The 54727-nt window shown below is 69.9% G+C and carries 55 protein-coding genes (2 of these 55 running past the window's edge); 26 read left to right on the top strand and 29 right to left on the bottom strand.

What is annotated here, in order from left to right:
• The 5 genes from ACYQ7X_RS01555 to gshB form a co-directional block, all read right to left on the bottom strand.
• On the bottom strand, nt 1-321 hold the 5' portion of the coding sequence (locus tag ACYQ7X_RS01555; protein WP_459695056.1) for a PAS domain-containing protein. 2145 nt of this gene lie to the left of the window's left edge; only the first 321 of its 2466 coding nucleotides appear in the window; its start codon is at nt 319-321; its stop codon lies beyond the left edge, outside the window.
• Between the two features lie 146 nt (nt 322-467).
• Complete coding sequence (locus tag ACYQ7X_RS01550; RefSeq protein ID WP_459695055.1) at nt 468-1862, bottom strand: sugar porter family MFS transporter; 1395 nt, start codon at nt 1860-1862, stop codon at nt 468-470.
• 151 nt (nt 1863-2013) lie between these two features.
• Nucleotides 2014-3204: a mechanosensitive ion channel family protein gene (locus ACYQ7X_RS01545; protein WP_459695054.1), complete on the bottom strand. Its 1191-nt coding sequence runs from the start codon at nt 3202-3204 to the stop codon at nt 2014-2016.
• A 20-nt stretch (nt 3205-3224) separates the two neighbouring features.
• A complete protein-coding gene (locus tag ACYQ7X_RS01540) occupies nt 3225-4085 on the bottom strand; it encodes a lysophospholipid acyltransferase family protein (protein WP_459695053.1) in 861 nt (286 codons plus the stop codon).
• 12 nt (nt 4086-4097) lie between these two features.
• A complete protein-coding gene (gshB, locus tag ACYQ7X_RS01535; protein ID WP_459695052.1) occupies nt 4098-5042 on the bottom strand; it encodes a glutathione synthase in 945 nt (314 codons plus the stop codon).
• A 186-nt stretch (nt 5043-5228) separates the two neighbouring features.
• Here gshB and ACYQ7X_RS01530 point away from each other — a divergent pair, with 186 nt between their 5' ends.
• Together ACYQ7X_RS01530 and ACYQ7X_RS01525 are read left to right on the top strand one after the other, a co-directional pair.
• Nucleotides 5229-5834 carry a hypothetical protein gene (locus ACYQ7X_RS01530; protein ID WP_459695051.1) on the top strand — a complete coding sequence of 202 codons (606 nt, stop codon included), beginning with the start codon at nt 5229-5231 and terminating at the stop codon, nt 5832-5834.
• A 148-nt stretch (nt 5835-5982) separates the two neighbouring features.
• Nucleotides 5983-6207 carry a hypothetical protein gene (locus ACYQ7X_RS01525; protein WP_459695050.1) on the top strand — a complete coding sequence of 75 codons (225 nt, stop codon included), beginning with the start codon at nt 5983-5985 and terminating at the stop codon, nt 6205-6207.
• A gap of 21 nt (nt 6208-6228) precedes the next feature.
• Here ACYQ7X_RS01525 and pheT read toward each other — a convergent pair whose 3' ends face one another.
• From pheT to rpmI, 5 genes are all read right to left on the bottom strand, one after another.
• Nucleotides 6229-8691 (bottom strand): phenylalanine--tRNA ligase subunit beta, encoded by a 2463-nt coding sequence (gene pheT / locus ACYQ7X_RS01520; protein WP_459695049.1) that lies wholly within the window; start codon nt 8689-8691, stop codon nt 6229-6231.
• Between the two features lie 13 nt (nt 8692-8704).
• Complete coding sequence (locus ACYQ7X_RS01515; RefSeq protein ID WP_459695048.1) at nt 8705-9097, bottom strand: NUDIX domain-containing protein; 393 nt, start codon at nt 9095-9097, stop codon at nt 8705-8707.
• Between the two features lie 3 nt (nt 9098-9100).
• Nucleotides 9101-10168 (bottom strand): phenylalanine--tRNA ligase subunit alpha, encoded by a 1068-nt coding sequence (gene pheS, locus ACYQ7X_RS01510; RefSeq protein WP_459695047.1) that lies wholly within the window; start codon nt 10166-10168, stop codon nt 9101-9103.
• A gap of 112 nt (nt 10169-10280) precedes the next feature.
• Nucleotides 10281-10664, bottom strand: coding sequence for a 50S ribosomal protein L20 (gene rplT, locus ACYQ7X_RS01505; protein ID WP_459695046.1), 384 nt, complete (start codon nt 10662-10664; stop codon nt 10281-10283).
• Nucleotides 10665-10679: 15 nt separating this feature from the next.
• Nucleotides 10680-10886 carry a 50S ribosomal protein L35 gene (gene rpmI / locus ACYQ7X_RS01500; protein WP_459695045.1) on the bottom strand — a complete coding sequence of 69 codons (207 nt, stop codon included), beginning with the start codon at nt 10884-10886 and terminating at the stop codon, nt 10680-10682.
• A 163-nt stretch (nt 10887-11049) separates the two neighbouring features.
• Here rpmI and ACYQ7X_RS01495 point away from each other — a divergent pair, with 163 nt between their 5' ends.
• A complete protein-coding gene (locus ACYQ7X_RS01495) occupies nt 11050-11784 on the top strand; it encodes a class I SAM-dependent methyltransferase (protein ID WP_459695044.1) in 735 nt (244 codons plus the stop codon).
• 11 nt (nt 11785-11795) lie between these two features.
• On the opposite strand, the gene ACYQ7X_RS01490 is transcribed toward ACYQ7X_RS01495, so the two are convergent.
• Nucleotides 11796-12353 (bottom strand): DUF2147 domain-containing protein, encoded by a 558-nt coding sequence (locus tag ACYQ7X_RS01490; protein WP_459695043.1) that lies wholly within the window; start codon nt 12351-12353, stop codon nt 11796-11798.
• A 79-nt stretch (nt 12354-12432) separates the two neighbouring features.
• Here ACYQ7X_RS01490 and dapF point away from each other — a divergent pair, with 79 nt between their 5' ends.
• The 12 genes from dapF (at nt 12433) to ACYQ7X_RS01430 (ending at nt 20714) form a co-directional block, all read left to right on the top strand.
• A complete protein-coding gene (gene dapF / locus ACYQ7X_RS01485; protein ID WP_459695042.1) occupies nt 12433-13281 on the top strand; it encodes a diaminopimelate epimerase in 849 nt (282 codons plus the stop codon).
• Nucleotides 13278-14507, top strand: coding sequence for a tRNA (N(6)-L-threonylcarbamoyladenosine(37)-C(2))-methylthiotransferase MtaB (gene mtaB, locus ACYQ7X_RS01480; RefSeq protein ID WP_459695041.1), 1230 nt, complete (start codon nt 13278-13280; stop codon nt 14505-14507). The genes dapF and mtaB overlap by 4 nt, the downstream gene beginning before the upstream one ends.
• Nucleotides 14508-14548: 41 nt before the next feature.
• The gene (gene ftsY / locus ACYQ7X_RS01475) at nt 14549-15490 is read left to right on the top strand and encodes a signal recognition particle-docking protein FtsY (protein WP_459695040.1); all 942 of its coding nucleotides are present in this window, start codon (nt 14549-14551) and stop codon (nt 15488-15490) included.
• Nucleotides 15468-15956: an acyl-CoA thioesterase gene (locus ACYQ7X_RS01470; RefSeq protein ID WP_459695039.1), complete on the top strand. Its 489-nt coding sequence runs from the start codon at nt 15468-15470 to the stop codon at nt 15954-15956. The genes ftsY and ACYQ7X_RS01470 overlap by 23 nt, the downstream gene beginning before the upstream one ends.
• Before the next feature lie 18 nt (nt 15957-15974).
• Nucleotides 15975-16214, top strand: a complete 240-nt coding sequence (locus ACYQ7X_RS01465; protein WP_459695038.1) for a hypothetical protein — start codon at nt 15975-15977, stop codon at nt 16212-16214.
• Nucleotides 16211-16630 carry a putative toxin-antitoxin system toxin component, PIN family gene (locus tag ACYQ7X_RS01460; RefSeq protein WP_459695037.1) on the top strand — a complete coding sequence of 140 codons (420 nt, stop codon included), beginning with the start codon at nt 16211-16213 and terminating at the stop codon, nt 16628-16630. The genes ACYQ7X_RS01465 and ACYQ7X_RS01460 overlap by 4 nt, the downstream gene beginning before the upstream one ends.
• A 111-nt stretch (nt 16631-16741) precedes the next feature.
• Entirely contained in the window at nt 16742-16882 is a 141-nt protein-coding gene (locus tag ACYQ7X_RS01455; protein WP_459695036.1) for a hypothetical protein, read from the top strand.
• The gene (locus ACYQ7X_RS01450; RefSeq protein ID WP_459695035.1) at nt 16879-18066 is read left to right on the top strand and encodes a DegT/DnrJ/EryC1/StrS family aminotransferase; all 1188 of its coding nucleotides are present in this window, start codon (nt 16879-16881) and stop codon (nt 18064-18066) included. Before ACYQ7X_RS01455 ends, ACYQ7X_RS01450 begins: the two co-directional genes overlap by 4 nt.
• Before the next feature lie 20 nt (nt 18067-18086).
• Nucleotides 18087-19067 (top strand): prolyl aminopeptidase, encoded by a 981-nt coding sequence (gene pip, locus ACYQ7X_RS01445; protein WP_459695207.1) that lies wholly within the window; start codon nt 18087-18089, stop codon nt 19065-19067.
• Between the two features lie 82 nt (nt 19068-19149).
• A complete protein-coding gene (locus ACYQ7X_RS01440; RefSeq protein WP_459695034.1) occupies nt 19150-19923 on the top strand; it encodes a class II aldolase/adducin family protein in 774 nt (257 codons plus the stop codon).
• 119 nt (nt 19924-20042) lie between these two features.
• Nucleotides 20043-20552, top strand: coding sequence for a hypothetical protein (locus ACYQ7X_RS01435; protein ID WP_459695033.1), 510 nt, complete (start codon nt 20043-20045; stop codon nt 20550-20552).
• A gap of 30 nt (nt 20553-20582) precedes the next feature.
• Nucleotides 20583-20714: a hypothetical protein gene (locus ACYQ7X_RS01430; RefSeq protein ID WP_459695032.1), complete on the top strand. Its 132-nt coding sequence runs from the start codon at nt 20583-20585 to the stop codon at nt 20712-20714.
• Between the two features lie 68 nt (nt 20715-20782).
• Here ACYQ7X_RS01430 and ACYQ7X_RS01425 read toward each other — a convergent pair whose 3' ends face one another.
• The 4 genes from ACYQ7X_RS01425 to ACYQ7X_RS01410 form a co-directional block, all read right to left on the bottom strand.
• Complete coding sequence (locus ACYQ7X_RS01425; protein WP_459695206.1) at nt 20783-22444, bottom strand: NAD(P)/FAD-dependent oxidoreductase; 1662 nt, start codon at nt 22442-22444, stop codon at nt 20783-20785.
• Between the two features lie 10 nt (nt 22445-22454).
• Nucleotides 22455-23231, bottom strand: coding sequence for a bestrophin-like domain (locus tag ACYQ7X_RS01420; protein ID WP_459695031.1), 777 nt, complete (start codon nt 23229-23231; stop codon nt 22455-22457).
• 97 nt (nt 23232-23328) lie between these two features.
• Entirely contained in the window at nt 23329-24999 is a 1671-nt protein-coding gene (locus tag ACYQ7X_RS01415; RefSeq protein ID WP_459695030.1) for an amylo-alpha-1,6-glucosidase, read from the bottom strand.
• 5 nt (nt 25000-25004) lie between these two features.
• Nucleotides 25005-26510, bottom strand: a complete 1506-nt coding sequence (locus tag ACYQ7X_RS01410) for a rhamnogalacturonidase (RefSeq protein WP_459695029.1) — start codon at nt 26508-26510, stop codon at nt 25005-25007.
• Between the two features lie 178 nt (nt 26511-26688).
• Between ACYQ7X_RS01410 and ACYQ7X_RS01405 the strand changes: the two genes are divergently transcribed.
• The gene (locus ACYQ7X_RS01405; protein ID WP_459695028.1) at nt 26689-28011 is read left to right on the top strand and encodes an MFS transporter; all 1323 of its coding nucleotides are present in this window, start codon (nt 26689-26691) and stop codon (nt 28009-28011) included.
• Between the two features lie 13 nt (nt 28012-28024).
• On the opposite strand, the gene ACYQ7X_RS01400 is transcribed toward ACYQ7X_RS01405, so the two are convergent.
• The 6 genes from ACYQ7X_RS01400 to ACYQ7X_RS01375 form a co-directional block, all read right to left on the bottom strand.
• Nucleotides 28025-29233 carry a pyridoxal phosphate-dependent aminotransferase gene (locus tag ACYQ7X_RS01400; RefSeq protein ID WP_459695027.1) on the bottom strand — a complete coding sequence of 403 codons (1209 nt, stop codon included), beginning with the start codon at nt 29231-29233 and terminating at the stop codon, nt 28025-28027.
• Between the two features lies 1 nt (nt 29234).
• Complete coding sequence (locus ACYQ7X_RS01395) at nt 29235-29501, bottom strand: hypothetical protein (protein ID WP_459695026.1); 267 nt, start codon at nt 29499-29501, stop codon at nt 29235-29237.
• On the bottom strand, nt 29498-30709 hold the full coding sequence (locus tag ACYQ7X_RS01390; protein WP_459695025.1) for a pyridoxal phosphate-dependent aminotransferase: 1212 nt from the start codon (nt 30707-30709) through the stop codon (nt 29498-29500). Before ACYQ7X_RS01390 ends, ACYQ7X_RS01395 begins: the two co-directional genes overlap by 4 nt.
• A gap of 94 nt (nt 30710-30803) precedes the next feature.
• Nucleotides 30804-31976, bottom strand: coding sequence for an acetyl-CoA C-acetyltransferase (locus ACYQ7X_RS01385; protein ID WP_459695024.1), 1173 nt, complete (start codon nt 31974-31976; stop codon nt 30804-30806).
• Between the two features lie 136 nt (nt 31977-32112).
• On the bottom strand, nt 32113-33219 hold the full coding sequence (locus tag ACYQ7X_RS01380) for an alpha/beta fold hydrolase (protein WP_459695205.1): 1107 nt from the start codon (nt 33217-33219) through the stop codon (nt 32113-32115).
• Complete coding sequence (locus tag ACYQ7X_RS01375; RefSeq protein ID WP_459695023.1) at nt 33140-33748, bottom strand: hypothetical protein; 609 nt, start codon at nt 33746-33748, stop codon at nt 33140-33142. The genes ACYQ7X_RS01380 and ACYQ7X_RS01375 overlap by 80 nt, the downstream gene beginning before the upstream one ends.
• Nucleotides 33749-33889: 141 nt before the next feature.
• On the opposite strand from ACYQ7X_RS01375, the gene phaR reads away from it, so the two are divergent.
• Nucleotides 33890-34546 (top strand): polyhydroxyalkanoate synthesis repressor PhaR, encoded by a 657-nt coding sequence (phaR, locus tag ACYQ7X_RS01370; protein WP_459695022.1) that lies wholly within the window; start codon nt 33890-33892, stop codon nt 34544-34546.
• A 77-nt stretch (nt 34547-34623) separates the two neighbouring features.
• Nucleotides 34624-35358, top strand: coding sequence for an SDR family oxidoreductase (locus ACYQ7X_RS01365; protein ID WP_459695021.1), 735 nt, complete (start codon nt 34624-34626; stop codon nt 35356-35358).
• Here the strand turns inward: ACYQ7X_RS01365 and ACYQ7X_RS01360 are convergent.
• Entirely contained in the window at nt 35346-35582 is a 237-nt protein-coding gene (locus ACYQ7X_RS01360; protein WP_459695020.1) for a hypothetical protein, read from the bottom strand. The genes ACYQ7X_RS01365 and ACYQ7X_RS01360 overlap by 13 nt on opposite strands.
• A gap of 91 nt (nt 35583-35673) precedes the next feature.
• Complete coding sequence (locus ACYQ7X_RS01355; protein WP_459695019.1) at nt 35674-36279, bottom strand: TlpA disulfide reductase family protein; 606 nt, start codon at nt 36277-36279, stop codon at nt 35674-35676.
• A gap of 22 nt (nt 36280-36301) precedes the next feature.
• Between ACYQ7X_RS01355 and argH the strand changes: the two genes are divergently transcribed.
• The 6 genes from argH to ACYQ7X_RS01325 all read left to right on the top strand — a co-directional run bounded on the left by argH (nt 36302) and on the right by ACYQ7X_RS01325 (nt 45695).
• Nucleotides 36302-37750, top strand: a complete 1449-nt coding sequence (gene argH / locus ACYQ7X_RS01350) for an argininosuccinate lyase (RefSeq protein ID WP_459695204.1) — start codon at nt 36302-36304, stop codon at nt 37748-37750.
• A complete protein-coding gene (locus ACYQ7X_RS01345; protein WP_459695018.1) occupies nt 37747-37878 on the top strand; it encodes an LPS translocon maturation chaperone LptM in 132 nt (43 codons plus the stop codon). Before argH ends, ACYQ7X_RS01345 begins: the two co-directional genes overlap by 4 nt.
• A gap of 4 nt (nt 37879-37882) precedes the next feature.
• Nucleotides 37883-39235, top strand: coding sequence for a diaminopimelate decarboxylase (gene lysA, locus ACYQ7X_RS01340; protein WP_459695017.1), 1353 nt, complete (start codon nt 37883-37885; stop codon nt 39233-39235).
• Nucleotides 39208-41742: a DUF4175 family protein gene (locus ACYQ7X_RS01335; protein WP_459695016.1), complete on the top strand. Its 2535-nt coding sequence runs from the start codon at nt 39208-39210 to the stop codon at nt 41740-41742. Before lysA ends, ACYQ7X_RS01335 begins: the two co-directional genes overlap by 28 nt.
• Nucleotides 41743-42034: 292 nt before the next feature.
• On the top strand, nt 42035-45181 hold the full coding sequence (locus tag ACYQ7X_RS01330) for a Hint domain-containing protein (RefSeq protein ID WP_459695015.1): 3147 nt from the start codon (nt 42035-42037) through the stop codon (nt 45179-45181).
• A 52-nt stretch (nt 45182-45233) separates the two neighbouring features.
• Nucleotides 45234-45695: a VOC family protein gene (locus tag ACYQ7X_RS01325; RefSeq protein WP_459695014.1), complete on the top strand. Its 462-nt coding sequence runs from the start codon at nt 45234-45236 to the stop codon at nt 45693-45695.
• Between the two features lie 54 nt (nt 45696-45749).
• Here the strand turns inward: ACYQ7X_RS01325 and ACYQ7X_RS01320 are convergent, their stop codons facing one another.
• From ACYQ7X_RS01320 to ACYQ7X_RS01295, 6 genes are all read right to left on the bottom strand, one after another.
• The gene (locus ACYQ7X_RS01320; protein WP_459695013.1) at nt 45750-46304 is read right to left on the bottom strand and encodes a GNAT family N-acetyltransferase; all 555 of its coding nucleotides are present in this window, start codon (nt 46302-46304) and stop codon (nt 45750-45752) included.
• Nucleotides 46301-47452, bottom strand: coding sequence for a GNAT family N-acetyltransferase (locus ACYQ7X_RS01315; RefSeq protein WP_459695012.1), 1152 nt, complete (start codon nt 47450-47452; stop codon nt 46301-46303). Before ACYQ7X_RS01315 ends, ACYQ7X_RS01320 begins: the two co-directional genes overlap by 4 nt.
• A gap of 72 nt (nt 47453-47524) precedes the next feature.
• The gene (locus ACYQ7X_RS01310; RefSeq protein WP_459695011.1) at nt 47525-47992 is read right to left on the bottom strand and encodes a RidA family protein; all 468 of its coding nucleotides are present in this window, start codon (nt 47990-47992) and stop codon (nt 47525-47527) included.
• Complete coding sequence (fdxA, locus tag ACYQ7X_RS01305; RefSeq protein WP_459695010.1) at nt 47989-48324, bottom strand: ferredoxin FdxA; 336 nt, start codon at nt 48322-48324, stop codon at nt 47989-47991. Before fdxA ends, ACYQ7X_RS01310 begins: the two co-directional genes overlap by 4 nt.
• A gap of 61 nt (nt 48325-48385) precedes the next feature.
• Complete coding sequence (locus ACYQ7X_RS01300) at nt 48386-48706, bottom strand: RNA-binding S4 domain-containing protein (RefSeq protein ID WP_459695009.1); 321 nt, start codon at nt 48704-48706, stop codon at nt 48386-48388.
• Nucleotides 48703-51252, bottom strand: a complete 2550-nt coding sequence (locus tag ACYQ7X_RS01295) for a helicase-related protein (protein ID WP_459695008.1) — start codon at nt 51250-51252, stop codon at nt 48703-48705. Before ACYQ7X_RS01295 ends, ACYQ7X_RS01300 begins: the two co-directional genes overlap by 4 nt.
• Before the next feature lie 176 nt (nt 51253-51428).
• Here ACYQ7X_RS01295 and htpG point away from each other — a divergent pair, with 176 nt between their 5' ends.
• Entirely contained in the window at nt 51429-53342 is a 1914-nt protein-coding gene (htpG, locus tag ACYQ7X_RS01290; protein WP_459695007.1) for a molecular chaperone HtpG, read from the top strand.
• On the top strand, nt 53342-54727 hold the 5' portion of the coding sequence (locus tag ACYQ7X_RS01285; protein ID WP_459695006.1) for a leucyl aminopeptidase family protein. The gene runs 24 nt beyond the window's last position; 1386 of the gene's 1410 nt are visible here — the first part of the coding sequence; it begins with the start codon at nt 53342-53344; its stop codon lies off the right edge, out of view. The genes htpG and ACYQ7X_RS01285 overlap by 1 nt, the downstream gene beginning before the upstream one ends.

Raw genomic sequence — 54727 nt, 5'->3', positions numbered from 1 at the left:
CGCGGCCTGCCGGCAGGCTTCACCGCGCAGCGCGCGGGCGGCAAGCCCGCCGATCCATTCCGCGCTTTCACCGAAGACCTCGGCGAGCGGCCGGCCCGCCACCGGCAGGCCGGCGAGGGCGAGGAAGCGCGCATTCGGCGAAACCGACAATGCCTCCCCCGCCGCCAGCAGCGCCGGGCAGGGCAGATCGGCGACCAGTCGTTCCGCGAGGCGAAGGGCTTGCGAGCCTGCGGGCGGCAGGCCCTCGGGCGGCGCGGCGCCCGCTTCCGGCTGCGGGCCAGGCCAGCCACCCGAAGGTGGCGCTGAGGATCGGAGGCTCATCGGGTCCGTTCTGGCCGGGCTTCTAAGCCTCCCATCTTCGGCGCGGGGCTCGGCCGGTCAAGGGACGAGCCGCGCGCGGCCCCGGACTTGACGCAATCGTCATCGCCCGGCGGCTGCGGCAAGGCTGCCCGCAGCCGCCGCAGGCTTCAGGCGCCGAGATCGCGCAGCCGCTTGCCCGCCATCAGATTGGCTTCGATATGTTCCAGCGTCACGCCCTTCGTTTCGGGCACGTAGAAGATCGTGAAGAGGAAGAACAGCGCGTTGAAGGCGGCGTAGATGCCGAAGGTCAGACCCGAGCCCAGGCCGTGCAGCATGGAAAGGAAGGTCGCGCCGACTACGAAATTCGCCACCCAGTTGGTCAGCGTCGAAGCGGCGATGCCGAAATCCCGCCCCTTGGTCGGCTGCACTTCCGAGCACAGCACCCAGATCAGCGGGCCGGCCGACATGGCGAAGCCGGTGATGAACATCAGCAGCATGACGACCGCGAAGATCTGCAGCCCGAGGGTATGCGTGCCCAGGCTGAGCAGGAAGCCGAGCACACCCATGCCGACGAACATGACGACGAAGCCCGTGAGCAGCACCGGCCGGCGGCCCCAGCGATCGACGAAGCCGATGGCGATGAAGGTCGCCAGCACATTGACGAGGCCGACGATCGCCGTGCCCCAGAGCTGCGCATGGCCCTGGAAGCCGGCGGCGCCGAAGATGCTCGGCGCGTAATACATCACGACGTTGATGCCGGTGAGCTGCTGGATGATCTGCAGCACGATGCCGAGGAAGACCGAGCGGCGGAAGTTCTGGTTGTTGCGGAACAGCGACCAGCCGACCTGCGGGCGCTTGAGCTGCTCCTCGATCTCCCGATATTCGGCATCGGCGCGGTGCTTGGCGCCGCGCAGCGCCATCAGCACCGCCCGCGCCTCATGCCCGCGGCCGCGCATCAGCAGCCAGCGCGGGCTGTTCGGCAGCGTCAGCACGCCGAGCAGGAAGAGCACGCCCGGCACCGCGACGATGCCGAGCATCCAGCGCCAGGCGGACCATTGGGCGAGGATCGCATCCGAGATGAAGGCCGCGAGGATGCCGATGGTGATCATCAGCTGATAGGTCGAGATCATCGAGCCGCGCTTCTCGGGCGGCGAGATCTCCGAAATATAGAGCGGCGCCGTGAAGGAGGCGATGCCGATGGCGAGGCCGAGGATGACGCGGGCGACGATGAGCGAGCCGATCGACCAGGCGAAGGCGCAGAAGATCGAACCGGCGACGAAGAGGATGGCGCCGAGGATGAGCGAGACCTTGCGGCCAAGCCGGAAGGAGAGCACGCCGGCCGAGGCGGCGCCGATCGCCGCGCCCGCCATCATGAAGCTGACGATCAGCTCCTTCTCGGCGTTATTGGCGTGGAATTCCTTGCCGATGAAACCGAGCGCGCCCGAGATCACCCCGATATCGAGCCCGAACATGAGGCCGGCCAAGGCGGCCAGGCCGCCGGTAAAGAAGCTGCGATCCCCCTCGGGTCTCACTGCCGTCACGTGCTGCGCTGATCCGCTCATCTGGATGTTCCCGTGCCAAGGTTCCTCGGGGAAGCGGGCGCGGGCGCCCGGCGTGCCGCCGCACCGCCGAAAGCGCCTTGCGCCGCGATTCTCTGCTGCCTTTAGAGACCAAATGCGCCGCGCGGTCGATCCCCGGCGATCGGCATGATGCCTATCGCGCCTCAGGGCTTGCCGCGGCCGGTGCCACCACCACCCCATCCGGCCGCGGCGCCCAGGCGGCCTCTTCCATCAGGATGCGCGTATGCGGCAGCGCATAGGGGTGCTCGGCCTGCAGGAAGGCGATCATCTTCTCCCGCACCTCGCAGCGCAGATCCCAGGTCTGCGGGGCGGAGCGGGCGCTGACGAGGCAGCGCACCTCGATCACCTGCGCCTTCGCATCGCTCACCTGGAGGTTGACGACCCGCCCGTCGCAGAGCGGGCTCGCGGCGGCGATCTCGCTGAGCTTGTCGCGCAGCGCCTGCACCGGGGCTCGCCAGTCGAGATAGAGATAGACCGCGCCGATGAGGGCGGCCGATTCGCGCGTCCAGTTCTGGAAGGGCTTTTCCAGGAAATAGGAGATCGGCAGCACCATGCGCCGCCAGTCCCAGATGCGGACGACGACATAGGTGCTGGTGATCTCCTCGATCCACCCCCACTCGCCTTCGACGATGACCGCGTCTTCCAGCCGGATCGGCTGGGTGATGGCGATCTGCACGCCGGCGATGAGGTTGGTGAGCAGCGGGCGCGCGGCAAGCCCGAGCACGAGCGAGGCGGCGCCGGCGGAGGCGAAGAGGCTGATGCCGTATTGCCGCACCGCGCTGAAGGTCATCAGCGCGATGCCGACGGTGATGACGCCGATGAGGATATCCCCTGCCCGCTTGAGGATGCGCACCTGCGTCAGATGCTTGCGGGCGAGGAGATTGTCCTCGGTATCGGTGCGGAAGCGGCCGAGATAGAGGGAGGCGAGGATCTCGATCGCGCGGATCGCCGTCCACCCCACCAGCAGCACGAAGGCGACGAGGAGGAGATGCGCGATCGTGAGGGTGACGGAGGCCGAGAAGCTCAGCGAGGGCAGCACCGCGCCCATGAAGAACAGCACATAGGCGAGCCGGCTCGGCGCGCGGGTATTCTCGACGAAGAGTTCGAAGAAGCTGCGCACCCGCCGCGGCGGCGAGAAGCGATTGAAGAGGCGGAGCGTCAGCCAGTGCAGGGCGAGGCCGAGGCAGGCGGCGAGCGCCAGCACGAGCGTGCTCCACACCCCGCCCGGCAACCAGGCGGGCGCGAGGCCGAGGCTCTGGTTCAGCACGTGGCGGAGCTGGTCCTCTGCCTGCGGGATGGATGAACTGGTGGCGCTGTGATCCATCAAGCCTCCTCTGCCGGCCGCTACACGCCCGCGCGCGCGGCCTCCCGGTTGCGGCGAAGCTCGGCCGCCGATCCCGCGATCTCCACCCAGGCACGCTGGGTGATGCGCTTGCGGCCGCCCGCGCCGCGCGGGTCGATCGGCGGATGCAGCATGATCGTCACCCGCAGGCGGTGGCAGCGCGCGATGCGGTTGAAATGGCCGGCGAGGCTCATATCGCCGAACCAGGCGAAGAGCGCGCGATCCTCCCGCCGGACGGGCAGGGATTCGTAGCCGTCATAGACGATCGTCACCGGCTGCAGGAGAAGCGGCGGCCCGGCCTCGGCCACCGCGAGCAGGCTGGAGCGGAAGGGCAGCACGCGCGCGCCATCCGATGTCGTGCCCTCGGGGAAGAGCACGAGATTGTCTCCGACCGCCAGGCGCCGCTTGATCTCGGCTGCCTCCTGCGCCGCCGTCGCGGCCCGCCGGGTCACGAAGATCGTGCGGCCGAGGCGGGCGACCATGGAGATGATCGGCCAGCGGCCGACCTCACCCTTGGCGATGAAGCAGGCCGGCAGGCGGGCGCCGAGGGCGGGGATATCCATCCAGGAGGAGTGGTTGCTGATGAAGACGATCGGCAGGCCGCGCGCCATCGGCGCCCCGGTGAGGCGCACGGAAAGGCCGAGGCAGCGGCAGAGGCCGGCCCAGTAGAGTTGCGGCATGACGACCTTGGCGCGCCCCGGCAGGGCGAGGAAGACCGCCTGGAAGCCGGCGCAGAAAAGCGTCCAGACCAGGCAGGAGGCCAGCCGCCCGGCCACGCGCAAGCCCCCCGGCAGCCGCGGCAGGCGTGGCCAGGCACCATCCAGCGGCACCGGCTCACGGCGGCTCGGCTCTTTCCGCGCCATGCCTCTCTGCCTTCAGCGCCGGGCTTCGATCCGGTCCCAGATCCGCTCCTCGATGCGGATACCGTCGAAGCGGGCGATCTCCTGCAGGCCGGTCGGCGATGTCACGTTGATTTCGGTCAGGTAATCGCCGATCACGTCGATGCCCACGAAAATCAGCCCATGATCGCGCAGATAAGGGCCGATACGGGCGCAGATCTCGCGCTCCCGCGCCGTCATCGTGGTCTTTTCCGCCCGCCCGCCGACATGCATGTTGGAGCGCGCATCCCCCTGCGCCGGCACGCGGTTGACGGCACCGGCCGCCTCGCCATCCACCAGGATGATGCGCTTGTCCCCCTGGCGCACGGCCGGCTCGTAGCGCTGGATCATCAGCGGCTCGGTGGTGCGCGAGAAGTGGCTGTCGAGGATCGAGCCGAAATTCTCGTCATCCTCCCGCAGCCGGAAGACGCCGATGCCACCATTGCCGAAGAGCGGCTTGATGATGATGTCGCGGTATTCGGCACGAAACTCCGCGATCGCGGCACGATCCCAGGTGATGAGGGTGGGCGGCATGAGATCGGGGAACTGGGTGACGAGCAGCTTCTCCGGCGCGTTGCGCACGGCGCCAGGATCGTTCACCACCAGCGTCTTGGGGTGGATGTGCTCCAGCATGTGGGTGGCGGTGATATAGGCCATGTCGAAGGGCGGATCCTGGCGCATCAGCACCACGTCCATCGTCGCCAGATCGATCTCCTCCGGTGCGCCGAAGGTGAAGTGCCGCCCCTGCTCGCGGCGGACGGAGACGGGATGGGCACGCGCGGTCAGCCTGCGGCCGCGCAGCGCCATCTGGCGCACCTCGTAGTGCCACAGCCGATGGCCGCGCTTCTCGGCCTCCAGCATCAGGGCGAAGGTGGAATCGGCATCGATATTGACGCTGTGCATCGGGTCCATCTGGACCGCGACGCGAAGCTCGCTCGGCATCACGCACGTCTCCCGGCGGGATAAGGAGAGCGAACCATAATCGCCGCCGCGCGTGCCGCAAAGGGGCGCGGAAACCGCCCCCCGGCGGCGGGCGGCTCCGCCGATCGGGCGAAGCAGCGGGGCGTTACCCTGCCGGCAAGGAATGGCGGGCCATCATCGGCACATCGGAGCGGGGCGGAGGCGGCGATGCGGCGGGAAGGATCGGGTCCAGGGCGGAAGGCCCGTGCTTGGGCGAATGGCAGGCGGCCAGGCCTCCTCCGGGCCGAGGCAGCCCGCGCGGCGGGTTCCGCCCAGGGCCTGCTCTCGGCCGCCCTCATGCTGGCGGGCGCGCTGCTGCTCTGCCCCTCCGCCCGCGCGCAATATGCCGATCCGGCGCCGGCGGCGCCCGCCGCGCCGGCAGCACCCAGCGCACCCGCGGCACCCGCGGCTCCCCCGGCGCCCGGCATGCCATTCCAAGCTGTCCCCGGCCAAGGCATGCAGGGCCAGCCGATGCAAGGCCAGTATATGCAGGGCCAGAACATGCAGGGTCAGCCGATGCAGGGCCAGGGCATGGCCGCACCGCCGCCCGGCCTGCCGCTCTATATGGCAGGCCCGCCCGGCGCGCCGCCGCTGATCGTGCCACAGCAGCCGATGGACCCGCGCCAATTCTGCTATTTCGGCGGCCAGCCCTATTCGATCGGCGCGCCCTATCCGGGCAATAGCCTGGGGCCCAACGGCCGGGCGATGCGCTGCCGGCCTTCGGACCAGCCGGTCAACGGCTATTTCATGATGGAATGGAGCGACCAGAACTGAGGCCATGCGGCCGCCGGGCATCCGCGGCCGCATGATGCTTTACCGCGACCCCGCGCCGGGTGCAGAATGACCGCAACCAAAACGACCGCTTGCCTTGCTGTGGCTCCCCCTCCCGGCGCCCGCGCCGGTTCCGGAAAAGGCGCAAGAGATGAGCTGGCTTGGAGGACATTGGTACGGCGTGCTGGCCTTCTTCGGCATCCCGGCCATCTTGGGCATTCTCTGCTGGATCGGCATCCATGCCGCGATCGTCCGCCGCGCGCGGCATGAGCGGGCGCGCGAAGCCCGCCGCCGCCCACCGCCGGACCCTCTGCCGCAGGCCTATCTCCCGCAGGATCGCCTGCCCGGGCCGCGCACCAGCCACCGGCCGTTCTGAGGCCGGCGGCCGCAGCCTCACTCAGCGCAGGCTTGCCCCGGTCGCCTTGGTGACAGCGGCGACGACCTTGGCACAGGCCTCCTCGATCTCGGCATCGGTCAGGCTCCGCTCGCGCGGCTGGAAGACGACCTCGATGCCGAGCGACTTCCGCCCCGGCGCCATCCTCTCGCCCTCATAGACATCGAAGAGCGAGACCCCGCTGACGAGATCGCGCACCGCGCCCCGGGCGGCGCGCAGCACCGCCTCTGCGGCGACCGCGCTTTCCACCACGAAAGCGAAATCCCGCTTGAGCGGCTGGAAGGCCGAGAGCATCGGCGCTGCCTTCTTCTTCCGCTTGGGCTCGGGGATCGCGTCGAGGAACAGTTCGAAGGCGACCGCGGCGGCCGGCAGGTCAAGCGCGCGGATCAGGTTCGGGTGCAGCGCGCCGAAGCGGCCGAGCACGAGCTTCGGCCCCTGGCGCACCACGCCGGAGCGGCCTGGATGGTAATAGCCCGGCGCATCGGCGGTCACGCTCAGCGCCTCCAGCGGAAGCCCGAGCGCCGTCAACGCCGCCCAGAGATCGCCCTTGGCATCCATGGCCGAGACCGCCCGCGCCGGCTCGATCCAGGAGCGCGGCGTCTCGCCAAGGCGCAGGCCGGCGGCGACCACCTGCTGGCCGCCGCGCACACCCTCATGGAAAGCCGGCCCGATCTCGAAAAGCCCATGATCGCCGAAGCCCCGCGCCGCATTGCGGGCGGCAGCCAGCGCAAGGGTAACAAGCGGCGTGCTGCGCAGCTGGTCGAGATCTGACGCGATGGGGTTGACCAGCCGCAAGCTTTCCGGCGCCTCACCGAAACGCTCGGCGATGCGATGATCGGCGAAGCTGAAGGTCACGGCCTCTGCCAAGCCCCTGCCCGCCAGCACCCGCCGCGCGACGAGCGTGCGGCCTTGGCGCGCATTCAGCGCAGCGGCCGGCACGGCGGAGACGACCGGCAGCGAGACCGGCGCGACCCGATCGATCCCCCAGATGCGCAGAACCTCTTCCATGAGGTCGCATTCCGGCTCGATCTCGGCAACGCCCTCAGAAACCTTCGCCAGCACCTCGGGTGCAAGTGCCCGCGCCGGCTCCAGCCCGCCGCGGCCGGCGATGTCGTTCCGCCAGGAGGGGACGTGCACGGTGATGCTCTGCTCGTCGCTCGCCGCGAGGCCGAAGCCCAGGCGACGGAGGATCGCCTCCGCCTCGTCCCGCGGCACATCGGCGCCCGCGAAGCTCTTGAGGCGCTCGAAGCGAAGCCTGGCCGTCCGCTGCCAGGCGGGCTCGGCGCCGGCTGAGACGGGCTCGGAGGCTTCGCCACCGCAGAGGTCGATCACCATGGCAGTCGCGGCTTCGAGGGCTGCCGGCATCAGCGCCGGGTCGATCCCACGCTCGAACCGCGCCCGCGCGTCAGAGGCGATCTGGTGCCGCCGGCCGGAGAGCGCGATGGCGATGGGGTCGAAATAGGCGCATTCGATGAAGACGTCGTGCGTCTCCTCGGTGCAGCCGGTCTCCTCGCCACCCACGATGCCGGCGAGCGAGACGACGCCCGCTTCGTCCGCGATGACGCAATCCTCGGGCGTGACCGTAACCTCCTTGCCGTTGAGCGCGAGGAAGGTCTCGCCATTGCCGGCGCGCATGGTGAGCGTGTCGCCTTTCACCTTCGCGACATCGAAGACATGCAGCGGGCGCCCGAGGTCGATCGTGAAGAAGTTGGTGATATCGACGAGCGCGCTGATGGGGCGCAGCCCGATGGCGCGCAGCCGATCCTGCAGCCATTGCGGGCTCGGTCCGTTCTTCACGCCCCGCACCGTGCGGCCGAGCACCCAGGGGCAGGCGTCGGGCTTCTCGATCGCCCAGGAAAGCGCGCTCGGGCCCGCGCTCGGCACGGGCTCGGGCGACCAGCTCTTGAGCGTGCCGATGCCGGCGGCCGCGAGATCCCGCGCGATGCCGCGCACCGAAAGCGCGTCCCCCCGGTTCGGCGTCACCGCGATGTCGATCACCGGCTCGTCCAGCCCCTTGTAGTCCACAAAGCGCGCGCCGACCGGCGCATCTGCGGGCAGTTCGATGATCCCGTCATGATCCTCGCCGAGCCCCAGTTCGCGGGCCGAGCAGAGCATGCCCATCGAGGCCACGCCCCGGATCTCGCCGGCCTTGAGCACCATGCCGGAGGCCGGAATGGTCGCACCCGGCGGCGCGAAGACGACCTTCAGGCCGGTCCGCGCATTGGGCGCGCCGCAGACGACGGAGACCGGCCCCTCGCCGGCATCGACCGTGCAGGCACGCAGCCGATCCGCATTCGGGTGCTGCACCGCTTCCACAATGTAGCCGACACGGAAATCGGCCAGCGCCGCACCGGGATTCTCGACGCCTTCGAGTTCGAGGCCGATGCCGGTCAGCCGCTCGGTGATGGTGTCGAGCGAGGCCTTGGTATCGAGGTGCTCGCGCAGCCAGGAGAGGGTGAATTTCATGGCGGTGATCCGGTCAAAGGGCGGCCGCGGCCTGGGCGGCGGCAATGGTGAGGTCGGCGGGCAGCGCATCGAGCGTGAACCAGCCGAAACCGGCATGCTTCGCGGGTTCCCGGTTCTCGGGCTCGCCCGTAAACGCGGCCACGCGATAGACGGGGGCGACCCAATGCTCGCCCGCCGCGCGGTCGATCATTTCGACGAGGCAGAGGAGCGTCGCATCCTCGATAAGGATGCCCAGCTCCTCCTCGATCTCACGGCGCACAGCCAGGCGGACGGGCTCGAAGGGTTCGACCTTGCCGCCGGGAAGCCCCCAGCGACCGGCCTCGGGCTCCGTCAGCCGCCGGACGAGAAGCAGCTTGCCATCCCGCACCACAGCGGCGCCACAGCCCACCCTGGGCGGCCCGCTCATCGCCTAAACCCCCTCGTGCAGCGTCGCCGGCTGGAAGGGCGAAGCGCCGTAATGCTGCAGCCATCGGATATCGCTCTCGTAGAAGAGTCGGAGGTCCGAGATGCCGTGCTTCAGCATCGTCACCCGCTCGATCCCCATGCCGAAGGCAAAGCCCTGCCACTCGCGCGGATCGATGCCGCAATTGGCCAGCACCTTCGGATGCACCATGCCGCTGCCCAGGATTTCCAGCCAGTCGCCGCCGCCGCCGAGTTCGCCGGTACGGCGGTTCCAGCCGATATCGACCTCCATGGAGGGCTCGGTGAAGGGGAAGTAGCTGGCGCGGAAGCGCACCGGCAGATTGGCGATGCCGAAGAAGGCGCGCAGGAAATCGGTGAGGCACCCTTTGAGATGGGCGAGCGTGATGCCGCGGTCGATCACCAGCCCCTCGCATTGATGGAACATCGGGCTATGCGTCGCGTCATGATCGGCGCGGTAGGTGCGGCCGGGCACGATGAGGCGCAGCGGCGGCGGCTCGGACAGCATCGAGATGATCTGCACCGAGCTCGTATGCGTGCGCAGCACCAGCGGATCGCCCTCATGGTCGCCCGGCAGGTAGAAGGTATCCATGTCCGAGCGCGCGGAATGATGCGCCGGGATATTCAGAGCGCCGAAATTGTACCAATCGGCCTCGACCTCCGGCCCTTCGGCCAGCGTGAAGCCCATGGCGCCGAAGATCGCCGCCATCTCCTCCATCGTCCGGCTGATCGGGTGGATGGTGCCGCGCGGCTCGGGCACGGGCGGCAAGGTCACGTCCATCCGCTCGGCTTGCAGCCGCGCGTCGAGTGCTGCCGCCTCGATCACCGCCTGGCGGGCGGCGAGCACCGTTTCCAGCGCATCGCGCAGCGCGTTGACGGCCGCACCGCGGGCTTTCCGTTGCTCGGCCGGCACCTGCCCGAGCGACCGCAGCAGCCCTGTGATCCGCCCCTGCTTGCCCATAAACGCGACGCGCACGGCATCGAGCGCGCGCGGATCGGCGGCTTCGGCAATGGCGGCTTCCGCTTCCCGTTGGAGGGCGAGGAGATCATCGGACATCAAGGAGGCTCCGGAACACAGAAAAGGGCTGCCGTTGGTCGCGGCAGCCCTCTCATTCTCATCGGCCGAACGCAAGCCCCCCCCGCCAGGCGCGGGGCGGCCCGAAGCTCGGTCAGGCCGCCGCTTCGGGAGCGGGGGCGGCGTCGAGGACAGCCTTCACCTGCGAAACGATCGCGGCGAAGGTCTCGGCGTCGTCGAAGGCGATGGCGGCGAGGACCTTGCGGTCCATCTCGATATTCGCCTGCTTCACGCCGTAGATGAACTGGCTGTAGGTCAGCCCCTGCTCGCGCACGGCGGCGTTGATGCGCTGGATCCAGAGCGCGCGGAATTCGCGCTTCTTGTTCCGGCGATCGCGATAGGCATAGCGCAGCGCCTTCTCGAGACGCTCGAGCGCGATGCGGTAGTTGGTGGAGGACCGGCCGACATAGCCCTTGGACAGGCCAAGAACCTTCTTATGCCGGGCGTGGCTGGTTACGCCGCGCTTCACACGTGCCATTTTTCGACCCCTCCCTTACCGACCAAGCCCATAGGGCGCCCACTGCTTCACCGTCTTGCCGTCCATCTCGGTCAGCGTCTGGGAGCCGCGGTTGGTGCGCTTCATCTTCTGGGAGCGGTTGATCAGGCCGTGGCGCTTGTTGCCGGGGCCCGCCAGCACCTTGCCGGTCGCGGTGATCTTGAACCGCTTCTTGACCGACGATTTGGTCTTCATCTTGGGCATTTGCTACTCCTTCGGTTCTGCCCCGCGATCGGCCGCGGGTCGCGGCTTCCGGCGGGCGTCGTGGCCGGGCATGCCCATATCCAGGCCCGGCGCACAGACGAATGAGGCGGGGGCTATACAGAAGGTCTCCCCGCCCGGCAAGCCGGCAGGCGGAGCGGCTGCCATGCCGGGCGCCATGGCGCGCCCCGCCGCCCGCGCTGACAGGCCGCCCGCCCTGCTCTATGCTGACTTCCTCCGAAGCCGGCAGACCAGGGGCCACTATGAGCGAAGCGACGTTGCAACAGGATATCGCGGTCGTGGCGGAAGCCTGGGCGGACCCTATTATGCCGATGCCGAACAGTGGACCTTCCTTTTCTGGAATGCCGACACGCCGTTCCGCCGCCTCTTCGACCGGCTCGACCTCACCGAGGCGGTGGAACTCGCCTGCGGGCACGGGCGCCATGCCGCCCAGGCAGCGCCGCTCGCCGGCCGGCTCACCCTCGTCGATATCTTCGAGCAGAACCTCGCCGCCTGCCGCCAGCGGCTGGCGGGGCGGGGCAATGTCGCCTTCCTCCGTGGCAATGGGCAGAGCTTCCAGCCCCTGGCCGATGGCTCCGTCACCGCGATCTATTGCTACGATGCGATGGTGCATTTCAGCCCGGCGATGGTGCAGGCCTATCTGCGCGATGCGGCGCGCATCCTGAAGCCGCGCGGCATGGCGCTCTTCCACCATTCGAACTATGCCGCCCCGAACGAGCAGCATTACGGGCTCAACCCGCATGCCCGCAACAGCATGACCCTGGCGCGCTTCGCGGGTTTCGCGGCGGAAGCGGGGCTCGCGGTGGTGGAAAGCCTCGCCCTGCCCTGGGGCGGGGTCGATGATCTCGATGGGCTGACGCTGCTGCGCCGCCCTGGCTGAGCCGCCCGCGTTCAGGGCGCGGGGCCGGAGCCTTGCTGCGAGAACCGCTGCGGCTCCTCTTCCGGCAGCCTGATCCAGGTCTGCGTGCGGCCGAGCAGCGGCGTGCCGATATAGCCGCGCAGTACCAGCTTCCGCCCGCCATCGATGAGGTGCATGCGGCAATGATAGACGCCGCCATCCTGCGGGTTGAGGATGGTGCCGCCGGCCCAGCCCGCATCCACCGGCTTCATATTGACGAGCACGACGAGCCCCATCACCGGCCGGTCATGCGCATAGCCGCCGCAATGCTGGCAGAGAGCGGCGCGGTATTTCGGATCGTCGATCCCGGTGACACGGCCGTACAGCATGCCGTTCTGCTCGTAGATCTGCACGATACCGTCCGGCTTGTCAGTCCGGTCGTCGATCGTCCGCCAGGAGCCGACGGGCGAGGAAAACCTGCCCGCCGCGGCCGTGGCGGTGGCCTGCGCCCGCGCCGGCCGCGCCGTGCCGATCGCCAACCCCCCGCCGCCCACCGCCAAGCCCAGCAGGCCACAACCGGCCATCCCCGCCCAGAAAGCCGCACGCCGCATCCAATCCTCCCGCAAGGCAACCCAGAGGCCCCCGCAAACGCTCTTCCGGGCCGGGGGCGCGGCACCTATAACCCACACTATGCTGATCCCTTTCATCAAGATGCAGGGCGCGGGGAATGATTTCATCATCCTCGACGCCCGCGCCGAGGCGCTGCCGCTGGCCGAAAGCCAGATCAGGCTGATCGCCGATCGCAGGCTCGGCATCGGCTGCGATCAGCTCATCACGCTCGAACCGGCGGAATCCGGCGCCGATCTCTTCATGCGAATCCATAATCCCGATGGCAGCGAGGCCGGAGCCTGCGGCAATGCCACCCGCTGCGTCGCCACCCTCATTGCGGGCGAAAGCGGCCGCCGCCGCGGCGTCATCCGCACCATCTCGGGCGATCTGCCCTTCACGCTCGGCGGCGATGGGCTCGTGACCGTCGATCTCGGGGCGCCGCGCCTCGATTGGGCGGCGGTGCCGCTGGCGAAGGCTGCCGATACCCTGCACCTGCCGCTCGCCGATGGCGGTATCGCAGACCCCGCCGCCTGCTCGATGGGCAATCCGCATGCGACCTTCTTCGTCACCGATCTCGCCGCAATTCCGGTCGAGACCCTCGGCCCCCGCTTCGAGCGCGACGCGCTCTTCCCCGACCGCGCGAATATCGGCTTCGCGCAGATCCTCTCGCCCGCGCAGATCCGCCTGCGGGTCTGGGAACGCGGGGCGGGCCTCACGCTCGCCTGCGGCTCCGGCGCCTGCGCTGCCCTCGTCAACGCCGCCCGCCGGGGCCTGGCCGCCCGCCGGGCGGAGATGATCCTCGATGGCGGGCGGCTCGTCATCGACTGGCGGGAGAGCGACGGCCATGTGCTGATGACCGGGCCGGCCGCGGTGAGCTTCACCGGCACGATCGCCCTGCCCCCGGCCGCGGCGCTGGAGATCGCGGCATGACGATCGACGTGCTGAGCTTCGGCTGCCGCCTCAACACCTATGAGGGCGAGGTCATGCGCGGCCATGCGAGCGCCGCCGGCCTCAGCGATACCGTCATCGTCAATACCTGCGCGGTGACGGCGGAAGCCGAGCGCCAGGCCCGCCAGGCGATCCGCAAGCTCGCACGGGAGCGGCCGGAGGCGAAGATCGTCGTCACCGGCTGCGCCGCGCAGATCGCGCCCGAGGCCTGGGGCCAGCTTCCCGGCGTCTCCCGCGTGCTCGGCAATGCCGAGAAGCTGGAAGCGCGCCACTGGCAGGCGGATGCGCCTTCGGCGGTCTCCGACATCATGGCCGCGCGCGAGACGGCAGCGCATCTGGTAACGGAATTCGCAGGGAGAGCGCGGGCCTTCGTGCAGGTCCAGCAAGGCTGCGACCATCGCTGCACCTTCTGCATCATCCCCTTCGGCCGCGGGCCGAGCCGCAGCGTGCCCTTGGGCGCCATTCTCGACCAATGCCGCAGCCTGATCGCCTCCGGCTATCAGGAGATCGTGCTGACGGGCGTGGATATCACGAGCTACGGGCAGGATCTGCCGGGCCAGCCGCCGCTCGGCCAGATGGTCCGCCGGCTGCTCGCCCTGCTGCCGGAGTTGCCGCGGCTGCGGCTTTCCTCGCTCGATCCTTGCGAGATCGATGAGGATCTCTGGCGCCTCATCGCCGAGGAGCCGCGCCTGCTGCCGCATCTGCATCTCTCGATCCAGGCGGGGTCGGACCTCATCCTCAAGCGCATGAAGCGGCGGCATCTGCGGGCGGACGTGCTCGCCGTCGCCGAGCGGGCGCGGCGCTCGCGGCCCGGCATCGCCTTCGGCGCCGATCTCATCGCCGGCTTCCCGACCGAGACGGAGGAGGATTTCGCCCAGACGCTCGCCCTCGTTGAGGAAGCGGATCTCACCATGCTGCACGTCTTCCCCTATTCGGAACGCGCCGGCACGCCGGCCGCGCGCATGCCGAGCGTGCCCAAGGCCATCCGGCGAGAGCGCGCGGCGCGGCTGCGCGCCGCAGGCGCCGCCGCCGCCGCCCGTTTCGATGCCACCCGCGTCGGGCAGACCGTGCGCGTGCTGGCCGAGACCGAGACGCGCGGCCATTGCGAGCATTTCCGCCCCGTCCGCCTGGCGCGGCCGGCAACACCCGGCGAGATCGTCACCGCGCGGATCGTCGCTCAGGAGGCCGACGGCCTCCGCGCCGCCTGAGCAGACATAAACATATATTGATGCATATGGGTTCCTGAGCCATGGCCCTGTCCGGTTTCTTCTCGCGCCTGAAGGAAGGGCTCTCCCGCTCCACCCAGAAGATCTCCACCAGCATCACCGCCGTCTTCACCAAGCGGAAGCTGGACGAGGAGGCGCTGGAGGAGCTGGAGGAGCTGCTCATCGCAGCCGATCTCGGCCCCCGGGTCGCGGCCCGCATCATCGCGAGCTTCCGCCGCACCCGCTTCGGCCGCGAGGTGACGGATGAGGAGATCAAGGCGGCGCTCGCCGAGGAGATCACCAAGATCCTCGCCCCCGTGGCCGCGCCGCTGGCGATCGACCCCGCCCATGCCCCGCATGTCGTGCTCATGGTGGGTGTGAACGGCACCGGCAAGACGACGACGATCGGCAAGCTCGCCCAGTTCTACCGCGATCAGGGCCTCCGCCCGATGCTGGTCGCGGGGGATACCTTCCGCGCCGCGGCAGTCGAGCAGCTGCAGGTCTGGGGGGAGCGGACGGGCACGCCCGTCGTCTCCGGCAAGCCCGAGACGGATGCCGCCGGCCTCGCCTTCGGCGCGCTGGAACGCGCCCGGCGCGAGGGGATCGACCTGCTGCTGATCGATACCGCCGGGCGGCTGCACAACAAGAAGGCGCTGATGGATGAGCTTGCCAAGATCATCCGCGTGATCCGCAAGCTGGACCCGACCGCCCCGCACTCGATCCTGCTGACGCTCGACGCGACGACCGGGCAGAACGCCCTCTCCCAGGTGCAGGTCTTCCGCGATCTTGTGGCGATCGACGGGCTGATCGTCACCAAGCTCGACGGTTCGGCCCGCGGCGGCATCGTCGTCGCCCTCGCCGAGGAGTTCGGCCTGCCCGTGCATGCGGTGGGGGTGGGCGAGAAGGTCGGCGATCTGCGGCCCTTCGTGGCCGAGGAATTCGCCCGCGGATTGGTGGGAAGCGATGCGCAGCAAGAGCAACCCTGAGGCAGAGCCCGCGCCCGGCCCCGATGTCACGGCGCGCGGCACCTATAGCGTCTGGGGCCGCGAGACGGTGCGCTATGCCGACACCGACGCGCATGGGCATGTCAACAACGTCTCCTACGCTGCCTATTTCGAGACCGGCCGCACGACGCTGATCCGCGCCGCCGGCCTGCCGATCGGGCCGCAGGCGGCGATGCGCCCGGTTCTCGCCCGCATCGAGATCGACTATCGGGCGGAGGTGCATTGGCCGGCGGAGCTTGCGATCGGGATCGCGCTGGTCAAACTTGGGCGGAGTTCCATCACCCTCCTCCAGGGCCTCTTCATCGGCGAGACCTGCGTCGCGACCGCGCGGGAAGTGTTGGTTCTGGTGGAGACCGCGACCGGCCGCTCGACGCCGATCCCGGAGGAGATGCGGGCGCGTCTTGAGGATGCCGAAAGCTGGAGCCTTCCGGCAGGCACACCGCTATGATGAGCGTTGGAGGCGAGCATGGACAACCGAATTGACGTGCTGATCCCCGTCGATGCCGAGGTTGCCCAAGCGCTGGAGCGACCTGAGGAGCGGCAAGCGGTCGGGCGGTATATCAGCCACCTTATGAAGCATGGTGGGATGCGAGGCGCGGTCGCTGCGGCAATAACCGAGCTGAAACATGAAGCCCAGGCAAAGGGTCTGACAGACGCCGAGATCGATCAGGAACTGGCGGCTTGGAAGGCTGAACGCCGCACGTGATCGTTGTGCTTGATGCATCGAGCCTCGTTTCGGCAGCTCTCAAGCAGAACAGCGTGCCCGAGCGGGCGCTTTTGGCGGCTATCTCCCCGCCAAACCTGATCGTCACCTCCCGCGAGGTGGAAGATGAGTACCGAGAGGTGCTCTTCCGGCCCAAGTTCGACCGCTTCGCATCGGTGCAGCGACGTACCGATACGCTGGATCTCATTCTGTCCTGCGCTCGCCAGGTACTCGTCACCGCTATAGTGCGAGCATGCCGTGACCCGAAAGACGACAAGTATCTGGCCTTGGCGGCCACGGCCGGCGCAGACGCCATTATCAGCAGCGATGATGATCTGCTGGCGATGGCGCCCTGGCGAGGGATACCGATCGTGACCCCGGCGGAATTTTTAGCGCTGAGCGATCTCAGCGCCCCATAGACGCCACCTTGCCCCGCCGTGATGACCTGAGGGCGCCTGGCTTGACCGCGCCGGTCATCAGACCGCGCTATCGGCAGCCACTTCTCCGCCGAGCGGCGGACAGAAGCCGAGATGGCAGCCTTCGCCGGCGCCATGGCGGCGATGTTCACGGCCTATCTTACCGCGCTCGGCGCAGAGCAGGACCGCTCCGGCACGCCCGGGGCGGCTGGAATCTTCCCCAAATCCCGCGAAGCCCATACAAAGCCTGCATGAGCGCGATCCAGAAGCCCGAAGCCGCCGCCGCACCTGCCGCAAGGCCGGTGCCCTTTCTCGATCTGAAAGCCCAGCAGGCGCGGATCGGGCCGGAGATGCGCCGGCGGGTCGATGCCGTGCTCGCCCATTGCCAGTTCGTGATGGGGCCGGAAGTGGCCGAGCTGGAAGCGGAGCTTGCCCGCCGCGCCGGCGCCGCCCATTGCGTCGCCGTCAGTTCGGGGACGGACGCGCTGCTCATCGCCATGATGGCGGAAGGCATCGGGCCGGGGGATGCGGTCTTCCTTCCCGCCTTCACCTATACGGCGACGGCGGAGACGCCGCTGCTGCTCGGCGCGACGCCGGTCTTCGTCGATATCGACCCGGCGACCTTCCAGATCGATCCCGCCCATCTCGAAGCCCGAATCGCGGCGGTGCGCGCGGCCGGGCGGCTGCGCCCGCGCGCCGTCATCGGTGTCGATCTCTTCGGCCAGCCGGCGGACTGGCCGGCGCTTGCCGCCATCGCCGCGCGCCACGGCCTCTTCACGATGGATGATTGCGCCCAGGCCTTCGGCGCCCTCCTCGGCGACCGGCCGCTCGGCGCCCAGGGGGACGCGACGGCGATCAGCTTCTTCCCATCGAAGCCGCTCGGCGGCTATGGCGATGGCGGCGCGCTCTTCACCGAATCGGCCGAGCGCGCGGCGCTCTACCGGAGCCTCCGCAGCCATGGTGAAGGCCAGCAGCGCTACGACGTGCAGCGTATCGGCATCAACGGCCGGCTCGATACGCTGCAGGCCGCCGTGCTGCTCGCCAAGCTCTCGGTGTTCGACGAAGAACTCGCCGCCCGCGAGCGGATCGCGCGGGCCTATGATACGCGGCTCGGCAATCTCCTCAGCGTCCCGGCGCGGGTGGCGGAGAGTACCGCCGCCTGGGCGGTCTATGCCGTGCTGCTGGCCGATGGCGCGCAGCGGGAGCAGGTGCAGGAGGCGTGCCGCGCCGCCGGGGTCGCGACCGCGATCTACTATCCGAAGCCGCTGCACCACCAGCCGGCCTATCGCGCCGCGCATGACGGCGCGCGCCTGCCGGTTTCCGAGGATGTCGCGCAGCGCATCCTGGCGCTACCGATCCACCCCGATCTGACCGAGGAGGATATCGACCGGGTGGTGGCGGCGGTGGCCGGCGCGCTCGCGCCCGCCGCGGCGGGCTGAGGCGGGAGGCCGGCGTGCCGATGACCCCGCCCGCCTTCTCGCGCGATCAGGGCGCGGCGCGGCGCGATCTCTTTCCCGAAATCACGCCCTATGCCTCGGGCTATCTGCCGCGCGAGGGCGGCCACAGCCTCTATTGGGAGCAATCGGGCAATCCGCGCGGGCAGCCCGCACTCTTCCTGCATGGCGGCCCGGGGGCCGGGGCAGGCGCCATCCACCGCCGCTTCTTCGATCCGCGCATCTGGCGCGCCGTCCTCTTCGACCAGCGCGGCGCCGGCCGCTCCCGCCCGATGGGCAGCCTCGAGCATAATACGACGCCGCATCTGGTGGCCGATATCGAAGCCTTGCGCGAACATCTCGGCATCGAGCGATGGCTGCTCTTCGGCGGCTCCTGGGGATCGACGCTCGCCCTCGCCTATGCCCAGGCGCATCCCGAGCGCGTCTCGGCCTGCGTGCTGCGCGGCATCTTCCTCGGGCGCGACAGCGAGATCGACTGGTTCCTGCACGGCCTGCGCGCCGTCTTCCCCGATGCGCATGGCGAGTTCGCGGGCTTCCTGCCGGAAGAGGAACGCGCCGATCTGCTCACTGCCTATCGCCGCCGGCTCGACGATCCGGACCCGCGGGTGCATGGGCCGGCGGCGCGCGCCTGGTCGGTCTACGAAGGCTCATGCAGCACGCTGCTGCCGCAGCCCGAGACCGTCTCCTCCTTCGCGCGGGACCGCGCGGCCCTCGGCCTTGCGCGGATCGAGGCGCATTACTTCGCCCACCGCCTCTTCCTGCCGCCCGAGGGGCTGCTCGGCCGGATGAGCCGCATCGCCCAGATCCCGGCCGAGATCGTGCAAGGGCGGTACGACATGGTGTGCCCCGCCGTCAGCGCTTTCGACCTCGCCGCCCGCTGGCCGGCAGCGCGCCTCACCCTCATCCCCGATGCGGGGCATTCGGCGCTCGAACCCGGCACCCGCTCGGCGCTGCTCGCCGGGCTGGACCGTTTCGCGGAACGCTGAGCCGCGCGGCAGGAAAGAGAGCGGTTGCCCCTCTTGCCGCTTTGCGGAATGCTGGCCCACCTGCTCTCGAACGGAACGCCCGATGGATGCCATGCCCCCGAAAATCGGCCAGCCGCCCGCCCCCGCTACGGAGACGGAAGCCTCTGTGCGGGAAGATCTCGCCTGCGCCTATCGGCTCATCGCCCATCTCGGTATGACCGACACGGTCTTCACCCATCTTTCGGCGCGCGTGCCAGGGCCCGGCAATTTCTTCCTGGTCAACCCCTACGGGCTGATGTTCGAGGAGATCACGGCAAGCACGCTCGTCAAGGTCGATGCGGATGGGCAGCCGGCGCAGCAGACCACCTGGCCGGTCAATCCCGCCGGCTTCGTCATCCATTCCGCGATCCATATGAGCCGGGCGGACGCGCATTGCGTGATGCATACGCATACCCTTGCCGGCATGACGATCGCGGCCCAGGCGGGCGGGCTGTTGCCGCTCAACCAGATCAGCATGGAATTTCTCGACGAATTGGCGATCCACGATTACGAGGGGGTGGCCGATGACGATAATTTGAGCGAGCGGGAGCGACTGGTGCGCGATCTTGGCGCCAAGCCCTGCATGTTGTTGCGCAATCATGGGCTGCTGACGGTGGGCCGCACCGTCGCCGAAGCTTTCTATTTCATGTATTATCTCGAACAGGCTTGCCGCATCCAGGTCTCCGCCCAATCGACGGGAGCTGCCCTCTCGATCCCGCCGGCAGCGGTTCTCAGGCGCACCAAGGCGCAATATCGGCGGGAGGAGCATCACGGCTGGCTGGTCTGGCAGGCCTTCAAGCGGAAGATGGACCGTGAGCAACCGGCGTATCGTTCATAATTTGTGACTACGCCAGAATCGTCAGGCTCGACGACGCGCTAAATTCACTCGGCGTTTAATAAAAATATTCTATGGGGCAGGAACACCTTGGCGAGTCTGGATCTTTTAGGGAACCGTTAATGCAGTATGTTCCGCCCTTCGCTCTCTACGCCCTGCTGGGAGAGATCACGCAGTCCGAGGATAGCGTCACGCTGCCGCTGGAGGCGTTTCACACCATGCTGCGCGCGATCTATGGCGGGGAGGCTTTCGATGCCGCCTGGTATCGCCGCACCTACCCGGATGTCGCCGCGGCGATCGCCGAAGGCGCGGTGCCGGATGAGCTGACGCATTTCGTGCGCTTCGGCTTCCTCGAGAATCGCCGCCCGCGGGCCTATGATGTGGATGCGCGCTGGTACGAGGACACCTACAAGGACGTGGCGCTCGCCATCCGCTCCGGCATGGTCTCCGATGCCCGCAGCCACTTCAACAATGATGGCTTTCTGGAGCCCCGGGCGCCGACGCCGGAAGCCGCCCGCACCTTCGCGCAGTTCTTCGAAATGACCGCGCACCGTTCCCTCGCCCTCGCCGCACAAGCCCAGGCGAGCCAGGGCAGCGCCCCGGCGCGGGTGCGCAAGGGACTGCGCGGCTAGGGCTTCGCCACCTGGCGGGAAGGCCGCGGCTTGGCCTGGGCTGATGCCGCGCTGGCGCAAGCGCAGATGCAGACGCAAATGCAGGCCCATCCGGCTTCCCTCTGGCTCTGGTGGCGCCTGCTGGTCTGGCTCTGGCGGCTGATCACGAGCGGGGCGCCGTAGCGGGCCGGCTGCCACCGGCGCCTGGCGCGGATTAAGCTGGCAAGGCGCGCCCAGGCCCATCGGCCGCTTCAGACAGCGGCGGCGCGGGCGGGGCTCCGCCCCTCTTCGCCCGCTTCCTCCCCCACCATGGCAAGCGCCAGGGCTTCGGCGACGCGGATACCGTCCACCCCCGCCGAGAGAATGCCCCCGGCATAGCCCGCGCCCTCGCCGGCCGGGTAGAGACCGCGCGTGTTGAGGCTTTGGAAATCCCGCCCGCGCCCGATGCGCAAGGGGGAGGAGGTGCGGGTTTCCACCCCCGTCAGCACCGCATCCTCCATCGCGAAGCCCTTGATCTGTCGATCGAAGGCCGGCAGGGCCTCGCGGATCGCGGCGATCGCGTAATCCGGCAGGCAGCCGGCGAGATCGGTCGGTGTCACCCCGGGCTTGTAGGAGGGGATGACGGCGCCGAGCCCGGTGGAGGCGCGGCCGGCGAGAAAATCCCCGACCCGCTGCGCCGGCGCCCGATAATCGCCGCCGCCGGCGAGGAAGGCCTCGCGCTCCCAATGGCGCTGAAACGCGATACCGGCGAGCGGCCCGCCCGGATAATCGGCCGGGGTGATGCCGACCACGATGCCGGCATTGGCGTTGCGCTCGGCGCGCGAATACTGGCTCATCCCGTTCGTCACCACATGTCCGGGCTCGGAGGTGGCGGCCACCACCTGCCCGCCAGGGCACATGCAGAAGCTATAGACCGAGCGGCCGTTCCGGGCGTGGTGCACGATCTTGTAATCTGCCGCGCCCAGCAGCGGGTGGCCCGCCTGCGCGCCGAAGCGGCAGCGGTCGATCATGGCTTGCGGATGCTCGATCCGAAAGCCGATCGAAAACGGCTTCGCCGCCATCGCGACGCCGGCCTCCGCCAGCGCGGCGAAACTATCCCGCGCGCTATGCCCGACGGCGAGAACGACGTGGCGGGCGGCGATCCGCTCCCCGCTTTCCAGAACCACGCCCCGCATGGCGCGCGCGCCATCCGCCGCCTCGGCGATATCGAAAGCGACGACGCGGCTTTGGAAACGATATTCCCCGCCCAGCCGCTCGATCTCGGCGCGCAGATTCTCCACCACCGTCACCAGGCGGAAGGTGCCGATATGCGGCTTGCTGACGGTGAGGATTTCCTCCGGCGCGCCGGCGGCGACGAAAACCTCAAGCAGATGGCGGCCGAGATGCTGCGGATCCTTGATGCCGGAATAGAGCTTGCCGTCGGAAAAGGTGCCGGCGCCGCCTTCGCCGAACTGGACGTTCGATTCCGGCGTCAGCACGCCGCGCCGCCACAGCGCCCAGGTATCCTTGGTCCGCTCCCGCACCAGCTTGCCGCGTTCGAGCAGGATGGGGCGGAAGCCCATGCGGGCGAGCGTCAGCGCCGCCAGCAGCCCGCAGGGCCCGGCGCCGATCACCAGGGGCCGCTCCGCCAGGCGCTCGGGCGCCCGCACCGGCAGATGATAGGTCATGTCCGGCGCCCAGGCGATGTGGCGATCCTCCGCCACGCGGGCGAGCACGGCGGCTTCATCGGCGAGGCTGACATCGACGGTATAGACCAGTTCGATGCCGGAGCGTTTTCGCGCGTCATGCCCGCGCCGGATGATGCGATGCGCGATGACCGAATCGGGGGCCACGCGAAGCCGCCGGGCGAGTTCCGGCAGCAGCGCCTCGGGCGGGTGGTCGAGCGGGAGCTTCAGTTCCGTCACGCGCAGCATCGGCCGCCCCTCACGATCCATTGGCCATCAGCCCGCCGATCCGATCGAGGGCGAGGGTGAAGGGCTGCGGGTTGAGGGCGAGCGCCCCCTCGAACGGATAGTCGAGCAGATGAATGAGGATGAGGATGGCGGCGATGGCGGTCGCGAAAGTCACCGCGAAGCTCACCAGGGCGAAGCCGCTCTCCACCCCGGCGAGGGTCACGAAAGCGCCGAGGACGAGGCCGAAGCCGATGAGCAGGCACCAGAGCAGCGCGGGCACCCCGCTCGACAGTTGGAAGAGGCGGGTCGAGCGATCGACCTCGGCGCGTTCGAGAAAGGTGAGCAGCTGGCTGCGGGTGCCGAGATCGGCGGCATTATCCGGATGGAAGCGCACCACCGCCTGGATGAGGCGCGCGAGGCGGGAGGAGACGCTGCCTTCCTCCGCCCGACGATCCTGCATCCGCGCCCATTCGTGATGCAGGACGCCGCGGATATAGGTCTGCTCCGCCACCAGGATCGGCACGCCCTCGGCGGGCGGCAGGGCGCTTGCGAGGATGGCGGCGCCGACGAGATCCTTGGCCTCCATCTCCACCGCGCTCGCCGCGTCGTTATACTCGCTCCACACCTCGCTGAAGACGAAGGCGAGCAGCACGGCGAAGATCACCCCAAGCTGGAGGAAGACCGCGGTGCCGATCTCATGATGGCGGCGGCGGAGTTCCACATGCACGTAACGATGGACGCAAAGGCTGGTGCCGGCGGCCAGCAGACCGGCGGCCGCGATGATGACGAGGGCGACGAACAGGCTCATGGCGCATGCCATAGCAGAAGCCTCGCCCGCGGGCGAGGCGCGGCCGGCGAGGCGCGGCCGGCGAGGCGCGGCCGGCGAGGCGCGGCCGGCGAGGCGCTCAGCCCTCCTCGCCCATGCGGGCGACGAGATCGAGATAGAGCGTCGCCGTCCACCCGTAATCGTGGATCACCTGGCGGAAGGGATTGGCCGGGTTGCACTCCCCCTTGCGGAGCAGCGCCGGCGGCTCGGCCTCGCCACGATCGTCATAATATTCGAAGAAGGTCGAATGCCGGGCGCAGGCCGCTTCGATCACGGCGAGGCTCGCCGCATCGAGCGCCGCGGCCCGCTCGGCCAGCGACGCGTCCTCCGCGCCGTAGCGGGCGAGCCCCTGCGCGATCAGCCAGTTCACGTTGATCCAGGCCGGGCCGCGCCACATGTCCTTGGCATAATGCGCGGTATCGGCAACGGCGATCGAGGGCACCGGCACGGCGGTGGCGAAGAAGCCCGGCTCGTCCAGCAGGCGGGCCATGCGACGTGCCCGATCGAGCCCCGGCACGCGGGCGAAGAGGGGCAGGAAACCCGCGCTCGCCAGCACCGGGGAGCGCTCCCCCGCCTCGACATCGTAATCGCAATAGAGCCCCGCTTCCTCCGACCACAGGTGCCGCTCGATCAGCCGGGCGAGGCGATCGGCCCGGGCGCGCCAGAGGTTCGCGTCCGACGCCATGCCGAGGCGCTCGGCAAAGTCGCAGAGGATCTGGCATTCGCGCGCCAGAAAGGCGTTGAAATCGGTCGCCGCCAGCGGCGTCGGGTAATGGAAGTCGAAGCGGGGGGAATTGTCCATGCCGCTCTCCCCGCTGCGGGAATGCGGATCGCCCTCCATGAACCATTCGCACAAGCCATCGCCCTCGCCGTCGCGATGGGTGAGATCCCAGAGGATATAGGCCGCGAGCTTGGGGTAGAGGCGCGCGATCCAGGCAGGGTCGGGGCTGGCCGCCTCCACCATGGCGACCCCGAAGGCGAGGACCGGCGGCTGGGTGATCTCGGAGGGCCGGCGCGTGGGGGACATCTGGTGCGGCACGAAGCCATCGGGCTTCTGCCCGGCGAAGACCGCCTCGATCATCTCCTGCGCCAGCCGCGGATCGAGATGCCGCCAGCCGATGGCGTGAAACATCGAATCCCACAGCCACATATCCTTGTGCGGCCAGCGGTCGGGCGTCGTCCAGCGCAGCGGAATGGCGGCTTCGGGGGCGGAAACCTGCCCCTTCATGATGGAGAGGGCGCGAAAGACCGCGTGCCGGCGGACGCCCGTGAAGCGGTGGGCGAGCGGTTGGCCGAGCAGCCAGCCGGCGCGCGCCGCGAGGGCCGCATCGAGATCGGCCTCGATCAGCGCGGGCTGGAAATGCGGCGCGGCGCCGATCAGCAGCCGCTCCCCCGCCATCCGCACGGCGAGCCGCTCATCGAGCCCCGGCGCGGCGGCCAGCGCCACCGGGCCTTCGAGCAGCAGGTGGTGCGCATCGAGCATCGCACCCCGCAGCAGGCCGCCGCCCTCCATCCGCGCGAGCACGAGATCGCAGGAGACACAGGCTTCGGTGACGGTGCCGGCGAGCGTCAGCCACGCCTCAGCCGGATAGACGACGCGGATCGCCGCCGGCGCGGTTTCCGTGCGGAGCACGAGGCCGCCCTCGTAATCGGTCTGGCCATCAAGCCCCGAAAGGGCGAGCAGCTGGCCGCGATGCCAGCCGGGCCAGAAGAAGGGAGCGAGCGCCCCGAACCCTGCCTTGTCCGCCATCGCCGTTATCTCCCTCCAGCCGTGAGCCTGAGCCCCGGCACCGCTCCGCGCGCCCGGATGATGGGCCCCGGGCGCAGCCCCGAGACCTGGCGCAGATCGAGCCGCAGCCGCTCCACATCCGCAAGCCAGGCGAGCGGCCGGGCATCGGGCCTTCTTGAAATGAGGCGGAAACGCCGGAGTTCGAGCCCCCGCACATGCCGCGCATAGAGGCCGGCGGCCGGCAGATCGACGCCGAACATCTCGGGATCAGGATAATCGGCCGCCGCCTCGGGCAGACACAAGCGCGCGAGCCGGGGCGGCGCGCCGCCCCGCGCGCGGAGGGTGACATTTTCGAGCCGCACATCCTCGACCGTGTAGCCCCGCAGCCCGGCGACGATCATCGGCATGGCCGACCACGGCTGATCTGCCTCCAGATCGCGGATGCGGATGCCGCGGCAGAAGCCGGGCGCGAGGCCGGGCGGGCCACGCAGCCGGGCGCCGAGCCGGATGAAGAGCGGCGCATGGCGTAGCCCGCGCATGCGGATGCCTTCGACGGCGATATCCTCGATGCCCGCGCCGTCCACCGTCTCGAAAGCGAGGCCGCGGCAGAAATCGAAGCGGCAATCGCTGATGCGCACGCGGCGGAAGGCGCCGTTCGATTCGGTGCCGAATTTGATGCGCCCGGTGTGATGCGTGACATTGGCGAAACTTTCCCTGAGGCCGCCATGGGCGCGCAGGCGGCGGCCGTCGATCAGCGTGCCGATCTGCCAACTGCCCGAGACGGTGCAGCCGCTGATCGTGATATCCTCGCAAGCCGCCGGCACGCCGAGGGCGAGGCTGCTCTTGAGGCAGATCGCATCATCGCTCGGCGAATTGATGCGGCAGCCCTGCACGGTTACCCGGCGGCTGCCATCGAGGTTGATGCCGTCGCGGTTGGTATCGATGACGAGGCCGCTGATCGCAACATCGGCGCAGCCGGTGGCGAGCACCGCGATATGCCCCGCTGCGAGGACCGAAAAGCCCGAGAGGGCGACGTCGCGGCAGCCTAGAAGCGCGATCGCCTTGTTCCCCACCCCGGCCTGCATCGCCGGCAGGCGCCCGGGCTCCTCATCACCATTGACCAGCCCGCGCCCCCAGATGAGCCCCGGCCCGCTGATGGCGATCCGCTCCAGCCCGATGCCCGAAATGAGGCTGTTGCGCCAATGGCTATGGCCGAAATCCTGATAGGCGGTGCAGATCGGCGGCCGCTCCTCGGCAGGATCGTAGCCGGGGCCGGCGGCGGGTGAGGGCGGCGGATCGGCGGCCAGCAGCACCGCGCCGGCGGCGAGATGCAGATGGATGCCGCTCGCCAGATGCAGGGAATGGCAGAGATAGCGGCCCGCGGGAAAGACCAGCGTGCCGCCGCCCGCCGCGGCGAGGCGGGCGATCGCGCCATTGATCGCCGCGGTATCGAGCCGCGCGCCGTCGCCCGCCGCGCCGGCTTCCCGCGCCGTGAGCAGCCGGGGCGGGAAGCCGCCCGCCAGATCCGCCATTCGGTCAAGCTCCCCCTATCGCCCGGCGCCGGCCTTCCTGCCCGCCATCGCTTCGCCCGCAAAGCGCGGGGCGGGTTGCGCGGCGCCGAGGCGTGCCACCCCGCATGCTGCCCTTGCCCTTCGCCGCAAGACAAGATCATCTGATGCGCAAACGCGCCAGAAGGCCCCAGAACACGCCGTGGAAACGCCCGCCGTCGCCTCGCCCGAGGATTTCGCCACGCCCGCCGGAGCGGAACCCGCGGGGGCCGCACCCGCGGCGCCGCCCGCCTCCCTGCTCGGCCTCAGGGTTTTCAACTTCTTCTCGGCCAGCCTGCAAACCGGCTATGGGCCGCTGCTGCCGGTCTATCTCGCCCGCGCCGGGTGGACGCAGGGGGATGTCGGCTTCGCGCTCAGCCTCGGCTCGATCGCCGGGGTGGTGAGCCAGGTGCCGGCGGGGCTCCTCGTCGATCATATCACGCAGCGCCGTCTGGCCTGCGCCGTGGCGCTCGGCGCGCTTGCCGCCGGGCTCGTGCTGCTGGCCTCCTGGCCCGGGCATCTGCCAGTGTTCTTCGTGCTGATCCTGCAAGGCTTTGCCGGCGCCATGCTGGCGCCCGCCATCGCCGCGCTCACCTTCTGCATCGGCGGCCATGCCGCCTTCGGCGAGCATGTCGGGCGGAACCAGCGCTATGCCTCGGTCGGCAATGCCGGCACGGCGGCGCTGCTCGGCCTCATCGCCTACCATTTCTCGGTGATGGCGGCTTTCCTCTTCTCGGCCGCCCTGCTGCTGCCGGCGCTCCTCTGCCTCACCCTGGTGCGGGTGCCTGCCTGCCCGCCGCCCGCGCAAGCGCCGCACCCCGCCCTGCTGCCGGCCGAGCAGCGGGATGCGCGCTTCTGGCATGTGTTCTTTTCCTCGCACATGCATGTCTTCGCCATCTGCGTCACCCTCTTCACCCTGGCCAATGCGGCGATGCTGCCCCTCGCCCTCAATGCGCTGGCGCATCGCAGCGCGCGGGCCGGCGATATCGCCGCCACCGGATCGATCATCGCGCTGCAGGCGGTGGTCTTCGCGGTCGCGCCGTCGATCGGCGCGCTTGCCGAGCGGATCGGCCGGCGGCCGGTGCTGCTCTTCGGCTTCGCCTGCCTGCCCGCCCGCGCGCTGCTGCTCACGCTCGACCCTGGCCCCTATACGCTGGTCGCGATCGAGCTGCTGGACGGCGCGGCGGCTTCCGTCATGGGGGTGATGATCCCGCTGATGGCGGCCGATCTCACGCGGCAGAACGGCTATCTCAACCTCGCCATCGGCTCCTTCGGCCTGGCGGCGAGCCTCGGCGCCACCATCAGCACCACGCTCGCCGGCTGGATCGCGGATTTTTTCGGCCTGCACGCGGCCTTCCTCTTCCTGGCGCTGCCGGGGGCCTTGGCCATGCTGGTGATGGTGCTGTTCCTGCCCGAGATGCGGCGCGGCGTGACGCCCCCCGGGAGCGGCGGCAGCGCGGCGCCGCAGGCCGCAGCGACGGCCTAGCGCCGCCCTCGCCTCAGGCGAGGCTGCCGCAGAAGGTGACGATGCGCTCGCACGCCTCGACGAGCGAGGCATCGTCCGTCGCGTAGGATAGCCGCAGATGCGGGCTCATGCCGAAGGCCGCGCCATGCACCGTCGCGACATGCGCTTCTTCGAGCAGCGCCATCGCGAAATCCCGATCGGTCTCGATCGCCCGCCCAGCGGGGCTCGTCTTGCCGAGCGCGCCGGCGACGGAGGGGAAGACGTAGAAGGCGCCTTCCGGCACGGCGCAGGTAAGCCCCGGCGCGCGGCGAAGGGCGGCGACCACCAGATCCCGCCGACGGTGATAGGCCGCGACCATCCCGGCGACCATCCCCTGCTCGGCATCGAGCACGGCGGCGGCAGCGGCCTGGCCGACGGTCGAGATCCCGGCCGTCGCATGGCTCTGCACCACCGTCATCGCGCGGATGAGCGGCTCGGGCCCGGCCGAGAAGCCGATGCGCCAGCCGGTCATCGCATAGGTTTTGGAGACGCCGGACATGACGAGCGTGCGGTCGGCGAGATCAGGTGCCACGGCCGCGAGGCTCACCGATCCCGCGCCGTCATAACGCAGATGCTCGTAGATCTCGTCCGAAAAGATCCAGACATGCGGATGGCGGCGCAGCACCTCGGCCAAAGCCTGCAGCTCCTCAGCCGAATAGGCCGCCCCCGTCGGGTTGTTCGGCGCGTTCAGCACCACCCATTTGCTGCGCGGGGTGATGGCGGCATCGAGATCCTCCGGCCGCAGGCGGAAGCCGTTATTCGCCGGGCAGGAGACGGGAACCGCGACGCCGCCGAGGAATTGCGCGGTCAGCGCGTAGGAGGACCAGTAGGGCGCGGGGATGACGACCTCATCACCCTCATCGAGCGTCGCCGCGAAGGCGTTGAAGATCGCCTGCTTGCCGCCGTTCGAGACCATGATCTGTGCCAGCGGCACATCGATCTTCTGATCGCGCGCGAATTTCCGCCGCACGGCTTCCTTCAGCAGCGGCAGGCCATCGACGGGCGGGTATTTCGTCAGCCCCTCGCGGGCGGCGCGGGCGGCCGCCTCGATCGCGATCTCGGGCGTCGGGAAATCGGGCTCGCCGATGGCGAGCGAAATGATCGGATGCCCCGCCGCCCGCATCTGCCGGGCGCGGGTGGAGATCTGCACGGCGGCGGCGGTCTCGGCACGGCCGAGCCGCTCCGCAAGGCCAGGGCTCGGCATGCTAGACGCGGCTCCTCTGTAGCCAGCCGGAGAACAGGATGAGGGCGGCGACCGGCAGGGCATAGAGGAGCGCGGCGCCGAAGCCGATGCCGCCCGGGGGCGGGCTGCCACCCGCGGGCGAGCCTGGCGCGACGCTCGCCAGACTGTTCGCGAAGCGCAAGCCCCAATAGATGGCGACCGCCGCGATCGGCCAGGAGACGAGCCCCGCCGCGAGGTAGATGAGATGCGTGCCGCGGGCCGCGGGGCGGCGGAGGGCGCTGCCCGTCATGCCGCCGGCACCAGACCTTCGCAGAAGCGGCGGATGCGGGTGCAAGCCTCGCGCAGGCTTTCTGTATCGGTTGCGTAGGAGATGCGGAAATGGCCGGGGAACATGAAGGCGGCGCCATGCACGGCGGCGACGCCCTCTTCCTCCAGCAGCGCGGTCACGAAGGCTTCGTCATCGTGGATGACGGCGCCCGAGCGGCTGGTTTTGCCGATGCAGCCGGCGACACTCGGGAAGACGTAGAAGGCGCCTTCCGGCGTGAGGCAGTGCAGGCCCGGCGCCTCGTTCAGCATGGAGACCACGAGATCCCGCCGCGCCTTGTAGGTCCGCCGCCAGTCCTCGAGGAAATCCTGCGGGCCATTCAGCGCCTCGACGGCGGCGGCCTGGGAGATGGAGGAGGTATTGGAGGTCGATTGGCTCTGCAACTTGTCCATTGCTTTGATCAGAGCGGCGGGCCCGCCGCAGAAGCCGATGCGCCAGCCCGTCATCGCATAGGCCTTGGAGCAGCCGTTCATCGTCAGCGTGCGCTCGCGCAGGCGCGGCTCGACCTGGGCGATGGTCGCGAATTCGAACCCGTCATAGACGAGCTTTTCGTAGATATCGTCGGTCAAGACCCAGACATGCGGGTGGCGGAGCAGGACATCGGCAAGCGCGCGAAGCTCGTCCGCGGAATAGGCCGCACCCGTCGGGTTGCTCGGGCTATTGAGGATGAGCCATTTCGTCCGCGGCGTGATCGCCGCTTCAAGATCGGCCGCCCGCAGCTTGAAGCCGCTATTCGCGCCGCAGGGCACGATCACCGGCTTGCCATCGGCGAGCGAAACGATATCCGGGTAGCTCACCCAGCAGGGGGCGGGGATGACGACCTCATCCCCCGCATTCAGCGTCGCCACCATGGCGTTGAAGATGACCTGCTTGCCGCCGGTCGAGACCATGACCTCGTTGACCGCGTAATCGAGGTTGCTGTCCCGCTTGAATTTGGCGACGACCGCCTGGCGCAGCGCGAGGGTGCCGGCAACGTCGGTGTATTTCGTGTCGCCCGCCTCGATCGCGCGGATGGCGGCAGCCTTGACGTTCTCAGGGGTGTCGAAATCAGGCTCGCCGGCGGAGAGGCTGATGATGTCCCGGCCTGCCGCCTTCAAGGCGCGGGCCTTGGAGGAAATGGCAATCGTCTGGCTCGGGCTCACACGGTCCAGTCGTTCGGCAGTCAGGCTCACGGTTCGATACACCCTTGAAAATGGCGGCGAACCGTAAGCTGGCGCGGCGCCGCCTGCAAACGCCGGCTGCGCCATGCTCCCTTGTGCCGCCTGCTTAACGCTCCAGGCACATGGCAACGCCCATGCCGCCGCCGATGCAGAGCGTGGCGAGGCCTCTCTTCGCATCGCGCTTGCCCATCTCGAAGAGCAGCGTCGTCAGCACCCGCGCGCCCGAGGCGCCGATCGGGTGGCCGATGGCGATCGCCCCGCCATTGACGTTCACCCGCGCCGTATCCCAGCCCATCTCCTTGTTCACGGCGCAGGCCTGGGCGGCGAAAGCCTCGTTCGCCTCGACCAGGTCGAGATCGGCCGCCTTCCAGCCGGCGCGCGCCAGCGCCTTCTGCGAGGCGGGGATCGGGCCCGTGCCCATCACCTTGGGATCGACCCCGGCGGTCGCGAAGGAGGCGATGCGGGCAAGCGGGGTGAGGCCGCGCTTGGCCGCTTCCGCGGCCGACATGACGATGAGCGCGGCCGCGCCGTCGTTCAGGCCGGAGGCATTGCCCGCCGTCACCGTGCCGTCCTTGCTGAAGGCGGGGCGGAGCTTGGCCATGGTCTCGGCCGAGGAATCGTGGCGGATGTATTCGTCGTCGGCGACGACCACCTCGCCCTTGCGGCCCTTGACGGTGACGGGCGCGATCTCGTCCCGAAAGCGGCCGGATTTCTGCGCGGCACTCGCTTTCTGCTGGGAGGAAGCGGCGAACTCGTCCTGCTGGGCGCGGGTGATCTGGAATTCGCGGGCGACATTCTCCGCCGTCACGCCCATATGGTAGCCGTTGAAGGCATCCCACAGCCCGTCCTTGATCATCGTATCGACGAGGCCGAGATCGCCCATCTTGGTGCCGGCGCGCAGGTAAGCGCAATGCGTCGAGAGGGTCATGCTCTCCTGCCCGCCGGCGAGCACGATGGCGCTCTGCCCGGTCATCACCTGCTGGGCGGCGAGCGCCACCGCGCGCAGGCCGGAACCGCAGACCTGGTTGATGCCGAAGGCGGTGCGGCCCTCGGGGATGCCGGCGAGGATGGCGGCCTGGCGCGCGGGGTTCTGGCCCTGCCCTGCCGTCAGCACCTGGCCGAGGATGACCTCGTCGATTTCCTCCGGGCTGAGCTTGGCGCGTTCGAGCGCGGCGCGGATGGCGACCTCGCCGAGCTGATGGGCGGGCATGGTGGCGAAGGCGCCGTTGAAGCTACCCACCGGAGTGCGGGCGGCGGAGACGATGACGATGTCGTCCATGGCGATGCTCCCGGGGGCCTTGTGCCGGCCCCGCTCTGTCTCTCGTGATGACGCGGCCGGACCAGGCGGCCAGCGGTAGGTAATCTAGGCGCTCCGCCGCGCTTTCCGCCAGGGGCGAAACCAATATCAGCCGTGCCTAGAGGCCGAGGCACCAATCCCGCAAGGGCTGCCACAGCTCGCTCTCGGCCCGCCGGCCGGCGGCCATGCCGATATGCCCCGAGGCCGGGCGATGCACCGCCGCGCCCGGCATGATGGCGGCAAGGGCGAGGGCCGATTCGGGCGGCACGATGCGGTCTCGCCCCGGGATCGCGAGGAAGCTCGGCCGGCCGAGCGCAGCGGGGCGCACCGGCAGCCCCGCCACCCGCCATTCGCCGCGCGCCGGCAGGTTGTGGCCGTACCAGCCGCCGAGCGCCTCGCGCGCCACGGGGGCGGCGAGCGGCACGCCGTCGTTCAGCCAGTCTTCGAGGGCGACGAAGAGTTCGGCGGCCGGCCCCTCCCCCGCCATGCCGGCGAAATGGCGGTATTTGGCCTGGGTCTCGAAGGGGGAGAGGCAGGTGAAGAGCATCTGCAGGAGATCGGTCGGCAGCAGGCCGGTGCGGTGCAGCACCGGCTCCAGCGCCGGCAGCATGGCGCCGAGGGCGCGCGCCCGCGCAGCATCCGGGGCGTGGAAATCCCACGGCGTCGCGAGCAGAGCGAGGCCCCGCACCTGGCCCGGCTGGCGCAGCGCCGCGGCCAGCGCCAGCAGCCCGCCCATGCAATAGCCGCCGAGGATGAGCGGGCCGCCCACCGCCGCCATCGCGCGTTCCAGCCGGCCGGCGATGTAATCGGTCAGCGTGAAGCCGGCCTCGATCTCCCCAGGCTCCCCCCAATCGAGCAGCAGCGGCCGCAACCCGCCGGCGGCGAGCGCGCGCAGGAGCGAACTGCCGGGCTTCAGATCGAGCACATAGGCGCGGTTGACGAGGCTCGGCACCATCAGGAGTGCGGGGCCGCTGCCGCCCGGCGCGTAATCGAGGAGGCGGGCGCCACCCTCCTGCCAGAGGACGGGCGGCTCGGGCATCTCGCGCCGGTAAGCGTGGCGGCGATAGGCCGCGATGCCGGCGAGGAAGCGGCGATCCTGCGCCCAGGCCTCGGCCAGAATGGCCTGGGCGAAGCGGGCCTCGGCCTCAGCTCCGCCCGCCGCGACGCGGGCGGCGATCGCCGCCCGGCGGGGCGCGCCTGCGCTCGGCCTCGGCGGCAGGCCCATCGCGGCCAGCGAGGCGGCGCTCCAACTCGGCCACCCGCCGTTCGAGGCGGCGGACTTCATCATCGCGAGGCTCAGATGCAGCAGCAGCGGGCGCGGGCCCCGGCGCAGCATCGGCCCCGGCGCCGGGCCGCGCCGGGGCGGCGGGCTCGCTGCTGCAGCCAGCCCGGGCGGGGGTTCCTCCGTCTCCGGCCGCGGCCGGCGCGCCCGGCCGCCCCTCCGCTGCGGGCTCATGCCGGCGCGGCCGCGACGCCGCCGGCGCGGCCCAGCCCGCGCCCAAGCCCGCACCCATCGCCGGCATGGCGCGCATCATCGCCTCCGCCGCCTCCGCCCAGAGGGCGACCATCGCCGACCAATTGGCCTGGGTTTCCGGATCGGTGAGATAGGCGGTGATTTCGCTTTGCCATATGGCGATCCAATCTTCGGCGAGCGCGCGGAACTCCTCGGCCGAGGGCGTGGCGGCACTCTCCGGCTCCGCCGCATCGCCGCCGCCGCCGCCACGCGCCTCCTCCTTGCCGTCGCTGCTCATCATGCCGCTGTCATAGCCCAGCCCCGCATCGTTCGTTCCGCACCGGCAGGCGGGCTGCTGCCGCGACCCGCCACCCACGCGCCATCTATCGCAGGCGCGAAGACTTCATGCTAGCCTGCGGCGAAAGCCCATCTGAGGTGGAAAATGTCCCAGGCCGAAATGCCCGCAAGCGGCACCGATCAATCCGGCAAACCGCCCGTGGTGGTGAAGAAATACGCCAACCGGCGGCTCTACAATACGGAAAGTTCCAGCTACATCACGCTCGACAATCTCGCCACGATGGTGCGCGAGGGGCGCGATTTCGTGGTCTATGACGCGAAGAGCGGCGAGGATATCACCCGCGGCGTGCTGACGCAGATCATCGTCGAAGAGGAAAGCAAGGGCAGCGCCCTGCTCCCCACCGCCTTCCTGCGCCAGCTCATCGGCTTCTATGGCGACAGCATGCAGGGCGTGGTGCCGCGCTACCTCGAACAGACGATGCTCACCTTCACCCGTCAGCAGCAGCAGATGCGCCAGGCCATGCAGCAGACGGTGGGCAATTTCTTCCCCTTCGACATGGAGCAGATGAGCCGCCAGAACATGGCGATGCTGGAACGCGCCATGAGCATCTTCACCCCCTTCTATCGCGGCGAGGACGGCGCGGGCGGGGACCAGGCCGCCGCCCACCCGGCGGAGCGGGATGAAGAACTCGCCGCGCTGCGGGCCGAGTTGACGCGCCTGCAAGGCGAATTGCAGGAAACCCGCGCCCGCCTCTCTGCCGCCGGCACGGCGAAATCCGCCGGCAAGAGCGCGGCGGACTGACCGCGCCTACCCCCTCGCGGCGCGCGGCTGCGCCCCATATCACTGCGGGGTCACTGGCAAAGAGAGGGGGTTCACGGATGAGCGAAGCGACAAGGCAGGCGCATGCGCCCAAGGTGGCGCTTGTCACCGGCGGCAGCCGCGGCATCGGCCGCGCGATCGCCGAACGTCTGGCCGTCGATGGCTGGCGCCTGGTGGTGGCGGACCGCGAGCCGCGCGAGACCGCGCATCCGGCGATCCGCACGGTGGCCACCGATGTCGGCCAGGAAGCCGACGTGCAGGCGCTGATGGCGGGGATCGCGGGCGGCGAAGGACGGCTGGACGCGCTTGTCTGCAATGCCGGCTTCATGATCCGCAAACCGCTGGAATTCCTCAGCCTCGACGAATGGAACGCGGTGATAGGGACCAATCTGACCAGCACCTTCCTGCTCGCCCGGGCGGCAGCCCCGCTGCTGCGCGCCGCGCCCCTGGGTGGCGCGATCCTCACCATTGCGTCCACGCGCGCGCATCAGTCCGAACCCAATACCGAGAGCTATGCCGCCTCCAAGGGCGGGCTGCTGGCACTGACCCATGCGCTCGCCATCAGCCTCGGCCCGGCGATCCGCGTGAACTGCCTCAGCCCGGGCTGGATCGACACGCGGCGATCGGCACTGTCCGAGGAGGACCACGCCCAGCACCCGGCCGGCCGCGTCGGCCGGCCGGCCGATATCGCGAGCCTCGCCGCCTTCCTGCTTGGCCCGGAGAGCGGCTTCATCACGGGCGCCGAGTTCATCGCCGATGGCGGCATGACGCGGAAGATGATCTATGTGGCGTAGGGTGCGAGCGCCATGGCGGCCGCGACCGCCATGCGGTGCATGGTATTGGTGCAGATGAGCAACATCTCCGCCCCCGCCGCCTCCAGCCGGGCGGCGGCGTCCGTCATGCGCAACGTCAGCCCCGGCCAGTCTCCCGCATGCCGGAGGGCCTCGATCTCGGCGAAGTTGAAGGACCACAGGAGGCAGCGGGCGGAGGCCGTGGGGCCGAGCCGTTCGCGCACCATCTGGTTGAGGATACGGTATTATTCGGCCGAACTCTCCCAGCTCATACCGCCGATCAGCCCGATCATCCTCATCCGCGTGCCTCCCGCCCGCTCATAGCCGCACCGTGCCGGCATGCGGCGCATCCCCGCCGCCGGCATAGCGCCGCACCAGCCGCACCGCTTGCGCCGTGCCCCAATCGGCCGCGCCGATCAGCCGGGCGCGCGGCGTGCCGCCGCGATCGAAGATCACCGTCGTCGGGATGCCGGGGATGTTCCAGGCGCTGAGGATCGCGCCGTCCGGGTCCGTCAGCACCGGCAGATGGTCGATGCCGTGCCCGTCGTAGAAGGCGCGGACGGTAGCCGCCCCCCCGGCATCGGAGGAGATCGGCAGCACCAGGATGCCATCGGGCGCGACCATGGGTGCCAGCCGATCGAGCGTCGGAAGTTCGGCGACGCAAGGGCCGCACCAGGTCGCCCAGAGGTTGAGGACGAGGCCCTGGCCACGATAATCGCCGAGGCTGCGGAGCGCGCCATCGCCAGTGACGAAGCGGATGGGCGGCAGGCTGGTGCCGGGCGGCAGCGCCGCGAGCGCCCCGATCGGCCCGAGGCTTTGCGCCGCCGCTTGGGCGGCACCGAAGGCGAGATTGCCCAGAACTCCCGCGGCGGCTAGTTTGCCGCTCGCTCGCATCAGCCCCCGGCGTGTGACCGACTTGCTCATTAGGATAGGCTCCTTGACAGATATCAGCCAGCCGCAGCCCAGGCTTCAGCCGCGATCGGACGAAACTCCCGCGCCCGGCGCCAACGCGCAATGGGGTGGCCGCTTCGCCGCCGGCCCTGCCCGGATCATGAGCGATATCAACGCCTCGATCACCTTCGATCAGAGGCTGTGGCGCCAGGACATCGCGGGATCGCGCGCGCATGCGGCGATGCTCGCCCGCATCGGGGTGCTGACGGAGGCGGAGCGCGCCGCGATCGAGGACGGTCTCGGCGCCATCGCGGCGGAGATCGAGGCCGGCGCCTTTCCCTTCGATACCGCGCTCGAAGACATCCATATGAACATCGAGGCGCGGCTGACCGAGCGGATCGGCGATGCCGGCCGCCGCCTGCATACCGCGCGCAGCCGCAACGACCAGGTGGCGACCGATTTCAAGCTTTGGGTGCGCGATGCGATCGACGGGCTCTCCGCCCAGATCACCACCCTCATGCGCGCCCTGGTGGAGCGCGCGGCCGAACATGCGGCGGACCCGCTGCCCGGCTTCACCCATCTGCAAACCGCCCAGCCGGTGACGCTCGGCCATCATCTGCTCGCCTATGTCGAGATGCTGGCGCGGGATCGCGGCCGGCTCGCCGATTGCAGGCGGCGCCTGAACGAAAGCCCGCTCGGGGCGGCGGCGCTGGCCGGCACCTCCTTCCCCATAGACCGGCAGATGACGGCCGCGGCCCTCGGCTTCGACCGGCCGACCGCCAATTCCCTCGATTCAGTATCGGATCGCGATTTCGCGCTGGAATTCCTCGCCGCCGGGGCGATCTGCGCGACCCACCTCTCCCGCTTCGCGGAGGAGATCATCATCTGGTGCAGCGCGCCCTTCCGCTTCATCCGCCTCTCTGACGCCTTCACCACCGGCAGTTCGATCATGCCGCAGAAGCGCAACCCGGATGCGGCGGAACTGGTACGCGCCAAGACCGGGCGCATCGCGGGCTCGCTCATCGCCCTGCTGACGGTGATGAAGGGCCTTCCCCTCGCCTATGCCAAGGACATGCAGGAGGATAAGCCGCCGGTTTTCGAGGCGGCAGACGCGCTCGCCCTCTCGCTCGCCGCGACCGAGGGGATGGTGCGTGATCTCACCCCCGAACTCTCCCGCATGGCCGCCGCCGCCGGCCAGGGCTTCGCGACCGCGACCGACCTGGCAGACTGGCTGGTGCGCAGCCTCAAGCTGCCGTTCCGCCAGGCGCATCACGTCACCGGGCGGCTGGTGGCGCTGGCCGAGGCGCGCGAGGTCGATCTCGCCGATCTCGATCTCGCGACCATGCAGTCTGTCGAGCCCGGGATTACCGAGGATGTCTTCAACGTCCTCTCGGTCTCGGCCTCGGTCGCCTCGCGCACCAGCCATGGCGGCACGGCGCCGGCCAACGTGGCGCGCGAAGCGGCGCGCTGGCAGGCTCTGCTGGATGGCGAGGCAGCGGCATGATCCGCCCGCTGCTGCTGCTGGCGGGGCTTGCGGTCGCGCTCGCCGCCTGCGGCAAGGTGGGGCCGAACACGCCGCCGGGGCCGACTTCGGCCATCATCTACCCGAAACTTCCCTATCCGGCGGAATAGAGACATGGCCGATTTCGCGGGCCCCGCGCCCGGACAGGAGCCGGATGGCCGCGCGCTTCTCGCCGCCCGGCCGCACCTGGCGCTCACGCCGGAGGCGGGCCTCATGCTGGAAGGCGTGCCGCTCGCCGAGATCGCTGGTGCGCTGGGCACGCCGAGCTGGGTCTATGGCGCGGGCACCATCCGCGGGCGCGTTTCGGCGCTGCGCGCGGCGCTCGACGCGGCGGGGCTCAGCCGGCTCGGCATCCATTACGCGGTGAAGGCCAACGATCATCTGGCGATCCTGCGGCTGATGGCGGGGCTTGGCGTCGGCGCCGATGTGGTGAGCGGCGGGGAACTGGCGCGGGCGCAGGCCGCCGGCATCGCCCCCGGGCACATCGTCTATTCCGGCGTCGGCAAGTCCCCGGCCGATCTGGCGGCAGCCCTCGCCGCCGGCATCCACCAGATCAATGCCGAGAGCCGGGAGGAACTCGCCATGCTCTCGGCGGTCGCGGAAGGGCAAGGGCGGCGCGCCGACCTCGTGCTGCGCGTGAACCCCGATGTCGATGCCGGGACGCATGCCAAGATCACCACCGGCCGCGCCGAGAACAAGTTCGGCATCGCCTGGGGCGAGGTGGTCGAGACCTTCGCCTATGCCGCGAGCCTGCCCGGGCTCAACCCGCTCGGCATCGCGGCCCATATCGGCAGCCAGATCGGCCGCATCGCGCCCTTCGAGGCGGCCTTCGCCAAGCTCGCCGCCATGGTGGGGGCGCTGCGGGCGGCGGGGCATGCGATCACCCGGGTGGATTGCGGCGGCGGCCTTGGCATCGGCTACGAGGATAGGCCGGGCCTAGCGCCGGCGGATTATGCCGCCGCCATCGCGCGGCATCTCGGCCATCTCGGGCTCGATCTGATGATCGAGCCGGGGCGCTGGCTGGTCGGGCCGGCCGGGCTGCTGCTCGCCTCCGTGCTGTTGGCGAAGAAAACCGGCGACAGCCGCTTCCTGGTGCTGGATGCGGCGATGAACGACCTCGTGCGCCCGGCGATGTATGAGGCCTGGCACGGCATCCTGCCGGTGGCGGCGGCGGATTTCGCGGGCCCGGCCGCGCCGGTCGATGTCGTCGGGCCGGTCTGCGAAACCGGAGACACCTTCGCGCGAGGCCGCCTGCTGCCCGCGCTCGGCCCCGGCGCGCTGGTGGCGATCCTCGATGCCGGCGCCTATGGTGCGGTGATGAGTTCCACCTACAACGCCCGGCCGATGGCCGCCGCCGCCCTGGTTGACGGGGCGGCATGGGAGATGATCACGCCGCGCCAGACGGTGGCCGATCTGTGGTCGCGCGAGCGGGTGCCGGCATGGCTTTCGGGCGCAAGCGGGGGCTGACGCCCGCGCCCCGCCCCGCTTCGGGCGCGGGTTCGGCCGCAGCCGGGCGAGCCCTGCCCGGCCGGCTGCGCCGCGCGATCGGCGCCGCGCGCCGCCTCATCATCCTCGAAGGCATCGCCGCCGCCCTCGGCCCGCCGCTCGCCCTGCTCGCCCTCTATGCCTGCGCGGCGCTGCTCGGCCTGCCGCCGCGCCTCGGCGCCCAGGGCCTCGCGATCCTCTTCCTCCTTGTGCTGCTGCTGGCCGCGGGGCTCTTCGCCTGGGGCCTCTATCGCCGCGCCTGGCCGGATGAGCGGGCGGCGCGACGGCGCCTGACCCGGGCTTCCGGCTGGCGGCACGATCCGCTCGGCGCGCTGGAGGATGATCCGGCGGCAGCAGGGCCGGATGCGCGGGCGCTCTGGCAGGCGCATCAGGCGCGCAGCCTCGCCGCCACGCGGCGCCCGCGCCTCGGCCTGCCCTGGCCGTGGCGGGCAAGGCGGCGCAACCTCGCGCTCTCGGGCGGCGTGCTGGCGGCCCTCCTCGCCTGCCTCTGGATCGCCGGGCCCGCTATCTGGCCGCGGCTGGTGGCGGCTGCCGCCATCAGCCCCGGCGCCCTGCTCGGGCCGCCCGCCCCGCCGCCTTCGGTGACTGCCTGGATCACCCCGCCCGGCTATACCGGCCGCCCGCCGGTGCTGTTGCCGGCCGGGCAGCGGACGCTCGATCTGCCGGTCGGCTCGCGCCTCGATGTCACCGTCTCGGGGCTGCGCGCGCCGCCGCGGCTGAGCGGCATCGCGGCGGCCTTCAAGCCGGTCGATGCGCGAAGCTTCACCCTCGAAGCGCGGCTCGGCCAGAGCGGGCTCTATATCCTGCGCGGCGGCGGCCGCGCGCTCGCCCGCTGGAAGCTGATGGTGCAGCCCGATTCGCCGCCCGAGATCGGCTTCGCCGAGCCGCCCGGCACGGCGGCCGACGGGCACAGCCTGCGCCTTCCCTGGCATGCGACGGATGACTATGCGGTGACGGCGGCGGAGATGCGGGCCCGCCTCGTCGCGCATCCCGAGGCGCCGCCGCTCGTCCTCAAGCTCGCCTTGCCGGACGGGCCGGCCGCGACGATCGACACCACCACAATCGCCGATCTCAGCGCCAACCCCTGGGCGGGGCTGCCGGTGCGCATGCAGCTGCGGGCGGAGGACGGGGCGGGCCAGACCGGGCGTTCCGCGATCGAGACCGTGACGCTGCCCGAGCGGCACTTCCACGATCCCTTCGCGCAGGAGACCATCGCCATCCGCCGCGAGCTGGTGGTGATGCCGAGCCCGCTGACGCCCGATCTGCGGGCGGCCGGCGCACATGCCATGTTCGAAGTGGCGGCGGCGGCGCTGGCCGCGGGCAAGCCGCCCAAGACGGTGCTGCCGCTGATGGCGGCGGGCTGGCAACTGGCGGCGGACGGCACGCCGGGCGTGCTCCCCACCGTCGAGCAGACGCTCTGGCAGGTCGCGCTGCATTTCGAGCAGGGGGATGCCGCCGATACCGCGCAATCCCTGGCAGGCGCCGCCGCCGCCCTCTCCCAGGCACTGGCGGGCGGGCAAGCGAGCCCGCAGGCGCTTTCGGCGCTGGTGCGCCAGATGCAGGCGGCGATGCTGCAGCATCTCTCGACCCTGATGCAGATGGCCGAGGCGGAGGGCGGGCAGGTTGCCCCCGGCAGCGCCGGCGGCCAGCCGCTCGATCTCCGCCAGATGGCGGCAGAGATGCGGGCGATGCGCGCCGCCGCCAAAACCGGTGATCTCGGCGCCATGCGGGCGGCCATGGCGGCGCTCCAGCGGAGCCTCACGGCGCTGGAGCAGGCGCGCGTCGTCCGCCCCAATCCGGCGCAGATGGCCGCGCGCGCCCAGGCGGCGCGGGATCTCGGCAGCCTGCAATCGCTCATGCAGCAGCAGGCTGCGCTGCTCGACCGGGCGACCGCCCGCGCTTCCGCCGCGGCCGCCGCCCATGCCGAGGGCGCGCCGCCGCCCGCCGGCGGCAACCCGGCCGCCGCCCAGGATGCGGCGGCGCAGGCGGCGCTGCGGCAGAAGCTCGGCGGCATGGCCGGGCGCCTCGGCCCTGCCGGGAACACCGCCGGCAATGCCATGGGGCAGGCAGCACTCCAACTCAGCCTCGGCGCCGACGGCGCAGCGGCCGGCGCGCAGAAGCAGGCGCTCTTCGCCCTGCAACAAGCGGCCGATGCCATCGGCCAGCGCCTGGCGCGCGGCGCCGGCGGGGCGGGTGGCTTCATGATCGGCGGCGCCGGCATGGGCGGGCAGCCTGGCGCCATGCCGGGCTTCGGCTTTTTCGCGGCCGATCCTTCGACCGATCCGCTCGGCCGCCCGCTCGACAACGGCCAGGGATCGAGCATCGGCGCCGACATGGCTTTGCCGACCGGCAGCGCGGAGCAGGCGCGGCTGCGCGCCATCCTGCAGGAGTTGCGCGCGCGCGCAGGCGATCGCTCGCTCTCCAAGCCAGCGCTCGACTACATCGAAAGGCTTCTGCAACCTTTTTAGTTGCAGCACGTGAATTATACGCATCATCGTGATGAATGACGGCGCGTGATCTTTTCGCCGCAGGCCGTTCGCGCCATAGTCGGCCAGCGGTAGAGACATAATCTGAACAGCGCCTCGAAGCATCGCCCCGAACCTCGGGCCGCCGCTTCCGCGGCTGCGCCGTTCGGGGCTTTCATCGGTCCGCTTGCTGTAACGCCGCCGCACGGGCGCCCTCGGGGTGGCCCGCTGCGGCTCATGCCATAAGAGCGGGCCCGCTCAACGGTGGGGCCCACCCGATCACAGGAACGGCCGCATGTCGAATACCACTACGCTCGACCTCAGCCTGTCTTCTCAGGAGCAGACGATCCTGGAGAACACGACAGGGGGCAGCATCAATGCCTATGCCGTGCTCTATGACAGCACCGGCTTCATCAGCGAGACGACTCTGGTGAACGCTGGTATCCTTGAAAGCGGCGGCAGCTACAGCATCCCGCTGACGACATCGACGCAGCCGACCCTGAACGGCGGCAAGCTCTATATCGTCGTTCAAAGCCTATCGACAGGCTCGACCGGCACGATCAGCACCGGTGATTTCGCCAATCAATCCTTCCTCAATACCGGCAGCGCATCGGCCTACGACTTCAGCTATGACAGTTTCGAGGTGACGCTGAAAAACAGCGGCTCGGATGCCGGCAATATCACCGCCGTCAATGGCTTCGCGCTGCCGATGGAAGCCTCTGTCACCTACAACAACGGCACGAGCGAGACTGTCGGCTACGCCGTTCCCGGCAGCACGATCGTCTCCGATATCGGCAACGTCAGCAGCAGCGGCACCTACAGCTACAGCCAGGGGCCGCTCGCCGGCTCCTTCCGCATGTCCACCTCGCCGACGGAAGCGAACCCCGCCAATGGCGGTACGCTGACGACGGGCGGCGCCTTTCCGCAGACCGCCTGGCTGCCCTATGTCGATGCGCTGGAGAACACGACCGTCGCCTCCGACGTGCTGATTTCGGGCCAGTTCAACGGCGCGGCGGATGCGGCGGGCATCTGGCACAATGGCGGCTACTACGCCTATCAGCTGCAATGGGATGGCACGAACGGCGTCTTCTGGCTGGCCCCCACGGCGGACAGCCAGATCCAGGGCTATATCAAGCTCACGCCCAACGACATCGCGCAGAACGCCTATTCGCAGACCGGCTCGGTCAGCATCTACGCCAACGAGACCGATGCGACGCCGCTCGCGACGGTTGCGGTCGGCGCCAACAACCAGTGGGGCGCGGTGCTCGCCCAGTTCTTCACCGGGCTCACAGCCGGCTATTACGGCTCCGTCGGCACATCCCCCAATGCGCAAGCCACCGGCACGATCGACCTCAACCACAATAACAACTGGGCGCCGACCTACGCCTTCGGCGGCACCGGCGGCAATGTCACCTCCACGCTCGGCCTGCCGGCGGGAACCCAGACCTCGGACCCCTATTCGCAGATCTTCTTCAAGAACTCGAACTCCTACGGCTCGCCCTATTCCGATGCCTTGATGAGTCAGTACAGCACCGGCGGCCCGCTGCTCAACGTGCAGCAGACCGGCACGCCGGCGGATGTCTCCACCATCAACCTCACGGTCTTCGCGCCGGGCGAGACGCCGACCGGCTACACGACGCCGACACTCGCCGATTATATCGCGCCCCCGGGCGGCAGCTACACGGCGGCGACCACACTCTATTCCGGCAACAACCTGGCGCTGAACTTCTATTCGGCGGTGGCCAACAACCAGGGCATCAGCCTCGCCGCGAATGCGACCGTCACGCTCAGCATCCTCACCGGCTACAATGGCAGCACGCCGACCTTCACCACCGTCACCTTCGACGGCGCGACGGCGGGCGGGCTGTTTCAAAACTGGACGCTTTCGCCAGACGGCCATGGCGGCTATACGGCCGCAGCTTCCGGCGCCACCGGCAATCCCGGCTACATGGTCATTTTCGGCCTGCCGACGCCTGCAAGCGGGGTTTCCTGGTACCAGCTCGGCGTCTCCGGCTCGGGCGGGGCGGACGCCAAGACCTTCAACCTTTATGTCACCACCAACAGTGGCGGGCAGATCGAGAATACCGCCTATGCCGGGCAGAGCGGCGCAGTGCAGGTGGACGGCCTGGCCTCGGTCTCGGCCACCGGGCTGACCACGCAATACGTCAGCAACATCAAAGTCAATTTCGCGACCGGCACGACCGTCTCCTTCGATCCGCGGCTCGCCGTCGAAGTCACGGGGTCGATCTCGAACTATGGGAGTGGCTTCGCCGTCACCCCCGATGCGCCGGTGGTGGGCCTGCTCAACGGCGGTACCTTCTCGGCGCTGGCCGGACAGACGGCGCAGGCGAGCAACACCATCACCACCGCGGACTCCTCCGGCCTCAGCCTCGCCTGGACCGGCTATAATCCGAATTCCGGCGTCGTCTCCAATGTGGGGACTGACGGCAACTCGACCATCACCGGCTATGGGTGGACGGGGGCAGCGCCGGTGCAAGGCACGATCGCCAGCAACGGCTCGATTGCCGGCTGGGTGAATGGCTTCACCAACAAGACCAATCCGGGTGACACGGCCCTGATCACCATCACCGGCAGCGCCGGCCACTCCGGCACCATGCAGGCCGTGGCGGATGCCGATGGCGATTGGATCGCCAATGGCCTCACCCTCGGCAACGGCACCTATACCATCACGATGCAGGACGCCGTGAACAGCAACGGCACGCTCTCGCCGGTAACGGCCGCGAGCACGCCTTTGGTGCTGACCGTCACGAATGGCTCCAACACGATCGCCGCCAATACCATCATCATCGCCTGCTTCGCCGAGGGCACGGCGCTCGAGACGGAGGCCGGGGCGCGCCCGGTCGAGGCGCTGCGGGTCGGCGAGCGGGTGCGCACCCTCGGCGGCCCTTGCGAGGAAATCCGCTGGATCGGCCAGCGCAGCGTCGATTGCCTGCGCCATCCCGAGCCCGAGGCCGTGCTACCGGTGCGGATCGCGGCCGGCGCTTTCGGCCCCGGCCTGCCGGCGCGCGATCTCATCCTTTCGCCCGATCATGCAATCTATGCCGAGGGGGTGCTGGTGCCGGTGAAGCATCTCGTCAACGGCACCAGCATCCGCCAGCAGGCGGTAGCGCGGATCACCTATTTCCATGTCGAGCTTGCCCGGCACGAGGTGATCTTCGCCGAAGGGCTGCCGACGGAGAGCTATCTCGATACCGGGGATCGCGCCTCCTTCGCCAATGCCGCGGGCGCGATCGCCCTGCATCCGGCCTGGGGCGGCCAGGCGCGGGACGTTTCGCTCATCATGGAGGCGCTGGGCTATGCGCCGCTCCGCGTCACGGGGCCGGAGGTCGAACGGCTGCGGGCGCGGCTTGGCACAAGCCCGGCCGCCGCGCGCCGCGGCCGCCGCGCCCGCCGCGCCCGCCCGCGCGCTGGCGCCGCTTGATCAGGCGGCAATATTTCCGCAACCTCCGCTCTCTTCGGGCAAGGAGGCTGGCATGGACTTCAGCGCGCTTCGCAGCATCAGCGATATCTGCCTCCTGGTGCGGGACCTGGAGCGCTCGGTCATCTTCTATACCGAGAAGCTCGGCTTCACCGTGACGCGCCGGGTGGAAGGCTTCGCCGCCTTCAACTCCGCCGGGGTCTGCCTCGTGGTTTGGGAAACGAGCCATGTGCCGGATGTGCCGCGCCGCCAGGCGCTGCCCGCCCCGCCGGCCTCGGGCGAGCATCCCGCCTGCCTCTCGGTGCGCTTGCCGAGCCCGCAGGCGGTCGATGCGATGTATCGCCTGCTCGGCGAACGCGGCATTCCCTTCCGCCGGCCACCGGCCGATTACCCCTGGGGCGCCCGCTGCTGCTACTTCGCCGACCCGGACGACTACCTCTGGGAAATCTACGCGAATACGGAGACAGAAGCCGAAACCGCAGCCGAGACGCGCCGGGAGGACGATCCGGCCGCGTGACCGGCCCGGTGATCGCCCCGGCCGGCGAGACGCGGCCGGCGAGACCCGGGCGCTCTATGCCAGCTGCTGGCGATATTGCAGGAAGCCGGAACGCTCGGCCACACGGTCGTAGAGCGCCATCGCGGCGGTATTCGTCTCATGCGTCAGCCAATAGAGGCGCGCGCAGCCGGCCCGCGTGGCGGCGGCCGAGACATGGGCGATCAAGGCCCGGCCAAGCCCCTGGCCGCGCGCCGCATCGGCCACGAAGAGATCCTGCAGGTAGCAGTAATCCCCGCTTGTCCAGGTGGAGCGGTGAAACACCCAGTGGACGAGGCCGAGCGCGGCACCCGCGCCGCCCCCTCCGGTGCCTGCGCGGGCGAGCGCGCCGTGCACGGGCTCGGCCGGATCGAGCAGCCGGGCCCAGGTGGTTTCCACCACCTCATCGCTCATCCGCGTCCGGTAGAACGCCTGGTAGCCCTGCCAGAGCGGCGCCCAATCCTTGCGATCGGCCGCGCTGAGCGGCTGGATGAGGAGAGCGGGGGCGGCAGAAGGCGCCTCAGCCTCCGCGCCTGCCCGCCCGGGTCCGGGCTCGCGCCCCGATCCTTCCTTCTTCGCGGGGCCGCTGCTCATGCTTCTTCCTTGAAGGGCGAGAGGCTGCCGAGTTCCTCCATTTGGGCAAGCACCGCCGGGCGCTCCTCCTCCAGAAAATTGCCAACCGCGCGGGCGAGGCCGGGATGGCGGAGCCAATGCGCCGAAAAGGTCGGCTGCGGCAGGTAGCCGCGCTGGATCTTATGTTCGCCCTGGGCGCCGGCCTCGACCCGGGCGAGACCCTGCGCGATCGCGAAATCGATCGCCTGGTAGTAGCAGAGTTCGAAATGCAGGAAGGGCCAATCCCCCGCCGCGCCCCAGTTGCGGCCATAGAGCGCGTCCGCCCCCATGAGGTTGAGCGCGCCGGCGACCGGGCGCTTGCCCTCAAAGGCCATCATCAGCACCACCCGCTCGCCCAGCCGCTCACCAAGCAGCGAGAAGAAGCGACGGGTGAGATAGGCGCTGCCCCATTTGCGATCCACCGTCGATTGATAGAAGCGAAAGAAAGCATCCCACAGCGCGGGCGTGATCTCCGGGCCGCGGAGCGTGCGAAAGACCAGCCCCGCCCCCTGCGCATCCCGCCTTTCGCGGCGAATGCTCTTGCGCTTGCGGGAGGCCATGCGGCCGAGGAAATCCTCGAAACTGCCATAGCCCTCATTCGTCCAATGGAACTGGGTGCCGATGCGCTGCAGAAAGCCGGCAGCCGCCAGCCCCTCCCATTCCGCCTGCTCGCAGAAGGTGACATGGACGGAGGAGAAGTCGAGCCCCTCGCAGGCCTGGGCCAGCGCCTGGCCGAAGGCCGCATAGGGCAGGCTGCCGCCCGGCCGGCGCAACAGGCGCGGCCCCGGCACCGGGCTGAAGGGCACCGCCGCCTGGAGCTTCGGGTAATAGGCGCCGCCCGCCCGCTCGAAAGCATGCGCCCAGCCATGGTCGAACACATATTCGCCGTAGGAATGCGATTTGGCGTAGAGCGGCACGATGCCCTGCACCACCCGCGCGCCATCGCGCAGCACGGCATGCTGCGGCAGCCAGCCGGTGCGCGGCCCGGCCGAGCCGCTATCCTCCACCGCGCTGAGGAAGGCATGGCTCACGAAGGGATTGGCGCTGCCCGCGCAGGCATCCCAGTCGCGCGGGTCGATCTCATGGATCGAGGCATGGAGGGAGAGAGTGAGGCTGTCACCATCCGGCATGGCGGCAGGATAGTGCAGTGCGGCGAAAATGGCGATGCCAGCGGGATGCGCGGCGGGAAGCCCGGCCGCGCCTCAGCCGATGGCGAAGCTTCCCTCGACCTCGACCGCCGCGCCGAGCGGCAGGCCCGCGACGCCGACGGTGGACCGCGCATGGCGGCCGATCTCGCCGAACACCTCGACCGCGAGATCCGAGGCGCCGTTCATCACCTGGGCGTGCTCAGTGAAATCGGGCGCCGAGGCGATGAAGCCGCCAAGCCGCAGCACGCGCACGACGCGGCCGAGATCGCCGCCGCAGGCGGCGCGCAGCTGGGCGAGCAGGTTGATGAAGCAGAAGCGCGCCGCCGCCCGCCCGGTCTCGACATCGACTTCCGAGCCGAGCCGGCCGACCGCGAAGAGCTTGCCTTCGGCAAGCGGCAGCTGGCCGGAAATCGTCACGATGCCTTGATGGATGGTGAAGGGCACGTAGTTAGCAACCGGCGCCGCCGGCTCGGGCAGGGTAATGCCGAGGGCCGCCAGGCGATCCGCGATCGTGCCGCTCATGACGTGCTTCCCGGATTGGGCGAGAAGAAGGCTTCCTTGCCGGGCTTGTCCTTCCACGCATCCGCATCCGCAGGCGGCGTGCCCTTGCGGGTGATGTTCGGCCAGCTCTGCGAGAAATCGCGATTGCGCTCGGCCCAGGCGGTGGCGCGGTCGTCGCTATCCGGGAAGATCGCCTCCGCCGGGCATTCCGGCTCGCACACGCCGCAATCGATGCATTCGTCGGGGTTGATGACCAGCATGTTCTCGCCGACGTAGAAGCAGTCCACCGGACAAACCTCCACGCAATCCATATATTTGCAGCGAATGCAGTTTTCGGTGACCACGTAGGTCATGCAAAGCTCCTGGTGGCAGTCTCGTCTCGTCGCGGATGCACCCCCGTATGCCGCCCGCCCCTCATTCGTGCAAGGGCTCGGCGGCGGGGGCTGGCGCGGTGGTTTCGGGCAGCTCTTCATAGAGCAGCTGCGCTTCGGCCGCGGGGCCGCGCCGGGTGGCGAGCGCCAGCACCCGCCAGACGCGCACCTCGCCGCGCAGCGCGATCGTCAGCACATCGCCCGGGCGCAGCTTGGCATGGGCTTTGAGCGTCGGCTGGCGGTTGAGGCGCAGGCCGCCCGCTTCCACCAGGCGCGCGCAATCGCCGCGCGTCTTGGCCAGCCGCGCGCACCAGAGCCAGAGATCGAGCCGCTGCCAGCCGGCGGCCTCGCCGCCCGCGCTCACCTTGGGCGGCCCTTGGCGCGCATGCGCGGCGGCGCGGCCGCCGGGCGCAGCAGGGCGAGGCGCGCGAAGGGGCTATCGGGGCGCGCCGGCTCCACCCGCCGCTCGGCCTCGCTGCGGCCGCGGGCGCGGCCGGGGCTGAGATGGGCGATCATCGGCGGCATCGGCGGCCCATATTCGCCCGCGGCCATGGCCGGCGCCGGGATGAGGCGGAAGCCGAGCGCGCGCAGCGCGACGGGCAGCGCCTCCGCCCGCAGCGAGAGGCGCGAGGCGAGGCCGCGCGGCAGCGGCACCCGGCCGCCCTCGCCGCGGGCGCCGGCCCGCAACTCCTGGGCGAGCTTTTCGGCGACATCGAGGCGGAGCAGCACGGGCCCCGCCGGCACCCAGCCCAGCGCCTCGGCATAGCCCGGCGGCCAGCCCGGCGGATCTGCCGCGATGCTGGTGCGGCTCGGCTCCGGCAAGGCCGGGAGCGCGATACCGCGCGCGAGTGCGAGCAGGGCCGCGCGCAGCGCCATCGGCTGGGGCTTGAGCAGCGCCGGCAAGAACCAGGCATTGCCCCCGCCGAGCACGGCGGCAGCACCGCCGCCGCGCGGCGGCCGGTCCTCCGCCTCGGCGCGGGCGAGGCCGAGCCCCTCGCCCAGCCGATGCAGCAGGCCGCGCGCTTCCGGCCGGGCGCGGCCGGCTTCGAGGGCGGCGAGGAGCGGCTGGAACACCCGCGCGATCTCGGCATCGATGAAGGCCTGGCAGCGCCGGCGCACCCGCTCGCGCAAGGCGCCGTCGAGGAAATCGCTCGCCCGCACCTCGGCACGGGGATGCAGCAGGGAATGGCCCGGGCGCAGCCGCGCCACCTCCTGGCCTTCCCAGAGCAGCCGGTGCTGGCCATCCCGCGTGATATCGGCATCGGGCGCGGCCTCGAACCGGGCGACGCGGCGGGGCATCTCCTCGGCCAGGGCCCGGCGAGCGGCCCGCATCACCATCCGCCGTTCCTCCCCCACCGCCGAAGGGTCGGGCAGGAAGGTGAAGGCCGCGATATGCCCGACCGGATGCCCCTCCACCACCACCTCGCCCCGCGCGGTGACGGCGGAGAGCAGATCCTGCCCCTCCCGCTCCTCCAGCCGGCGCATGAGCAAGGCGGCGCGGCGATCGACGAAACGCTGCATGAGCTTCTCGTGCAGACTGTCCGAGATCATGTCCTCGACCGCCCGCGCCCGCCCCTGCCAATGCGCGGCATCGCGCACCCAATCATCCCGCGCCACGATATAGGACCAGATGCGCACGCCCGAGAGGCGCTGCATGAGGGTGTCGATATCCCCTTCGACGCGGGCCAGCCGGTCGATCTGGCCGCCGATCCAATCCGCCGGCAGATGCCCCTGCTCGGCCACATGGCGGAACACCCGGCCACAGAGAGCGGCGTGGCTATCATCCGCGATCTTGCGGAAATCGGGGATCTGGCAGGCATCCCACAGCAGGCGCACACGCCGGCGGGAGGTAACGCGCGCCCGGATCTCGGCATCGCGGGAGAGGGCGATGAGGGTTTCAAGGTCCGAGGCCTCGTTGCCGCGCACGAGCCCCCGCCGCGGCGGGGGCGCCTGCAAGCTCGCCAGCAGCGCATCGACGGAGGCGAAATCCAGCTCGCTATTGCGCCAGCAGATCTGCTCGATCGCGTCGAAATCATGGTTTTCGATCGCGCGCACCATCTCCTCCGGCAGGGGCGGGCAGTCGCCCGTGCTGCCGAAGGTGCCGTTGCGCATGCCCCGCCCGGCGCGGCCGGCGATCTGCGCGGCCTCCGGCGCCGTCAGCATGCGAAGTTTATGGCCGTCGAACTTCGAGAGGCCGGCGAAGGCGACGTGATCCACGTCCATATTGAGGCCCATGCCGATGGCATCGGTCGCCACCAGGAAATCGACCTCCTTGTCCTGGTAGAGCGCCACCTGGGCGTTGCGCGTGCGCGGGCTGAGGCGGCCCATCACCACGGCGCAGCCGCCCCGGCGCCTGCGGATCATCTCGGCGATGGCATAGACCTCGGCGGCCGAGAAGGCGACGACGGCCGAGCGCGGCGGCAGCCGGGTAAGCTTGGCCGGCCCCGCATGGTGCAGTTCGGATAAGCGCGGCCGGGTCTCGATCACCGCTTCAGGCACCAGTCGCTGGATCAGCGGCCGAATGGTCTCGGCCCCCATGAACATCGTCTCGACCATGCCGCGGGCGCGCAGCAACCGGTCGGTGAAGATATGGCCGCGATCGGGGTCCGCGCAGAGCTGGATCTCGTCCACGCCTACGAATTCGACATGCCGGTCGAGCGGCATGGCTTCGACCGTGCAGGCGAACCAGCGCGCCTCGGGCGGCAGGATCTTCTCCTCCCCGGTGATGAGGCCGACGAAGCGCGCGCCTTTGGCGGCGACCATGCGATCGTAGTTCTCGCGCGCCAGCAGGCGGAGCGGAAAGCCGATGATGCCCGAGGCATGGGCCAGCATCCGCTCAAGGGCCAGATGCGTCTTGCCCGTATTGGTCGGCCCGAGGACCGCTTTCACGCGCGGGGCGAATCCCGTCATAGCGGAAGCTTCGGCGCCCCGCCCCCGCTTGGCAAGGGGTCTTTTTGCAGGCGCGAAGACACAAATGTTGCACCGCTGGCCCGCAGAACTGTTGCAATCCATTATCATTGCGACACATAGCTTGCCCGGCCGCGCCACGGGCGGCGCGGCAGCGAATTGCCTGAAGGATTGGACCGATGGAGCAAGACACGGCTACCGGCGCGGCCGGCGTGGAAACCCTCGAATTCAGTGCCGAGGTCGGGCGGCTGCTCGACCTCGTGGTCAATGCCCTCTATTCCGAGCGCGAGATCTTCCTCCGCGAACTCGTCGCCAATGCGGCCGACGCGATCGACCGGCGGCGCTTCGCCTCCCTCACCGAAGCAGCACTCGCCCTGCCGGCGGAAGCGGGTGTCACCATCACGCCGGACAAGGCGGCACGGCAGATCACCATCAGCGATGACGGCGCCGGCATGAGCCGGGAGGAGATGATCGCCAATCTCGGCACCATCGCGCGCTCCGGCACGCGGGTCTTCGGCGAATCGATCCGCGATGCCAAGCCCGAGGAGCGGCCGAGCCTCATCGGGCAATTCGGCGTCGGCTTCTATTCCGCCTTCATGGTGGCCGAGCGGGTCGAGGTCATCTCCCGCGCCGCCGGCTCCGAGCTTGCCCATCTCTGGCGCTCCGAGGGGCGGGGCGCCTTCGAGGTCGCGCCGGCCGAGCGGGCCGCGGCGGGGACCGACATCATCCTCCACCTGAAGGCCGATGCCGAGGAATTCCTCGAACCCGCCCGGCTGCAGACGATCATCCGCAAATGGGCGGACCATATCGCCGTGCCGATCCGCCTGGTGCGGGATGGCAAGCCCGAAGCCGCGAACGAGGGCACCGCCCTCTGGCGCAAGCCGAAGGCCGAGGTGACGGAGGCCGAATACGAGGATTTCTACCGCCATCTCGGCCATTATTTCGACAAGCCCTGGGCGACGATGCATTGGCGGGCCGAGGGCGCGATGGATTACGCGGCCCTGCTCTTCATCCCCGAGCGCCCGCCCTTCGAGCCGGTGGAGGGCGAGCGCCGCTCCCGGCTGCGGCTGCATGTGCGGCGGATGTTCATTACCGACGAGGCCGATCTCCTGCCGCCCTGGCTGCGCTTCGTGCAAGGCGTCGTCGATACCGAGGACCTGCCGCTCAATGTCAGCCGCGAGATGCTGCAGGCGACGCCGGTGATGGCGCGCATCCGCCGCGCGGTGCAGAACCGCGTGCTGACCGAGCTGAAGGCCCGCGCCAAAGAAGCGGCGGCGGCGGAAGCGGGCCCGGTTGCGGCAGAAGACGAGGATGCGGCGGTGGAAGCCGGGCAGAACGGCTATCTCCGCTTCTGGGAGAGCTTCGGCGGCATCCTCAAGGAAGGGCTGTGGGAGGATGCGGCGGCGCGCGCCGATATCGCCCCCCTGCTCCGCTTCCGCTCGACCAGCGAAGAGGGCTGGACCTCGCTCGCCGACTATGTTGCGCGCATGAAGGAGGGCCAGCCGGCGATCTATCTGCTGGCGGGAGACAGTATCGAGCAGCTGCGTGCCGCCCCGGTGCTCGAAGGCTACAAGGCGCGCGGCTGGGAAGTACTGCTGCTGACCGATGCGATCGACGCCTTCTGGCCCGAGCGCATGACCGAGTTCGAGGGCAAGCCGGTGCGCAACGCCCGCCAGGCTCTGGCCGATCTCGGTGCCGTGGAAGAGGCGCCGGAGGCGCTCAAGCCGCTGATCGAAGGGCTGAAAGCCGCCCTCCTGCACGATATTGCCGAAGTGCAACCGGCGACCCACCTCACCGAAAGCCCGGTCATGCTGGTGTCGAGCACGGAAGGCGCGGATCTGCACATGCAGAAGCTGTTGCGCCGGGCCGGCCGGCCGGCCTGGGGCGGCAAGCCGAAGCTTGAGATCAATCCGCGCCACCCTTGGATCATCGCGCTCGCGGCGCGCGCCGCCGACGGCCATTCGATCGAGGAGGAAGCGCAGTTGCTGCTGGATCTCGCCCGCGTGCAGGAAGGTGAGGCGCCGGCCGAGCCTGCGGCCTTCATCCGCCGGGTCGTGGGCGCGATCACCGCGGCCGCCGGGCGGCAGGGCTGATGCGCCCGCTCGATTGCCTGATCGACGCGGCGGAAGCGGGCGATCGCCCGATCCATCACCTGCACGCGGTCTCGGCCGCGGATCTTGCGGGCTTCCTCGACAGCCTGCCGCAGAGCCAGGCGGCGGCGCTGCGCTTCGCGGGCTTCGCCGCCAAGAGCGGCCAGATCGCGCTGCTACCGCCGCTGGCGGAGGGGCCGATGGAGGCCGTGCTCGGCCTCGGCGCCGATCAGGGCCACGCGCCCTTCGGCGCCCTCGCCCACGGCTTGCCGCCGGCCACCCTCTGGCGGCTGGTGACGCCGATGGTGGATGCGGCGCAGGCGACGCTCGGCTTCTGCCTCGGCGCCTATCGCTTCGCCGAATTCAAGGAGGCGAAGCCGGCCGCGCAGCTGCTGCGCCTGGCGGGCGACGCGGCGGAGACCGCGGCGGCCGAAGCCGCGGCGGCCGCCATCTGGCTCGGCCGCGATCTCATCAACCGCCCGGCGAACCATCTCGGCCCGCGCCAGTTGGCCGAGGCGCTGGCCGCCCTCGCCGCCGAGCATCCGGCCGCCACCGCCGAAATCGTGAGCGGCGCGGCGCTGGCCGAGCGCTACCCGACGGTCGCGGCGGTGGGCGAGGGATCAGACCGGCCGCCCGCGGTCGGCATCCTGCGCTGGGCCTCGCCCCGTGCGGGGGAAGGCGCGCCGCATATCGCGCTCTGCGGCAAGGGGGTTTGTTTCGATTCGGGCGGCTATGATCTGAAGCCCTCCGCCGGCATGCTGCGCATGAAGAAGGATATGGGCGGGGCGGCGGCGATGATGGCGCTCGCCGCCATGATCATGGCGGCCGATCTGCCCATCCGGCTGACGCTGCGGATCGGCTGCGTGGAAAACAGCGTCTCCGGCCATGCCATGCGGCCGCTCGACATTCTGCGCACCAAGAGCGGCAAGACGGTCGAAATCGGCAACACCGATGCCGAAGGCCGGCTCGTGCTCTGCGATCTGCTGCATGAGGCCTGCGCCGAGGCGCCCGATCTGCTGGTGGATGCGGCAACTTTGACGGGGGCTGCCCGCGTGGCGCTCGGCCCCGATCTGCCGGCGCTCTTCTGCAATCGCGAGGAATGGTCGGCGGATCTCCTCGCGGCCGGGCGCCGGGTCGGCGATCCGCTCTGGCCGCTGCCGCTCTGGCAGGGGTATGACAGCTGGCTCGACAGCCCGATTGCCGACATGAACAATGTTTCATCCAGCGGATTGGCCGGCTCCATCACCGCCGCATTGTTCTTGCAGCGGTTCGTTTCGCCCGGGCAAGCCTGGATCCATCTCGATATTTACGCCTGGAACGACAAGTCGAAACCCGCGGCCCCCGAGGGTGGAGAGGTGCAAGCGGCGCGCGCCCTGCTTGAAGCGTTG

It is taken from the genome of Acidisoma sp. C75 (assembly GCF_054665095.1).
The sequence above is the reverse complement of the archived record's forward strand: the minus strand, read 5'-3'. Positions and strand labels throughout refer to the sequence as shown.

What these genes read in the sequence shown, in the direction of transcription:
- ACYQ7X_RS01550 (WP_459695055.1), bottom strand. Translation starts at nt 1,862, where the DNA reads ATGAGCGGATCAGCGCAGCACGTGACGGCAGTGAGACCCGAGGGGGAT.
- ACYQ7X_RS01545 (WP_459695054.1), bottom strand. Translation starts at nt 3,204, where the DNA reads ATGGATCACAGCGCCACCAGTTCATCCATCCCGCAGGCAGAGGACCAG.
- ACYQ7X_RS01540 (WP_459695053.1), bottom strand. Translation starts at nt 4,085, where the DNA reads ATGGCGCGGAAAGAGCCGAGCCGCCGTGAGCCGGTGCCGCTGGATGGT.
- gshB (WP_459695052.1), bottom strand. Translation starts at nt 5,042, where the DNA reads ATGCCGAGCGAGCTTCGCGTCGCGGTCCAGATGGACCCGATGCACAGC.
- ACYQ7X_RS01530 (WP_459695051.1), top strand. Translation starts at nt 5,229, where the DNA reads ATGCGGCGGGAAGGATCGGGTCCAGGGCGGAAGGCCCGTGCTTGGGCG.
- ACYQ7X_RS01525 (WP_459695050.1), top strand. Translation starts at nt 5,983, where the DNA reads ATGAGCTGGCTTGGAGGACATTGGTACGGCGTGCTGGCCTTCTTCGGC.
- pheT (WP_459695049.1), bottom strand. Translation starts at nt 8,691, where the DNA reads ATGAAATTCACCCTCTCCTGGCTGCGCGAGCACCTCGATACCAAGGCC.
- ACYQ7X_RS01515 (WP_459695048.1), bottom strand. Translation starts at nt 9,097, where the DNA reads ATGAGCGGGCCGCCCAGGGTGGGCTGTGGCGCCGCTGTGGTGCGGGAT.
- pheS (WP_459695047.1), bottom strand. Translation starts at nt 10,168, where the DNA reads ATGTCCGATGATCTCCTCGCCCTCCAACGGGAAGCGGAAGCCGCCATT.
- rplT (WP_459695046.1), bottom strand. Translation starts at nt 10,664, where the DNA reads ATGGCACGTGTGAAGCGCGGCGTAACCAGCCACGCCCGGCATAAGAAG.
- rpmI (WP_459695045.1), bottom strand. Translation starts at nt 10,886, where the DNA reads ATGCCCAAGATGAAGACCAAATCGTCGGTCAAGAAGCGGTTCAAGATC.
- ACYQ7X_RS01495 (WP_459695044.1), top strand. Translation starts at nt 11,050, where the DNA reads ATGCCGGGCGCCATGGCGCGCCCCGCCGCCCGCGCTGACAGGCCGCCC.
- ACYQ7X_RS01490 (WP_459695043.1), bottom strand. Translation starts at nt 12,353, where the DNA reads ATGCGGCGTGCGGCTTTCTGGGCGGGGATGGCCGGTTGTGGCCTGCTG.
- dapF (WP_459695042.1), top strand. Translation starts at nt 12,433, where the DNA reads ATGCTGATCCCTTTCATCAAGATGCAGGGCGCGGGGAATGATTTCATC.
- mtaB (WP_459695041.1), top strand. Translation starts at nt 13,278, where the DNA reads ATGACGATCGACGTGCTGAGCTTCGGCTGCCGCCTCAACACCTATGAG.
- ftsY (WP_459695040.1), top strand. Translation starts at nt 14,549, where the DNA reads ATGGCCCTGTCCGGTTTCTTCTCGCGCCTGAAGGAAGGGCTCTCCCGC.
- ACYQ7X_RS01470 (WP_459695039.1), top strand. Translation starts at nt 15,468, where the DNA reads ATGCGCAGCAAGAGCAACCCTGAGGCAGAGCCCGCGCCCGGCCCCGAT.
- ACYQ7X_RS01465 (WP_459695038.1), top strand. Translation starts at nt 15,975, where the DNA reads ATGGACAACCGAATTGACGTGCTGATCCCCGTCGATGCCGAGGTTGCC.
- ACYQ7X_RS01455 (WP_459695036.1), top strand. Translation starts at nt 16,742, where the DNA reads ATGGCAGCCTTCGCCGGCGCCATGGCGGCGATGTTCACGGCCTATCTT.
- ACYQ7X_RS01450 (WP_459695035.1), top strand. Translation starts at nt 16,879, where the DNA reads ATGAGCGCGATCCAGAAGCCCGAAGCCGCCGCCGCACCTGCCGCAAGG.
- pip (WP_459695207.1), top strand. Translation starts at nt 18,087, where the DNA reads ATGACCCCGCCCGCCTTCTCGCGCGATCAGGGCGCGGCGCGGCGCGAT.
- ACYQ7X_RS01440 (WP_459695034.1), top strand. Translation starts at nt 19,150, where the DNA reads ATGGATGCCATGCCCCCGAAAATCGGCCAGCCGCCCGCCCCCGCTACG.
- ACYQ7X_RS01435 (WP_459695033.1), top strand. Translation starts at nt 20,043, where the DNA reads ATGCAGTATGTTCCGCCCTTCGCTCTCTACGCCCTGCTGGGAGAGATC.
- ACYQ7X_RS01425 (WP_459695206.1), bottom strand. Translation starts at nt 22,444, where the DNA reads ATGCTGCGCGTGACGGAACTGAAGCTCCCGCTCGACCACCCGCCCGAG.
- ACYQ7X_RS01420 (WP_459695031.1), bottom strand. Translation starts at nt 23,231, where the DNA reads ATGAGCCTGTTCGTCGCCCTCGTCATCATCGCGGCCGCCGGTCTGCTG.
- ACYQ7X_RS01415 (WP_459695030.1), bottom strand. Translation starts at nt 24,999, where the DNA reads ATGGCGGACAAGGCAGGGTTCGGGGCGCTCGCTCCCTTCTTCTGGCCC.
- ACYQ7X_RS01410 (WP_459695029.1), bottom strand. Translation starts at nt 26,510, where the DNA reads ATGGCGGATCTGGCGGGCGGCTTCCCGCCCCGGCTGCTCACGGCGCGG.
- ACYQ7X_RS01400 (WP_459695027.1), bottom strand. Translation starts at nt 29,233, where the DNA reads ATGCCGAGCCCTGGCCTTGCGGAGCGGCTCGGCCGTGCCGAGACCGCC.
- ACYQ7X_RS01395 (WP_459695026.1), bottom strand. Translation starts at nt 29,501, where the DNA reads ATGACGGGCAGCGCCCTCCGCCGCCCCGCGGCCCGCGGCACGCATCTC.
- ACYQ7X_RS01385 (WP_459695024.1), bottom strand. Translation starts at nt 31,976, where the DNA reads ATGGACGACATCGTCATCGTCTCCGCCGCCCGCACTCCGGTGGGTAGC.
- ACYQ7X_RS01380 (WP_459695205.1), bottom strand. Translation starts at nt 33,219, where the DNA reads ATGGGCCTGCCGCCGAGGCCGAGCGCAGGCGCGCCCCGCCGGGCGGCG.
- ACYQ7X_RS01375 (WP_459695023.1), bottom strand. Translation starts at nt 33,748, where the DNA reads ATGATGAGCAGCGACGGCAAGGAGGAGGCGCGTGGCGGCGGCGGCGGC.
- phaR (WP_459695022.1), top strand. Translation starts at nt 33,890, where the DNA reads ATGTCCCAGGCCGAAATGCCCGCAAGCGGCACCGATCAATCCGGCAAA.
- ACYQ7X_RS01365 (WP_459695021.1), top strand. Translation starts at nt 34,624, where the DNA reads ATGAGCGAAGCGACAAGGCAGGCGCATGCGCCCAAGGTGGCGCTTGTC.
- ACYQ7X_RS01360 (WP_459695020.1), bottom strand. Translation starts at nt 35,582, where the DNA reads ATGGTGCGCGAACGGCTCGGCCCCACGGCCTCCGCCCGCTGCCTCCTG.
- ACYQ7X_RS01355 (WP_459695019.1), bottom strand. Translation starts at nt 36,279, where the DNA reads ATGAGCAAGTCGGTCACACGCCGGGGGCTGATGCGAGCGAGCGGCAAA.
- ACYQ7X_RS01345 (WP_459695018.1), top strand. Translation starts at nt 37,747, where the DNA reads ATGATCCGCCCGCTGCTGCTGCTGGCGGGGCTTGCGGTCGCGCTCGCC.
- lysA (WP_459695017.1), top strand. Translation starts at nt 37,883, where the DNA reads ATGGCCGATTTCGCGGGCCCCGCGCCCGGACAGGAGCCGGATGGCCGC.
- ACYQ7X_RS01335 (WP_459695016.1), top strand. Translation starts at nt 39,208, where the DNA reads ATGGCTTTCGGGCGCAAGCGGGGGCTGACGCCCGCGCCCCGCCCCGCT.
- ACYQ7X_RS01330 (WP_459695015.1), top strand. Translation starts at nt 42,035, where the DNA reads ATGTCGAATACCACTACGCTCGACCTCAGCCTGTCTTCTCAGGAGCAG.
- ACYQ7X_RS01325 (WP_459695014.1), top strand. Translation starts at nt 45,234, where the DNA reads ATGGACTTCAGCGCGCTTCGCAGCATCAGCGATATCTGCCTCCTGGTG.
- ACYQ7X_RS01320 (WP_459695013.1), bottom strand. Translation starts at nt 46,304, where the DNA reads ATGAGCAGCGGCCCCGCGAAGAAGGAAGGATCGGGGCGCGAGCCCGGA.
- ACYQ7X_RS01315 (WP_459695012.1), bottom strand. Translation starts at nt 47,452, where the DNA reads ATGCCGGATGGTGACAGCCTCACTCTCTCCCTCCATGCCTCGATCCAT.
- ACYQ7X_RS01310 (WP_459695011.1), bottom strand. Translation starts at nt 47,992, where the DNA reads ATGAGCGGCACGATCGCGGATCGCCTGGCGGCCCTCGGCATTACCCTG.
- fdxA (WP_459695010.1), bottom strand. Translation starts at nt 48,324, where the DNA reads ATGACCTACGTGGTCACCGAAAACTGCATTCGCTGCAAATATATGGAT.
- ACYQ7X_RS01295 (WP_459695008.1), bottom strand. Translation starts at nt 51,252, where the DNA reads ATGACGGGATTCGCCCCGCGCGTGAAAGCGGTCCTCGGGCCGACCAAT.
- htpG (WP_459695007.1), top strand. Translation starts at nt 51,429, where the DNA reads ATGGAGCAAGACACGGCTACCGGCGCGGCCGGCGTGGAAACCCTCGAA.